The 55,904-nt window shown below is 68.2% G+C and carries 48 protein-coding genes (2 of these 48 running past the window's edge); 25 read left to right on the top strand and 23 right to left on the bottom strand.

Annotated features, from left to right (window positions below):
* Positions 1 to 125, top strand: partial view of a benzoate/H(+) symporter BenE family transporter gene (locus tag SriyCCGPB3_RS21320; protein ID WP_110714198.1) — the end only. 1,063 nt of this gene lie to the left of the window's left edge; only the last 125 of its 1,188 coding nucleotides appear in the window; the start codon falls outside the window, past its left edge; it ends in the stop codon at positions 123 to 125.
* 6 nt (positions 126 to 131) lie between these two features.
* Here SriyCCGPB3_RS21320 and SriyCCGPB3_RS21325 read toward each other — a convergent pair whose 3' ends face one another.
* From SriyCCGPB3_RS21325 to egtB, 5 genes are all read right to left on the bottom strand, one after another.
* Complete coding sequence (locus SriyCCGPB3_RS21325; protein ID WP_110714199.1) at positions 132 to 905, bottom strand: DUF2628 domain-containing protein; 774 nt, start codon at positions 903 to 905, stop codon at positions 132 to 134.
* Positions 906 to 956: 51 nt separating this feature from the next.
* On the bottom strand, positions 957 to 1,823 hold the full coding sequence (locus tag SriyCCGPB3_RS21330; protein WP_153856612.1) for a D-hexose-6-phosphate mutarotase: 867 nt from the start codon (positions 1,821 to 1,823) through the stop codon (positions 957 to 959).
* Between the two features lie 40 nt (positions 1,824 to 1,863).
* Positions 1,864 to 3,132, bottom strand: coding sequence for a lytic murein transglycosylase (locus SriyCCGPB3_RS21335; RefSeq protein WP_153856613.1), 1,269 nt, complete (start codon positions 3,130 to 3,132; stop codon positions 1,864 to 1,866).
* An 84-nt stretch (positions 3,133 to 3,216) separates the two neighbouring features.
* On the bottom strand, positions 3,217 to 4,191 hold the full coding sequence (gene egtD, locus SriyCCGPB3_RS21340) for an L-histidine N(alpha)-methyltransferase (RefSeq protein WP_350259706.1): 975 nt from the start codon (positions 4,189 to 4,191) through the stop codon (positions 3,217 to 3,219).
* Positions 4,188 to 5,459, bottom strand: a complete 1,272-nt coding sequence (gene egtB / locus SriyCCGPB3_RS21345; protein WP_350259707.1) for an ergothioneine biosynthesis protein EgtB — start codon at positions 5,457 to 5,459, stop codon at positions 4,188 to 4,190. Before egtB ends, egtD begins: the two co-directional genes overlap by 4 nt.
* Before the next feature lie 149 nt (positions 5,460 to 5,608).
* Between egtB and SriyCCGPB3_RS21350 the strand changes: the two genes are divergently transcribed.
* Entirely contained in the window at positions 5,609 to 6,889 is a 1,281-nt protein-coding gene (locus SriyCCGPB3_RS21350) for a GGDEF domain-containing protein (RefSeq protein ID WP_153856616.1), read from the top strand.
* Positions 6,890 to 6,892: 3 nt separating this feature from the next.
* Here the strand turns inward: SriyCCGPB3_RS21350 and SriyCCGPB3_RS21355 are convergent, their stop codons facing one another.
* Positions 6,893 to 7,285 carry a YchJ family protein gene (locus SriyCCGPB3_RS21355; RefSeq protein WP_180854316.1) on the bottom strand — a complete coding sequence of 131 codons (393 nt, stop codon included), beginning with the start codon at positions 7,283 to 7,285 and terminating at the stop codon, positions 6,893 to 6,895.
* A gap of 102 nt (positions 7,286 to 7,387) precedes the next feature.
* On the opposite strand from SriyCCGPB3_RS21355, the gene SriyCCGPB3_RS21360 reads away from it, so the two are divergent.
* Positions 7,388 to 8,167 carry a sulfite exporter TauE/SafE family protein gene (locus SriyCCGPB3_RS21360; protein ID WP_014039007.1) on the top strand — a complete coding sequence of 260 codons (780 nt, stop codon included), beginning with the start codon at positions 7,388 to 7,390 and terminating at the stop codon, positions 8,165 to 8,167.
* Positions 8,168 to 8,263: 96 nt separating this feature from the next.
* On the opposite strand, the gene SriyCCGPB3_RS21365 is transcribed toward SriyCCGPB3_RS21360, so the two are convergent.
* From SriyCCGPB3_RS21365 to folE, 4 genes are all read right to left on the bottom strand, one after another.
* Positions 8,264 to 11,644, bottom strand: coding sequence for an ATP-binding protein (locus SriyCCGPB3_RS21365; protein ID WP_049446864.1), 3,381 nt, complete (start codon positions 11,642 to 11,644; stop codon positions 8,264 to 8,266).
* Positions 11,645 to 11,660: 16 nt separating this feature from the next.
* The gene (locus SriyCCGPB3_RS21370) at positions 11,661 to 12,362 is read right to left on the bottom strand and encodes a DUF4194 domain-containing protein (RefSeq protein ID WP_153856618.1); all 702 of its coding nucleotides are present in this window, start codon (positions 12,360 to 12,362) and stop codon (positions 11,661 to 11,663) included.
* Positions 12,349 to 13,818: a DUF3375 domain-containing protein gene (locus SriyCCGPB3_RS21375; RefSeq protein WP_075675801.1), complete on the bottom strand. Its 1,470-nt coding sequence runs from the start codon at positions 13,816 to 13,818 to the stop codon at positions 12,349 to 12,351. Before SriyCCGPB3_RS21375 ends, SriyCCGPB3_RS21370 begins: the two co-directional genes overlap by 14 nt.
* 112 nt (positions 13,819 to 13,930) lie before the next feature.
* Positions 13,931 to 14,542 (bottom strand): GTP cyclohydrolase I FolE, encoded by a 612-nt coding sequence (gene folE / locus SriyCCGPB3_RS21380; protein ID WP_004141296.1) that lies wholly within the window; start codon positions 14,540 to 14,542, stop codon positions 13,931 to 13,933.
* Positions 14,543 to 15,310: 768 nt separating this feature from the next.
* Between folE and SriyCCGPB3_RS21385 the strand changes: the two genes are divergently transcribed.
* The 6 genes from SriyCCGPB3_RS21385 (at position 15,311) to SriyCCGPB3_RS21410 (ending at position 20,990) form a co-directional block, all read left to right on the top strand.
* Positions 15,311 to 15,766, top strand: a complete 456-nt coding sequence (locus SriyCCGPB3_RS21385; protein WP_012481667.1) for a MarR family winged helix-turn-helix transcriptional regulator — start codon at positions 15,311 to 15,313, stop codon at positions 15,764 to 15,766.
* A 108-nt stretch (positions 15,767 to 15,874) separates the two neighbouring features.
* Complete coding sequence (locus SriyCCGPB3_RS21390) at positions 15,875 to 16,084, top strand: DUF1656 domain-containing protein (RefSeq protein WP_010487502.1); 210 nt, start codon at positions 15,875 to 15,877, stop codon at positions 16,082 to 16,084.
* Positions 16,081 to 16,998 carry an efflux RND transporter periplasmic adaptor subunit gene (locus tag SriyCCGPB3_RS21395; RefSeq protein ID WP_049400358.1) on the top strand — a complete coding sequence of 306 codons (918 nt, stop codon included), beginning with the start codon at positions 16,081 to 16,083 and terminating at the stop codon, positions 16,996 to 16,998. The genes SriyCCGPB3_RS21390 and SriyCCGPB3_RS21395 overlap by 4 nt, the downstream gene beginning before the upstream one ends.
* A complete protein-coding gene (locus SriyCCGPB3_RS21400) occupies positions 16,995 to 18,455 on the top strand; it encodes an efflux transporter outer membrane subunit (RefSeq protein ID WP_350259708.1) in 1,461 nt (486 codons plus the stop codon). The genes SriyCCGPB3_RS21395 and SriyCCGPB3_RS21400 overlap by 4 nt, the downstream gene beginning before the upstream one ends.
* Before the next feature lie 3 nt (positions 18,456 to 18,458).
* A complete protein-coding gene (locus SriyCCGPB3_RS21405; RefSeq protein ID WP_350259709.1) occupies positions 18,459 to 20,498 on the top strand; it encodes an FUSC family protein in 2,040 nt (679 codons plus the stop codon).
* Between the two features lie 93 nt (positions 20,499 to 20,591).
* The gene (locus tag SriyCCGPB3_RS21410) at positions 20,592 to 20,990 is read left to right on the top strand and encodes a hypothetical protein (RefSeq protein ID WP_350259710.1); all 399 of its coding nucleotides are present in this window, start codon (positions 20,592 to 20,594) and stop codon (positions 20,988 to 20,990) included.
* Positions 20,991 to 21,096: 106 nt separating this feature from the next.
* Here the strand turns inward: SriyCCGPB3_RS21410 and recD are convergent, their stop codons facing one another.
* From recD to recC, 3 genes are read right to left on the bottom strand one after another with little or no spacing between them, the layout of a single operon-like run.
* Complete coding sequence (gene recD / locus SriyCCGPB3_RS21415) at positions 21,097 to 22,977, bottom strand: exodeoxyribonuclease V subunit alpha (protein ID WP_164161479.1); 1,881 nt, start codon at positions 22,975 to 22,977, stop codon at positions 21,097 to 21,099.
* Positions 22,974 to 26,654 (bottom strand): exodeoxyribonuclease V subunit beta, encoded by a 3,681-nt coding sequence (gene recB / locus SriyCCGPB3_RS21420; protein ID WP_350259711.1) that lies wholly within the window; start codon positions 26,652 to 26,654, stop codon positions 22,974 to 22,976. Before recB ends, recD begins: the two co-directional genes overlap by 4 nt.
* The gene (gene recC, locus SriyCCGPB3_RS21425; RefSeq protein WP_180846570.1) at positions 26,651 to 29,998 is read right to left on the bottom strand and encodes an exodeoxyribonuclease V subunit gamma; all 3,348 of its coding nucleotides are present in this window, start codon (positions 29,996 to 29,998) and stop codon (positions 26,651 to 26,653) included. The genes recB and recC overlap by 4 nt, the downstream gene beginning before the upstream one ends.
* 189 nt (positions 29,999 to 30,187) lie before the next feature.
* On the opposite strand from recC, the gene SriyCCGPB3_RS21430 reads away from it, so the two are divergent.
* Genes SriyCCGPB3_RS21430 through SriyCCGPB3_RS21455 form a run of 6 tightly spaced genes read left to right on the top strand, consistent with a single transcriptional unit; the run spans position 30,188 to position 34,287 of the window.
* Positions 30,188 to 30,976, top strand: coding sequence for an ABC transporter ATP-binding protein (locus SriyCCGPB3_RS21430; protein WP_164161477.1), 789 nt, complete (start codon positions 30,188 to 30,190; stop codon positions 30,974 to 30,976).
* Positions 30,976 to 31,725: an MlaE family lipid ABC transporter permease subunit gene (locus SriyCCGPB3_RS21435; RefSeq protein ID WP_005414955.1), complete on the top strand. Its 750-nt coding sequence runs from the start codon at positions 30,976 to 30,978 to the stop codon at positions 31,723 to 31,725. Before SriyCCGPB3_RS21430 ends, SriyCCGPB3_RS21435 begins: the two co-directional genes overlap by 1 nt.
* Before the next feature lie 59 nt (positions 31,726 to 31,784).
* Entirely contained in the window at positions 31,785 to 32,309 is a 525-nt protein-coding gene (gene mlaD, locus SriyCCGPB3_RS21440; protein WP_071228680.1) for an outer membrane lipid asymmetry maintenance protein MlaD, read from the top strand.
* The gene (locus SriyCCGPB3_RS21445; protein WP_088028135.1) at positions 32,306 to 32,968 is read left to right on the top strand and encodes an MlaC/ttg2D family ABC transporter substrate-binding protein; all 663 of its coding nucleotides are present in this window, start codon (positions 32,306 to 32,308) and stop codon (positions 32,966 to 32,968) included. The genes mlaD and SriyCCGPB3_RS21445 overlap by 4 nt, the downstream gene beginning before the upstream one ends.
* Positions 32,958 to 33,269, top strand: a complete 312-nt coding sequence (locus SriyCCGPB3_RS21450; protein WP_008266246.1) for an STAS domain-containing protein — start codon at positions 32,958 to 32,960, stop codon at positions 33,267 to 33,269. The genes SriyCCGPB3_RS21445 and SriyCCGPB3_RS21450 overlap by 11 nt, the downstream gene beginning before the upstream one ends.
* Position 33,270: 1 nt before the next feature.
* Positions 33,271 to 34,287, top strand: coding sequence for an MlaA family lipoprotein (locus SriyCCGPB3_RS21455; RefSeq protein WP_180854310.1), 1,017 nt, complete (start codon positions 33,271 to 33,273; stop codon positions 34,285 to 34,287).
* A gap of 107 nt (positions 34,288 to 34,394) precedes the next feature.
* Here the strand turns inward: SriyCCGPB3_RS21455 and SriyCCGPB3_RS21460 are convergent, their stop codons facing one another.
* The 3 genes from SriyCCGPB3_RS21460 to rmuC all read right to left on the bottom strand — a co-directional run bounded on the left by SriyCCGPB3_RS21460 (position 34,395) and on the right by rmuC (position 37,098).
* Positions 34,395 to 34,940, bottom strand: coding sequence for a glutathione peroxidase (locus SriyCCGPB3_RS21460; RefSeq protein ID WP_110714216.1), 546 nt, complete (start codon positions 34,938 to 34,940; stop codon positions 34,395 to 34,397).
* A gap of 137 nt (positions 34,941 to 35,077) precedes the next feature.
* Positions 35,078 to 35,476: a hypothetical protein gene (locus SriyCCGPB3_RS21465; protein WP_164161475.1), complete on the bottom strand. Its 399-nt coding sequence runs from the start codon at positions 35,474 to 35,476 to the stop codon at positions 35,078 to 35,080.
* A gap of 71 nt (positions 35,477 to 35,547) precedes the next feature.
* Positions 35,548 to 37,098: a DNA recombination protein RmuC gene (gene rmuC, locus SriyCCGPB3_RS21470; protein WP_110714217.1), complete on the bottom strand. Its 1,551-nt coding sequence runs from the start codon at positions 37,096 to 37,098 to the stop codon at positions 35,548 to 35,550.
* 45 nt (positions 37,099 to 37,143) lie between these two features.
* Between rmuC and SriyCCGPB3_RS21475 the strand changes: the two genes are divergently transcribed.
* Positions 37,144 to 37,749, top strand: a complete 606-nt coding sequence (locus SriyCCGPB3_RS21475) for a glutathione S-transferase family protein (protein ID WP_180854309.1) — start codon at positions 37,144 to 37,146, stop codon at positions 37,747 to 37,749.
* Between the two features lie 67 nt (positions 37,750 to 37,816).
* Here the strand turns inward: SriyCCGPB3_RS21475 and SriyCCGPB3_RS21480 are convergent, their stop codons facing one another.
* Positions 37,817 to 38,824: a zinc-binding alcohol dehydrogenase family protein gene (locus tag SriyCCGPB3_RS21480; protein ID WP_153856630.1), complete on the bottom strand. Its 1,008-nt coding sequence runs from the start codon at positions 38,822 to 38,824 to the stop codon at positions 37,817 to 37,819.
* Positions 38,825 to 38,915: 91 nt separating this feature from the next.
* Here SriyCCGPB3_RS21480 and SriyCCGPB3_RS21485 point away from each other — a divergent pair, with 91 nt between their 5' ends.
* The 5 genes from SriyCCGPB3_RS21485 to SriyCCGPB3_RS21505 all read left to right on the top strand — a co-directional run bounded on the left by SriyCCGPB3_RS21485 (position 38,916) and on the right by SriyCCGPB3_RS21505 (position 43,257).
* Positions 38,916 to 39,887 (top strand): LysR family transcriptional regulator, encoded by a 972-nt coding sequence (locus SriyCCGPB3_RS21485; RefSeq protein ID WP_180854308.1) that lies wholly within the window; start codon positions 38,916 to 38,918, stop codon positions 39,885 to 39,887.
* A 15-nt stretch (positions 39,888 to 39,902) separates the two neighbouring features.
* A complete protein-coding gene (gene leuE / locus SriyCCGPB3_RS21490; protein ID WP_049420930.1) occupies positions 39,903 to 40,532 on the top strand; it encodes a leucine efflux protein LeuE in 630 nt (209 codons plus the stop codon).
* Positions 40,529 to 40,957 carry a hypothetical protein gene (locus SriyCCGPB3_RS21495; RefSeq protein WP_049420929.1) on the top strand — a complete coding sequence of 143 codons (429 nt, stop codon included), beginning with the start codon at positions 40,529 to 40,531 and terminating at the stop codon, positions 40,955 to 40,957. The genes leuE and SriyCCGPB3_RS21495 overlap by 4 nt, the downstream gene beginning before the upstream one ends.
* A gap of 5 nt (positions 40,958 to 40,962) precedes the next feature.
* The gene (locus SriyCCGPB3_RS21500) at positions 40,963 to 41,652 is read left to right on the top strand and encodes a suppressor of fused domain protein (RefSeq protein ID WP_350259712.1); all 690 of its coding nucleotides are present in this window, start codon (positions 40,963 to 40,965) and stop codon (positions 41,650 to 41,652) included.
* A gap of 177 nt (positions 41,653 to 41,829) precedes the next feature.
* On the top strand, positions 41,830 to 43,257 hold the full coding sequence (locus tag SriyCCGPB3_RS21505) for an amino acid permease (RefSeq protein WP_153856632.1): 1,428 nt from the start codon (positions 41,830 to 41,832) through the stop codon (positions 43,255 to 43,257).
* A gap of 92 nt (positions 43,258 to 43,349) precedes the next feature.
* On the opposite strand, the gene SriyCCGPB3_RS21510 is transcribed toward SriyCCGPB3_RS21505, so the two are convergent.
* Complete coding sequence (locus tag SriyCCGPB3_RS21510) at positions 43,350 to 44,591, bottom strand: dipeptidase (protein WP_350259713.1); 1,242 nt, start codon at positions 44,589 to 44,591, stop codon at positions 43,350 to 43,352.
* 154 nt (positions 44,592 to 44,745) lie between these two features.
* Between SriyCCGPB3_RS21510 and SriyCCGPB3_RS21515 the strand changes: the two genes are divergently transcribed.
* Positions 44,746 to 45,555 (top strand): protein klaA, encoded by an 810-nt coding sequence (locus SriyCCGPB3_RS21515; RefSeq protein WP_153856634.1) that lies wholly within the window; start codon positions 44,746 to 44,748, stop codon positions 45,553 to 45,555.
* Entirely contained in the window at positions 45,552 to 46,430 is an 879-nt protein-coding gene (locus tag SriyCCGPB3_RS21520) for a hypothetical protein (protein ID WP_153856635.1), read from the top strand. Before SriyCCGPB3_RS21515 ends, SriyCCGPB3_RS21520 begins: the two co-directional genes overlap by 4 nt.
* Positions 46,431 to 46,575: 145 nt before the next feature.
* Here SriyCCGPB3_RS21520 and SriyCCGPB3_RS21525 read toward each other — a convergent pair whose 3' ends face one another.
* A complete protein-coding gene (locus SriyCCGPB3_RS21525) occupies positions 46,576 to 47,745 on the bottom strand; it encodes a class I SAM-dependent rRNA methyltransferase (RefSeq protein WP_164161470.1) in 1,170 nt (389 codons plus the stop codon).
* Positions 47,746 to 48,094: 349 nt separating this feature from the next.
* Here SriyCCGPB3_RS21525 and SriyCCGPB3_RS21530 point away from each other — a divergent pair, with 349 nt between their 5' ends.
* Positions 48,095 to 49,057 carry a TerC family protein gene (locus tag SriyCCGPB3_RS21530; RefSeq protein ID WP_010487446.1) on the top strand — a complete coding sequence of 321 codons (963 nt, stop codon included), beginning with the start codon at positions 48,095 to 48,097 and terminating at the stop codon, positions 49,055 to 49,057.
* 106 nt (positions 49,058 to 49,163) lie between these two features.
* Positions 49,164 to 49,934, top strand: coding sequence for a rhomboid family intramembrane serine protease (locus SriyCCGPB3_RS21535; protein ID WP_110714225.1), 771 nt, complete (start codon positions 49,164 to 49,166; stop codon positions 49,932 to 49,934).
* Between the two features lie 110 nt (positions 49,935 to 50,044).
* On the opposite strand, the gene SriyCCGPB3_RS21540 is transcribed toward SriyCCGPB3_RS21535, so the two are convergent.
* The 4 genes from SriyCCGPB3_RS21540 to yidC all read right to left on the bottom strand — a co-directional run.
* Entirely contained in the window at positions 50,045 to 51,160 is a 1,116-nt protein-coding gene (locus SriyCCGPB3_RS21540) for a glycerophosphodiester phosphodiesterase (RefSeq protein WP_350259714.1), read from the bottom strand.
* Positions 51,161 to 51,430: 270 nt separating this feature from the next.
* Positions 51,431 to 52,780 (bottom strand): tRNA uridine-5-carboxymethylaminomethyl(34) synthesis GTPase MnmE, encoded by a 1,350-nt coding sequence (gene mnmE, locus SriyCCGPB3_RS21545; protein WP_153856640.1) that lies wholly within the window; start codon positions 52,778 to 52,780, stop codon positions 51,431 to 51,433.
* 3 nt (positions 52,781 to 52,783) lie between these two features.
* Positions 52,784 to 55,456 (bottom strand): polysaccharide deacetylase family protein, encoded by a 2,673-nt coding sequence (locus SriyCCGPB3_RS21550; protein WP_350259715.1) that lies wholly within the window; start codon positions 55,454 to 55,456, stop codon positions 52,784 to 52,786.
* A 115-nt stretch (positions 55,457 to 55,571) separates the two neighbouring features.
* Positions 55,572 to 55,904 carry the 3' end of a membrane protein insertase YidC gene (gene yidC / locus SriyCCGPB3_RS21555; protein WP_110714229.1) on the bottom strand. It continues 1,383 nt past the right edge of the window, so 333 of the gene's 1,716 nt are visible here — the last part of the coding sequence; its start codon lies off the right edge, out of view — the gene reads right to left on this strand; it ends in the stop codon at positions 55,572 to 55,574.

Here is a 55,904-nt window from a genome sequence, read left to right on the forward strand (position 1 = left end):
CGGCACTGGTCACCTTCCTGGTGACCGCCTCGGGCGTCTCACTGGCCGGCATCGGCTCGGCGTTCTGGGGCCTGGTGGCCGGTGCGCTGTGCCTGCTGGTGCTGCGGCCGGGTCAGGGCCGCTGACCCGGCCTACCCCGCCAATGCGGCACCCACGATGCTCAGCACCACCGCAATGACGATGGCGATCAGCGTGGCGACCACGCTGGTGCCGCCGCGTGCGCTCAGCTCGCTGCGCAGCCGTGCATCATCGCCGCCGGTCACGGTACGGGCCTGGGCGATCAGGCGCTGGCAGTGTGCCAGGTACCAGCTGTTGCCAAAGATCCCGGTGGTGATGCTGAGCGCGAAGGTGATGACCAGCGACAGGCCATCCGGCACATCCAGCAGGGTCTCGACCACGCTGACCAGCAGCAGCAGGCCAACCCACATCGCCGCCAGGCGGTACATCTTGCGATACATCATCCAGATCAGGCCGAGCAGGAATGCCGGCCAGTGCCAGGTGCCACTGCCCGTGGCGATGCCCTGATCCAGCCGCCAACGCTGGCGATAGATCGGGAAGTTGCCACCGACCACACTGGCATACAGCGCCATGTCGCCCTCCAGCCCAGCCGCCGCGGCCGTCTCCGGTGCCGCAACCGGTGCACGGTAGGGATCGGACGGATCGCCGACACTCGGCGCAATGCCCTCAGCCGCAGGCGCTGCGTCGATATCCAGGACCGGAGCCACCTCGACCTGCGTTGCGGCCTGATCCAGCTCCGCCAACGGCCGCCACGACGGCATGCCTTCGCACCAGAGCAGCGTGCGCGCCGTCACCGTCCCGTCCTGCTGCAGGCGACGCAGGCCGGCCAGGTCCACCGGTCCTTCGCTCTGCCTGCTGTTGGCATACCACCACTGTGCTTCCTGCATGTTCTCCATCCTTTCGGGTCACTTCTTCAAAACGGGACTGCCAGTACCCCACTACAGCGGGGTACTGGCCAGGGTCTGTATCAATTGATGGCGCGCGCCCGGCGCAAGCGTGATCTGGTCGGGGCCGGCATTGGCCACCTCCAGGCAGACGTAATCGCGCCAGCCCTCGCCGACATCGGCCATTTTCGCTGCCGCCTCCGCACCGGGATTCCAGGCCACCAGCGTCTGGCTGCCTTCGCTGCGGATCTCGATCCGCCGCTGCAGGACCGGATCGCGCAGTACATAGTGCCCCTTGGCACCGGTATAGATGCGATCACTGCGGCCGGGATCACGCGGATCACGCAGTGACCACGGCCCCTGCTGCTGGCGCGACTGTGCATAGTCCTCGTACTTGTCCAGATACTGCAGGCCATCGAGACCATCGACCTCGACGCGCTCGGCATCGCCTACCCGGAAATAGCTGTGCAGGGCCTGGGTGAAGGTCACCGACGTTGTTCCAGCGTTCCCGGTGGTCAACTGCTGGTGCAGCTGGTGGCCGATGCGCAGCTGCATCTGCAGGCACAAGCCGAGATCGGCAGGCAGTGGCGGCGCCAGCTGCAGCACCAGCTCTCCCGCGTCGCCCTGCTGTACCTGCTGCAGCTCCCAGCGCGCGGTGCGCACCAGGCCATGCGCGGGCACATCATTGTTCTGGCCCTGGCGGCCAAACCACGGCCAGCACACCGGCACACCACCGCGGATCGGCGTCGGCAGTGCGGCGCGCGTGGGCGACAGCCACAGCAGGTCCGGCTGCCCCTGCGGAATGAACGACAGCAGCTGTCCGCCGAACACGCTGATGACCGCCGTCGCGCTGGGGGTGCGCACGTGCCAGGCCTCCAGCCCGTGATACAGGCCGCTGCTGATGTCCGGATTCGACTGCATGCGATGACGCTCCTTGAAGACCGCGGCGATGATGTCGCGGTCAGCGTGCCTGGGGCAAGGCCTTCTGCGCGCTGGGTGCTGCAGCAGCGGCCTCTTCCTGCAGTGCACGCAGAATGCGTTGCCCGGCACGCCCATCGGCATTGGCCCAGCCGAGGCGCTGCTGCTCGGACTGGATCGCGCGACGGGTGGCAGTACCGATCATGCCGTCGGCGCTGCCGATGTCGTAGCCACGCGCCAGCAGCAGGGCCTGCAGCTGGCGGCGCTCATCGCGGCCCAGGCCCGGGTCGTCGGTCGGCCAGGCGGTGGCCAACCCGCTGCCGCCACGCAGCTGGTCAGCCAGCGTGGCGATCGCCAGCGCATAGCTTTCAGCCGCGTTGTAGCTGTAGATCGCGTCGTAGTTGCGGAACACCAGCAACGCGGGGCCCTTGTTGCCGGCCGGCAGCAGCAGGGCGGCGCGCGCGTCGGCGGGCAGGTTGGCCGGAGCCAGCACGCTGCCGTCCAGCGCGGTCACGCCCTGCGCACGCCAGTCGGCCAGGGCACGACGCTGGGTACGTCCGGCCTGGCTGGCGTTGAAGCCAGCGGGAACGCGAACTTCCATGCCCCACGGCTCGCCACTGCGCCAGCCGGCGCGCTTGAGGTAGTTGGCAGTGGAGGCCAGTGCATCGGGAATGCTGCCGACCAGATCGCGGCGGCCATCGCCATCCCCGTCCACGGCAATGCGTGCATAGGTGCTGGGCATGAACTGGGTGTGCCCGAAGGCACCGGCCCAGGAACCGGTGAGCCCCTGTGCCTGCAGGTCTCCGCGGTCGATCAGCTTGAGCAGCGCCAGCAGTTCACCGCGGAAGAACGGCTGGCGACGGCCGGCGCAGGACAGCGTGGCCAGTGACTGCAGCAGGGGACGTTTGCCGAACACGCGGCCGTAGTCGCTCTCCACGCCCCAGACCGCGACGATGGTGGCGGCATCGACACCGTACTGCGCCGACACCCGATCGAGCAGGTCGCGATGCTGCTCCAGCATGGCGCGACCATCAGCCACGCGCTGGCGATCGACCAGCGCGGCCAGGTAGTCCCAGATCGGTGTGGTGAATTCCGGCTGCGCATCGAGCAGGCCAAGCACACTGGGGTCCGGGGTGAGCCCAGCGGTGATTTCATTGAAGCGATCGGCACTGATGCCCTGGCTGGCGGCCGTGGCCTGCAGGTCCGTCAGGCAGCGGCTGAAGGCCGGATCGACGCTGGCATCCGGTGCTGCAGGCAACGCGGGGGGCGAGGCGAGAGCGGCCGCCAGGCCGAGCGTGGTCAGAATGGGCATGGCGTCCTCCGTGTTGCCGTTGCACGGCCATCTTAGGGGCACCGGTGTCGCTCAACCTGAAGCGGCACCCGCTGGCCGTCCGCCCTAGGCGGTGCGCAGCAGGCGCAGGCCATAGGCGGGACTGTCGGCGTCCCAGCGCTGCGTGACCTGCAGGCCCGCCTGCTGCAGCAGCGCTTCGAAGCTGTGGTCGGTGTACTTGTGGCTGTACTCCACGCGGATCGGTTCGTCGGCGGCAACGTGGAAGCTGCGGCCATCCAGATGCACATCCTGCGCCCAGCGGCTGACCAGATCGGTTTCGATGCGCAGCCGCGCGATGCTGTAACGGGCACGGTGGCGGAAGCCGTCGAGGTCGAAGTCGCTGCCGATCTCGCGGTTGAGCCGGGCCAGCAGGTTGAGGGTGAATGCGGCAGTGACGCCCTGCGCATCGTTGTAGGCCGCTTCGATCAGCGCCGGGTCCTTGTGCAGGTCGATGCCGACCAGGGCCAGGCCGTCGCGGCCCATGGTCTGGCGCATCGCCCGCAGCAGTGCGACCGCGTCTTCGCCTTCAAAGTTGCCCAACGTGGAACCGGGGAAGAACAGCAGCCGTCGCGCGGGTTCGCGTTCAGGCATGGGCACGGCCACGGGGCGGGTGAAGTCGGCACAGACCGGCAGCATCTCCACCTCGGGCAGCGCCGGTGCCAGATGGTCGATGCTGGACAGCAGCGCGGCCCGCGAGATCTCGATCGGCGTGTAGGCCACAGGGTCGTGCAGTGCGGCCAGCAGCTGCGCGGTCTTGCGTCCGCTGCCGCTGCCCAGCTCCACCACATGCAGGCGTGGTCCAACGGTCCGGGCAATGTCCGGCAGCACACGCGCCAGCAGGGCCAACTCGGTCCGCGTGGGGTAGTACTCGGGAGTCTGGGTGATCTGCTCGAACAGGCGCGAGCCACGCGCATCGTAGAAGTACTTGGACGGCAGCTGCCGGGGCGTGCGCGACAACCCGGCCACCACGTCGGAGAGGATCTGCTGGCGCCCGGGGGTGAGATCGGTCAATGCCTGCAGCGCGTCATGCACGGTGCTCATGTGAGGTCCCTGGCCAGGCGCAGTCCGGAAAACTGCCAGCGCGCCGGCGGCATGAAGAAGTTGCGGTAGCTGGCGCGCACATGGCCGCGGGGTGTCGCGCAGCTGCCGCCACGCAGCACCCACTGCCCGCACATGAACTTGCCGTTGTACTCACCGAGGTTGCCGGCGAAGGGACGGAAGCCCGGATAGGCGCCATACGCGCTGTGGGTCCACTCCCAGACATCGCCGAACAGCTGCCGCATTCCACTGCCCTGCGCTGCCTGCGGGTGCAGCCGGTCGTCATCGGCGAAATGGCCGCGCAGCGGCTGCGACGCAGCGGCGGCTTCCCATTCGTACTCGCTGGGCAGGCGCGCGCCGGACCAGCGGGCGCAGGCATCGGCCTCGTAGTAGCTGAGGTGGCAGACCGGCGCGTGCGGATCCAGTTCGCGCCAACCGCCCAGGGTGTACTCGCGCTGCAGGGCGTCATCCCAGTACAGCGGGTGCTGCCAGCCCTCGGCTTCGCGCAGCGCCCAGCCTTCGCTGAGCCACCAGCGCGGTTCGCGATAGCCACCGGCGTCGATGAAGGCCCGATACTCGGCATTGCTGACGGGACGCCCGGCCAATGCGTGCGCGGGGAGCAGCACGCGGTGCGCTGGCGATTCGTTGTCGTAGGCGAACGCGGCCTGCTGCGGCCATGCCGCGGCGCCGACGGTGACGATGCGCTCGGGTGATTCGATCCAGCCCTGCGCACTGGCAGCGCTGGTGGCAGGCTGCAGGTCCTCGCGGTAGGCCGGCTGCAGCGGGTTGCACCAGAACGCATGCTTGATGTCGGTGAGCAGCAGTTCCTGGTGCTGCTGTTCATGCTGCAGGCCCAACTGCAGGTGCTGCAGCGCCTGCTCATCGAGATCGCCCGCCGCCAACCGCGATTGCACCTGTGCATCGACCTGCTGGCGGTAGTCGCGCACCTGCTGCAGCGACGGGCGCGACAGCAACCCGCGCTGTGGCCGCGCATGCGCCGGGCCGATGCTCTTGTAGTAGCTGTTGAACAGGTAGTCCCAGGCCGGGTCATGCGCTGGCGCGGTGGCGAAACCCGCCAGCACGAAGCGTTCGAAGAACCAGGTGGTGTGGGCCAGGTGCCATTTGCTCGGGCTGGCGTCAGCCATGCTCTGCAGCATGGCGTCCTCGGCACTGAGCGGCGCGGCCAGCTGCAGGCTACGCGTCCGTACATGGGCGAACTGGCGGGCGAGATCGTGCTGCGGGGCAGCGACGGCGGCGGGTACGCTGTCCATGTGGGCAGCATCGGCGCAGGGCGGTGAGTGCGATGTCATTGTTCGGCGTCACTTTGTTCACATGGATGAGCCCCCGCATTCAAGATGCAGGCACGCACGCCGCTAACGGCAGTGCTGCGGCCGCGTCGTCACCGCGCTGGAATTCCTGCTTGCCCCTGCATCCGCTCCGCCAGCCTGCGCATTACCTGTTCGTGCTGCCCGCCGTGCTGGTTGCCGTGGTGGTGTGGACCGCATTGGATACCGCGGACGTGGCCAGCCCGGCGCAGCGCGTCCTGCCGTGGCTGCTGGCCTGCCTCGGTGCCGGTCTGGCCCTGCTCTACCACCAGGTGCGCACGCTGTGCCTGCTGCTGGTCGTGGCGGTGATGTTCGCGCTGCTGCACCAGGACGTCGCTGGCTACCTGCGCAGTGGCCATGTCGCCGCGCTGACGCCGCTGCGCTTCCATGCCATCTCGGCCTGGTTGCCGCTGTTGTTCGCCGGGCTGGCGTTGTGGCCGGAGCGCGGGCGCCGACGCCAGGACCTGCTGCTGCGCGGCATTGCCAGCGGCACCGCGTTGATGATCTTCCTGCTGTTGGCCGCGCAGCAGCCGCGTGGCATGCACGATCTGCTGTCGAACCGCCACTGGGCGTGGATCCCGGCCGATTGGAACGCGCTCGCGCAGTTGCCGGCAGTGCTGTTGCTGCTGGCCACCGCTGCGCTGGGCTGGCAGGCGTGGCGGCACCCGCGCCCACTGCATACAGCGATGCTGCTGGCCCTGCTGTGCCTGTGGTGGATGCTGCCACGGGTGTTCCTGCACCCGGTGCTGCTGCCGGCGCTGAGCAGTGCCGCCCTGCTGCTGATGCTGGGTGCGATGCTGCAGGAGTCCTTCCACATGGCCTTCCGCGATGAGCTGACCGGCCTGCCCGGACGCCGGGCATTCAACGAGACCCTGCAGCGGGCACGCGGCACCTACAGCATCGCGATGGTGGACGTGGACCACTTCAAATCGTTCAACGATACCCACGGCCATGACACCGGCGACGATGTGCTGCGCCTGGTGGCCTCGCGCCTGGCGAAGGTTGGCGACGGTGGTCGAGCGTTCCGCTATGGCGGTGAGGAGTTCGCGGTGGTGTTCCTGGACCGCCCGGCGGCGGCCTGCATGGATGCCGTGGAGGCGCTGCGGCAGAGCATCGAGGAGACCCGCATGCAGCTGCGCGACCGCAGCACCCGCAGCCGCGATGACGAAGCCGGCCGCCAGCAGCGCGGACGCGGTGGCAGCGGCCAGGTGGTACAGGTGACGGTGAGCATCGGCCTGGCCGACAGCCATGTGGATCCGCGCCCGATGGCGGTGGTCAAGGCCGCCGACCAGGCGCTGTACGTCGCCAAGGACGGGGGTCGCAACCAGGTGCACGCGCATGCCGGCCAGCGCGTGCTGGCCATGCGTGGCGGCTGAGGCTCAGACCGCGTCGAGGTAGTACCAGCGGCCGTCGATGCGCTGGAAGCGGCTGTGTTCGGTCATCTTGACCGCACTGCCGCCGCCGACGCGATAGCGCGCGGTGAAGCGGACGTCGGCGCTGTCGGTACCGGTGACGGTGTGCTCGTGTACGGTCAGGCCCAGCCAATGGGTACGCTGGCCGGGCGCATCATCCAGCGACAACTCGGCCGGACGCGTGTCCGGATGCCAGCTCTGGCGCAGGTAGTCGGCCAGACCGCGCACGTAGGCGCTGTAACGCGAACGCATCAGGCGCTCGGCATCGGGCGCGGCCTCACCGGCATGGAAACGGCCGCAGCAGGCAGCATAGTCGGCGGGCAGGCCACAGGGACAGGGATCGGCGGGTTTTCGGCTCATGCCGGCATTGTCGCCGGGTTGCGCGGATTGATCCACGCGCGGTACGGGCCAGCTGAAGCAGGACAGGCGTATGCTGTCGCGCCCCCACCTTGATTGATCGCCGTGCTGGAACTGGTTCCCCCTGAGTTGTGGTGGCTGGTGGTGATCGCCTTCATCGCCGGTCTTGTGGATGCCGCCGTGGGTGGCGGTGGCCTGGTGCAGCTGCCCGGCCTGTTCACGGTGCTGCCGCAGCAGACGCCGGCGATGCTGTTTGGTACCAACAAGTTCAGTTCGATGTTCGGCACCGGTGCGGCTGCCTGGCGCTATGCGCGCAACGTGCGCTTCCCGTGGAAGCCGGTGCTGTTCGCGGCCGGCACCGCCTTCATCTTCTCCTTCGCCGGGGCCACTGCGGTGAGCCTGCTGCCCAAGGACGCGGTGCGCCCACTGGTGCTGGTGCTGCTGATCGCGATGCTGGCCTATACGTTGTGGAAAAAGGACTTCGGCGCGCTGCACCGGCCGCAGGAGATCGGCCGCCGCGAGCTGGTGATCGCGCTGGCGATCGGTGCAGCGATCGGCTTCTACGATGGCTTCTTCGGGCCGGGCACCGGCAGCTTCCTGATCTTCCTGTTCGTGCGCTTCTTCGGCCTGGATTTCCTGCGTGCCTCGGCGGCGTCGAAGGTGGTGAACCTGGCGACGAATGTTGCAGCGATCTCGTTCTTCGTGCCGACCGGCAACATCCTGTGGCTGTTCGCGCTGCCGATGGCGGCGGCCAACATCATCGGTTCGGTGGTGGGCACGCGGCTGGCGCTGAAGGGCGGTACGCCGTTCATCCGCAAGCTGTTCGTGGGGCTGGTGGTGGTGCTGATCGCGCGGATGGCGTGGGATACGTTCCGCGGAGCGTGAACGCGGTTGCCGGCCAGCGGCCGGCACTACCGGGTCATGAACCCCGCCCACGGGTAGTGCCGGCCGCTGGCCGGCATTCCCCTTCAACCGGCCGGATCAGGCCTCGGCTTCTTCCGGTTCGTTGGCCTGCTGGCGGCTGCGCTCGGGCAGCTTCAGGCGCTTGCCTTCTTCGTCGTACTCGATCAGCAGCACGCCGGAGTCGTGGCGACCGCTGATTTCGACGAAGCAGGCACCGCCGATGAACGGTTCCAGCGTCATCACCGACTTCAGCGGGGTGGCGACCACCATCTGGAAGCCGAAGTTGTCGAAGATATTCATCGCCAGCGCGGTGAACTCGTTGTCGGCCTTGTCGAAGGCTTCGTCGAGCACGACGGCGGCGTAGCTGGGCAGCTGGCTGTCGGCACCGCCGAGCTGGTAGCGCAGTGCCGCAGCCAGGCAGGTGGTGGCCAGTTTCTGGCGCTGGCCACCGGACTTGCCGGCGCCGCTGCGGTAGATCTCGACCTGCTGGCGCGTTTCCGCATCCAGCTCGACGCCGATGAACTCCACGTGCATGCGCACGTCCAGCACCAGTTCGCGCCAGCGCTTGTCTTCGCCTTCCTGTGAACCCAGGCGGTTGACCAGCTGGCGCAGCACGGTGAACTGCGATTCGGCCAGCTCGCGCTGCTCGGTCTGCTGCTGCGACAGCACCTCGCGCAGCTGCAGGTGGAACTCGCCGACTTCCGGCAGGCGGCGGTCGCTCAGTTCGATGGTCAGCAGCGTGCCACGGTTGAACGGCACCTGCTCCAGGCTGGCGTTCACTTCGTCCAGGCGCTGGCCGATCGACTTGCGGGCCTCGGCGCTGTGGCGCTGCAGGGCCAGCAGGTTGTTCTTGCTCTGGTTCTGCAGCAGGTCGAAGAAGCGCTCTTCGTGCTGCGGCAGGCCATCGCGCTCCAGGCGTTCGAGGCGTGCGAGGAAGTCCTCGGCCGAGGCCACCGAGACGGTGAAGTCGCCCGATTCCTCCGGCCATTGCTGGATGAAGCGACGGAAGCAGCCGATCAGCTGGTTCTCGATGCGGTTGAGGTCCTGCTGCGAGGACGACAGCTGCTCGTTCAGCGCGTTGCTGACCTGGCGCATGTGCGCTTCCAGCGTTTCCAGGCTGAGCGGCCCCTGCTCCTGCAGGCGCTCGGCCAGCCCGGCTTCCTGCTCCTGGGCCAGGCTCGGCAGCACCAGCGCACGGCTCTGCTGGCGGGCGCGGTCGAGGCGATCACGTTCCTTGACCAGCTGGCCACGCTCGACACGGACGTCTTCATAGGTGCGGCGGGATTGTTCGATGTCGGCGCGCACGGCGTCGATCTGCTTGGCCAGCTTGGCGAGGTCGGCGTTGCCTTCGCGCAGGTCGCGCAGGGTCGCTTCGATATCGCTCAGGCGCTGCTGCGGGGCGGCGATGTCGATCTCGTTCCAGCTGATGCTGACCAGCTCGTGGCAGGCCAGGCGGCGCTCGTTGTCGCGGTCGCGCTGGCCGCGCAGGCGTGCGATGTCGGTCTCGCAGCTGGCGATGCGCTTGGCCAGTTCCTGTGCTTCGCGCTCGAAGGCGCCCACCTTGTCGTGGTTGTTGAAGCCCAGGATCCAGCGACGACGGTCGCCCACCGCACTGCGGTCGTCCTTCTCGAAGCGGTCGCCCGGATGCTTGACCTGGCCTTCTCGGGTGATGCCGCGGTCGACGTTGCGCAGCTGCTTGGCATCCACGCACTCGTAGTCGAAGCGCTTGCCGAGCTCGCGGCGCAACCAGCTTTCGAACACGTGCTCGCGCAGTTCCAGCTTGTGCAGCAGCGACTTCGCCGACGGCTCGCGCGCGAACGCATCATCGTTGCGGCGCACGCGGTAGTAGGTGAAGCGCATGCCCAGATGGGTACGGTTCACCCACTCGGCGACGTCGTTGTAGTGCTTGTCATCGACCAGCAGCGACAGCGCGAATCCGCCCAGCACGCGCTCGATGGCGCCCTGCCAGCCCTGCTCTTCCGAGCGGACCTGGATCAGCTCGCCGACGAAGGGCAGCGCCGCTTCGGCGATGCCGGTTTCCTCGGCCAGGCGCGCACGCAGCTTCTGCATCGGCGCCGGGATGTTCGAGGGGGTGCGCTGCATCGCTTCGAGTTCGCTGCGCACTTCACCGAAGCGGCGCTCGTCGTCGCGCTTGCCGCCGAGGCGATCGCTGATCGCATCGTCCAGTGCCGCCGAGGCACGCTGGCGGTCCTGCAGTTCGTTCTGCGCGCGCTCGACCAGCTCGGCGAAGCCATGGGCATCGTCGGGCAGTTCGGCCTGCAGCTGCTGCGCCGCTTCCTGGGCCTGGTCACGCTTGGCCTTGCGGCGGTCGCGCTCGGCTTCGGCGCGGCCCTGCTCGCGTTCCAGTTCCTCGATGCGTTCGCCGCCCTGCTGGCGGCGCTGCAGTTCCAGTTCGGCCAGGCGCTCGGTGTGGTTGTCCAGCGCGGCGCGGCGCTGGGCCTCTTCGCCGAGCAGGCCACGGTCACGCACGTCCATCTCGCGCAGGCGCGCTTCGATCAGCGCCTGGCGGCGGCTTTCGCGGAAGCTGTCGACGCCGAGCTTCAGTGCTTCGTCGTCGCCACGCTGGCGGTGCATTTCCTTCAGATCGTTGTAGTAGGCGCGTGCCGGCAGCAGGGTTTCCACCTGGCGGCGCGCGGTGACCACGGCCTGGTGCGCGCCATCGAGCTCGGCGAAGTCGCTGACCAGGCGCTCGGCGGCGTCGAAGGTCTTCGGCGTGTCGAGCATGAAGTCGCGCAGGAAGACGTTGAGGTCGCCCAGGTTCTTCGCCGACTGCGTCTTGTGCAGCAGGCGCAGCGCCATTTCGTTGTCGATGCCGAGCAGGTCGCGGAAGCGCTCGGCATAGCCGGAGAAGGTGTCGAAGTGGTGCAGGTCGGACAGCTTCTGCTTGAGCTTGCGCAGGTCCAGGTCGAAGCCGCCGAGATCCTTGGCGATGTCGAACGGGCGCTCGGCAATCATGTAGTGCTTGCGCACGTCGCCAGCCGAGGTGCCATTGCCGGAGATCCACAGCAGGCGCACCAGGCTGACCACGCGGCCATCGCCGGCGCGGTATTCCAGCACCAGTGCGGTCCAGGTCGCGCCCTTGCGCAGGTACTGGGTGGCGATTTCGCCGGTGCCGCTGTCCTGCTGGTCGGCCCAGGCGCCACGCACGTAGGACACCAGGTTGCGGTCGCGGCCACTGCGCTCGGCTTCACGCGCGGCCGCATTGAAGTCGACGATGGCCGGCGGCGTCAGCAGCGCGGACATGGCATCGAGCAGGGTCGACTTGCCCGAGCCGGAACGGCCGACGAACAGGAAGCCGCGCTCGGCGATCGGTACTTCGGTCAGGCCGTTGAAGGTGCCCCAGTTGTGCACCTGCAGGCGGCGCATGCGGAACTGCTGCAGGCGCGGGTCCGGCAGGCCTTCGTTGAACAGGGCGGGAGTGTGCTTGGAGATAGCCATGCGATGGTCGGGTCTCTCAGGCCTCGGCGGCCGGGGTTTCGCGCAGCTGGCGGTACACCGCCGAAAGCTGGGACACGTCTTCGGCGGAGAACAGCAGCTTCAGCGCCGGCGAGACTTCGTGGCGGTCTTCCTGGCCGCTGAGGCGGGTCAGGATGTGGTTGTCCTTCATCTTCTGCACCGCCGAAGCGACGCGGCGGTTGAAGCCGGCGCGGTCGGTGGACAGGTTCTTTTCGTAGATGGCCAGCGCTTCGGCCATCTCGGCGTCGGCGACCACCGCGCGGTTGCCGCGCGCATCGGCCTCGGCCAGCTGCTGGCGCAGATATAGCAGCAGCACCGAATCGATGAAGGTCAGCGGCGAGGTGCGCAGCAGTACCGGCGCATCAACGTCTTCGGTATCGGCCTGGCGGGTGAACGCCACGCCGCTGTCGCGGTCGAGCACCAGTTCCAGGAACAGGTCCGCCAGCGACGAGCGGATGGCCGCCTCGCTGCGGATAAGTGCCGGCCACAGCTTGGCGTGGCGCAGCTGGTCGATGCTGGGGCCGATCAGCAGCTGGCACAGCGCGCGGCGCGCATCCAGCGGCAGGCGCCCGGTATCGCCGAGGTAGTACACGTCGTTGCCACGGCGGGGCTGCGCCACGGCCGCCACCGGTTCGGCTTCGTAGGCGTCGTCCGCCACGTCGGCCTGCGGTGCGTCGATGGGATCTTCATGCCAGCTCATGGCGTCTCTCCTGGGTGAACCAAACCAGCGGGATGCGGGCGCGACGGACCTGGCCGTCGCCACCACGCCATTCGGCAAGCTCCTGCTCGCCGGCGACCACGTTGCCGAAGCGCGTGCCCAGCGACAGATAGCCGATGACGCTGCCAAGACCCTGCGGCGCCTCGCGCTGCGACAGCGCCTGGGCGATGCTGAGCCGCGGCTGTGCATCGAGCAGGTCGTGCAGGTCGCGGCGCAGGGTGCGGAAGTCGATTTCGGACGAAGCGACCAGGTCGCCGACACTTTCCAGGCTGATCGCAGCCGCGTCGTTGTACTCGACGTTGCCATCGACCTGGGCACTGCGTGGATCATGCAGCTTCCACTGCGACCACGAACGCAGGCGGCTGGTGGTCAGCTGCAGGTCACGGCCGATGCCGCGCTGTGCGGGGAACTCGTCGCGCAGTGCCAGCGCTTCGGACTGCGCCTGCTTCAGCAGCTGGTTGAGGCGGCGCTGTTCCAGGTAGCCACGGCTCTGCACGAAGCCGCGCAGGCTGCGCGCGAAGTTCTGCAGCACATCGTGTACCTGGCCACCGCGCTCGAGCATGGTGCTGGTGAAGCCACGCAGGAAGTTGCGCTCGTTGCGGTCCAGGCGGCGCGCAAAGCCACGCGCGAGCACCGCTTCCAGCGCAGCATCAAGCTGGGCGCTCTGTTCGGCGTCGTTGAGCAGTCGCCAGAACGCCTGGAAGCTGCGGCCGGCATCGCTCTCGCCGATCACGTCCACGCCTTCGAACAACTGCGACAGCACGTCGCCGCGCTCACCCTCGTCGTCGATGATGCGCTCGCGGAAATCGCGGTTGAGCTGCTCGAAGTCGTCGCGCACGCGGCGGAAGTCCTCGGTCAGCTCGTCGGCCAGGCCGATGATCTGGCGCGCACGTTCCAGCGCGCGCTTGCCGTCCAGCGCGATCACGCGGCCGGCACCAACGCGGGCGATCTCGGCGTCGATGCGGTCGCGCTCGTCGCGCAACGCCGACAGGCGCGCGTCCGGATCGGATTCGGTCTGCGCGGCCAGCTGCGAGAGCTGTTCGATGACCAGCGCCAGGCGGCTTTCGGTGGCAGCCACGCGGGCCTGCTCCAGGCCATCGGCGAAGCGGATCGCCTGCAGCGCTGCGGTCGACAGCTCGTACTGCTCCTGGTCGGCACCTTCGGGCAGGCGGCGTTCGAGCCAGCCCTGGGCCAGCCAGTGCGCGATGTAGGCCTGCGCGGTACGCGGCAGGTCGCGCGACAGTTCGTCGCCGTTGAGCTGGTCCAGCGCACGTTGCAGGCGCTCGTTGAGCACCGACGAGGACAGCGTGCGCTCGCCGTCCATCAGCAGCCCCTGCAGCAGGCCGATGATTTCCGGAGCGTGGTCGGCGGCGAGCAGCTTCCACTGGGGCTGTTCGCGCAGATGGCGGTAACGGGAGATGCGTTCGCGATGCTTCATGCAGCGAAAGGAGTCATGAGGGCTGGCGGGGACGAGCAGCCGCGCACGGCGGCCGTGCGGGCAGCCGTGGGCATGCCGGCCACCAGGGGCCGGCGGGGTGCGGGCAAGCGGCTCAGCGCTTGCCGCCCACTTCGATGAAGCGCAGGAACTCGGCGCGGGTCCGCGCGTCGTCGCGGAAGCTGCCCAGCATCTTCGAGGTGACCATGCTGACGCCGCGCTTGTGGATGCCGCGGGTGGTCATGCACTCGTGGGCGCCTTCGACGACCACGCCGACACCGATCGGCTGCAGCACATCCTGGATGCACTGGGCGATCTGCGCGGTCATCTTCTCCTGCACCTGGAAACGGCGGGCATAGGCTTCGACGACGCGGGCCAGCTTGCTGATGCCCACCACCTTGCCGGCCGGCAGGTAGCCGACGTGCACGCGGCCGATGATCGGCGCCATGTGGTGCTCGCAGTGGCTTTCGTACTCGATGTCGCGCAGGACGATCAGTTCGTCGTAGCCGGCCACTTCCTCGAAGGTCCGCTCCATGTAGGCGCGCGGGTCGTCGCGGTAACCGCTGAACCAGTCGCCATAGGCTTCGGCGACACGGCGGGGGGTATCCAGCAGGCCTTCACGGGACGGGTCCTCACCGGCCCAGCGCAGCAGGGTGCGCACGGCATCCTCGGCCTGGTCCTGGGTCACGTCGCCCTGCGGGGCGGCCTTTTCGTTGTTCTTGCTCATTGCGTACAGCGTCCCGAACGGGGGGCGAGCATCGTACCCGACCGGGGGGTGGGTCGTCCTGTTGGGACGGTTCATCGGGGGGTCGTTGTTGGCACGTCGTTGCTATCGCTTTGGAGGGGGACAGGGGACTGCGCAGGACACGCCGTGAACCCATCCCTGGGGGCTCGATGGCGCCATCCATGGCGCCAACGGTCCTGCGCAGTCCCCTGTCCCCCTCCTTGACGGTTTCCTGCGGGCGCGGCCGGACCACCCGAAAGCGGGGTCAAAAGCAGGGGTTCATGGCTTCGGAAGCAGCGCGCCGCTGCTGTGGTGTCTTCTGCTTTGGTGGGTGCGGACCGTTGGTCCGCACTGCTTCTGCTTCTGCCTTTAAAGAGCCAGCCCACCGCGCCCGCGGGGTTATGGGCGGGCAGCGGGGGCCGGGCGGGGCAGGACCGTCCGCGGCATGGGCCCGAGGCATGCCTCGGGCGGGTTGGGCAGGACGCCCAACGCCGGTCTTGCCGTGTGCGCAGGACGCGCACACGAGCAAGCCGCGGCCGAGCCCCCAAGGGTGAGGGCGCTTGCTTGCGAGGCATGCCTCGCAAGCGCCCGAACGCACAGCCGCCAGCGGCTGAGCCGGACCCCGGAGGGGGGTTCACGGCGTGTCCTGCACCGTCCGGCCCCCGCTGCCCCACCCGACACCAGGCAGGCGCAACGCTTTCCTCACTACACCCGCCCATTCATAAAAACCCATTGATAGGAATGAAATTAGTAGTATCCTATCTATATCTTATGGACCGACCCCTCGACGAGCGCACCGTGCTGCAGATGCAGCTCAGCTCCGGCCTGCTGTACGCAGGGCGGCAGTGGCAGCGCCTGGCCGACAGCCGGCTCGGCAGCTACGGCATCTCCACCGCCTGCACCATGCCCCTGCTGATGATCGGCCGCTCCGGCGGTGGCATCCGCCAGGTGGCGCTGGCCCAGCAGCTGGGCATGGAAGGGCCTTCCCTGGTCCGCCTGCTGGACAAGCTGTGCGCCAGCGACCTGGTCCGCCGCGAGAGCGACGCCAGCGACCGCCGCGCCAACCTGCTGTGGCTGACCGACGCGGGACACGCGCTGGTCAGCGAGCTGGAAGACCAGTTGATCGGCCTGCGCCAGGACGTGTTCGGCGAGCTTTCCATGGATGAACTGCACGCCGTGCTGAAGGCATGGCGCCTGCTGGCCGAGGCCGCCGACCGCATCACGTAAGACCGCTGCCCCCGAATACCGCCGCTGCCGTGCACACGCCAGCGGCTTTTGCCCGTTGCTGTTGTTTCGTTGTTCCTCCCCTCCCCCACCTCGCCCCCGCCCCTACCGATGCCCGGTGAATTCAGTCTCCACGGAGTGTTCGTCCCGACCCTGCTCGGGTTGATGTTGTTGGCCTATCTGGTCAACAGCGGCCTGCACGCGCTGCTGCAGCGTGCCGGCGCCTATCGCCATGTATGGCACCCGGCGCTGTTCAACCTGGCCCTGTACGGGATCGTGCTTGGCCTGCTGTTCCACCTCCTGCGTTGGATGCAATCGTGAACAAGATCGTGAAGAAGACCCTGCCGGTGCTGCTCACCAGCGCAGCCGTGATCGTCGCCCTGCTGGTGCTGCGCCAGCTGTGGGTCTATTACATGGATGAGCCGTGGACCCGCGATGCCCATGTCGGCGCCGACGTGGTGCAGGTGGCGCCGGACGTATCCGGGCTGGTGGAAACGGTGCAGGTGGCCGACAACCAGGCGGTGAAGAAGGGTGACCTGCTGTTCGTGGTCGACCGTGCCCGTTACCGCATCGCGCTGGAGCAGGCCAAGGCCAGCCTGGGCGAGCGCCAGGCCTCGGTGGCACAGCTGCGCCGCGAGATCGGCCGTGACCGCAGCCTGCAGGACCTGGTCGCCGCCGAGGACGCCGAAGTGCGCCGCGCCAAGCTGCAGGCCGCACAGGCCGCGCTGGCCACCGCGCAGGCCGCGGTCGACCTGGCCGAGCTCAACCTGGGCCGCACCGAGGTGCGCGCACCGGCCGATGGCCGCGTCAACGACCGCACCATGCGCGTGGGCGACTACGTGGTGGCCGGCAAGCCGGTGCTGGCGCTGCTGGATACCGGCTCGTTCCGCATCGATGGCTACTTCGAGGAAACCCGACTGCGCGGCGTGGCGCCGGGGCAGCGCGTGGACATCCGCCTGATGGGTGAATCGACCCCGCTGCGCGGCCATGTCGAGAGCATCGCCGCCGGCATCGAGGACCGCTACCGCAGCAATGGCAGCACCCTGCTGCCGAACGTGACTCCGGCCTTCGACTGGGTGCGGCTGGCGCAGCGCATCCCGGTGCGCATCGCCATCGACGAGGTGCCCAAGGGTGTGGAACTGATCGCCGGCCGCACCGCCACGGTGACCGTGGACACCGGCCGCCATCCGCACAACGACAAGGCCGGCACCGCGCCGACACAGGCGGGCCTGTGAACGCCGCCCTGCCCCGTCTCGGCCTGATCGTCGCGCTGGCCAGCCTGGCCGCGTGCAGGACCGTCGGCCCGGACTATGCATTGCCGGAAGGCTCGGCGTTCAAGCGCCCGCAGGCCAATGCGGCCTTCATCGATACGCAGAACCCGCAGGTGGCCGCCAACCAGGCGCTGCCCGACCGCTGGTGGTCGCTGTACAACGACCCGGTGCTGGATGGCCTGATCACCCAGGCGCTGCGGGACAACGTGGAACTGAAGGCCGCCGATGCGCACCTGCGTCGTGCGGCGGCGGTGTACGAGCAGGCACTGGACGCTGGCGGCTTCGAGTATGAGGCCGAGGCCGGGGTCAGCCGCGCGCAGCTGTCGGCCGAATCGTTCCTGCAGGAACACGAGCTGCCGGTGATCAACCTGGCCGATGGCAAGTTCGCGGTCAGCTACCAGTTCGACCTGTTCGGCAAGCTCAAGCGCGGCGCCGAAGCGGCGCGTGCCGACGAGCAGTCGGTCGCCGCAGCGCGCGATCTGGCCCAGGTCAGCGTGGTCGCCCAGGTGGCCGACAGCTACCTGGAAATCTGCCATGCCAACCACGAACTGCACGTGGCCGAGCATTCGCTGCAGCTGCAGCAGCGCAGCCGCACGGTCACCGAGCGCCTGATCGCGGCCGGCCGCGGCACACCACCGGAGCTGGCCCGCGCCAATGCCCAGGTGGCGCTGCTGGAAGCTGCATTGCCGCCGCTGCAGGCGCAGCGTTCGGCGGCCGCCTATTCGCTGGCCGCCCTGCTCGGGCAGACCCCGGGCCAGCTGCCGGCCGGTGTGATCGACTGCGCGCACGCCCCCGCCCTGGCGCAGCCGCTGCCGGTCGGTGATGGCCGTGCGCTGCTGCAGCGCCGCCCGGACGTGCGCCAGGCCGAACGCAAGCTGGCCTCGGCCACCGCGCGGATTGGTGTCGCCACCGCCGAGCTGTACCCGGACATCCGCCTGGGCGCCTCGCTCGGCGCCGCCGGCCTGCTGGAGGACTTCGGTACGCCGATGACCCAGCAGTGGTCGATCGGCCCGCTGATCTCGTGGACGTTGCCGTCGTCCGGCACCCACGCACGCATCCACGCCGCCGAAGCCGGTGCCGATGCGGCGCTGGCCGAGTTCGACCACACCGTGCTGCAGGCGCTGCGCGAGACCCAGACCGCGTTGGACCGCTATGCGCAGGACCTGCGCCGGCTACAGTCGCTGCGCATCGCGCAGGAGCAGGCCGCACTGGCCGCCGAGCAGAACCGCCGGCTGTACCAGGGCGGCCGCACGCCGTACCTGTCCAGCCTGGATGCCGACCGCAGCCTGGCGACCAGCGACGCCACCCTGGCGGCCGCCGAAGCGCAGGTCTCGCGCGACCAGATCCATTTGTTCCTGGTGCTGGGTGGTGGCTGGCAGGCCAGCGCCGCCGCGCCCAACGCCTCGACCGCAGCGAAGTAAGCCATGAACGCGCTGACCGACCGCCAGGCCTGGCTGTTCTCGATCAAGACCTACCTGGCCGCGGTGGCCGCGCTGTACATCGCCATGGCCGGCAACCTGTCGCGCCCGTACTGGGCGATGGGCACGGTGTACATCGTCAGCCAGCCGCTGCTGGGCCCAACCCGGGCCAAGGGCGTGTACCGCATCGTCGGCACCCTGGTGGCCGGCCTGGCCACCCTGCTGGTGCTGCCGGCGCTGGTGGAAACGCCGCTGGTGCTGAGCGCGGCGATGTCGATCTGGCTGGCCGGCTGCCTGTTCATGGCCCTGCTCAACCGCGGCCCGCGCGGCTACGCGTTCCTGCTGGCCGGCTACACCACCGCCTTCATCGGCTTCCCGGCGGTGACCTCGCCGGAAACCATCTTCGACACGGTGGTGGCACGCAGCGAGGAGATCATCCTCGGCACGGTGGTGGCGGTGCTGTTCGCGTCGCTGCTGTTCCCGGCCTCGGTACGCCCGATGCTGCGCGCGCGCATCGGCAACTGGATGGAGGACGCCGCGCAGTGGTGCCGGCAGATCCTTGAACGTGGCCGCGCGCATGCGCCGCGCAACCGGCTGGCCGCCGACCTGGTGCAGTTCGAGGCGCTGATCGAGTTCCTGCGCCGCGATGATCCACGCCATGCCGGTTCGGCGGTGTCGATGGAGCGCCTGCGCGAGCGCATGCTGCTGCTGTTGCCGGTGCTGTCGTCGATTGCCGACCGCCTGAGCGCGTTGCGCAGCGATGGCCAGGCCCTGCCGGAAGGGCTGCCGGCGCTGGTCGATGACATCCACGACTGGCTGGACGGGCCGACCAACGCCAACGAGTACGCCCGCCTGCGCGCGCGCATCAGCGCACTGAAGCCGCAGGTGGACCGCGACCTGCAGCACCTGCAGCTGGCCAGCCTGCTGCTGCGCCTGGAGGAACTGGTGGACCTGTGGCAGGACTGCCGCACGCTGCAGCACGCGATCGACCACGGCACCGCGCCGCTGGACCGCGCGCACTACCGCATCCGCACCGAACGCGTGGCCGCCGACAAGCACGTCGACTACGGCATGGCGCTGTTCTCCGCGCTCAGTGCCGGCGTGGCGCTGATGAGCTACTGCGTGCTGTGGATCGCGCTGGGTTGGGAAGGTGGTGGCAACGGCGCGATGATGGCCGCGGTGACCGCTGCATTCTTCGCCGCGCAGGACGACCCGGCACCGAGCATGGTGTCGTTCCTGGTGTGGGCGATGGTCGCCTCGGTGGTGGCCGGTGTGTATCTGTTCGGTGTGTTCCCGGCGGTGCACGACTTCGGCCTGCTGGCGCTGGTGCTGGCAGTGGTGTTCCTGCCGCTGGGCTTGATGCTGCACCATCCGAAGAGCGCGCTGTTCGCGCTGCCGCTGACGGTGAACCTGGCAGCGCTGCTGAGCTTGCAGAACACCTACAGCGCCAACATCCAGACCTTCCTCAACTCGTCGATCGCGATGTTCATCGGCATTGGCTTTGCGGTGGTGATGACCCGCCTGTTCCGTTCGGTGGGTGCCGAGTGGACCGCACGCCGCCTGGTGCGGCAGGGCTGGACCACGCTGGCCGAGGCCGCCGAAGGCCGTGGCCAGCAGGACCGCCAGCGCTTCGCCGCACGCATGCTCGACCTGCTGGGCCTGCTCGCACCGCGCCTGGCAGCGACGCCCGAGGGCAGCGACATCGCCTCGGTGGATATGCTCAACGAGGCGCGCATCGGCCTGAACATCCTGCAGCTGCGTCGCGCACGGCTGGAACTGCCCGAACGCAGCCGCGAAGCAGTCGAGCACATCCTGGAAGAGATCGCCGTGCACTACCGCCGGCAGATCGCTGCGCGCAAACCGATTGTGGCGGCCGAAGCGCTGCGCGAGCGGCTGGATACCTCGCTGGGCCGGGTCGGCAGCGTGGCCGCCTGCAAGGCCCGCGATGAAGCCCTGATGGGCCTGATCGGCCTGCGCTTCGCGCTGTTCCCGGAGGCCAAGGCATTGGCGCCGGGGCTGGCGATGCGCACAGCGACGCAGCCGTAGCGCGCTACCCTGTGCGTCCACAGACTCCGCGCAGGGGTCGGATCCTTCGCCCCCGGCGAAGGCTCTGACCCCCGCTCAGCACAGGAAGCTCCAATGAGTTACGACATGATGGTGTTCGAGGCCAGCGCCGCCCCACGCGAGGCGGCGGCCTTCATCGCCTGGTTCGAGAAGCAGACGCAGTGGAACGAGCGCCACGAGTACGACGACCCGGCAGTCAGCAGTCCCGCGTTGCAGGCGTGGTTCGCGGAGATGGCGCAGGAGTTCCCGCCGATGAACGGGCCGTTGAGCAATGACGACGATGATCGTGCCGAGGTGACCGAGTACAGCATCGGTAGTCAGGTGATCTACGGTGCATTCGCCTATTCGGTGGCCGAGCGCGCGCATTGCCGCGTGCAGGATCTGGCCGAGAAGCACGGCGTGGGCTTCTTCGACGTGAGTGCTGATGAAGCGGCCATCGTGTTCCCGAATGGCCTGGTACTGATCGCTGAATGACGCTGGGTCGGATCCCTCCCGGAGGGAGGGCTCTGACCCGGAGCATGCGTGCCTCGGCGACGAGGGTCAGAGCCCGCTCCCGTTGGGAACGGGATCCGACCCCGTTTCAGAACAACGTGCCCTGCACCGTGGGCTGTTCAATGCGCGCCGGTGCTTCGGCCACTGCTTCCGCACCCAGCCGCCAGGCCAGACCACCCAAGCGGCTGGCGTGGCGCTTCAATGCGGCCTGCAGCACATCGGCGCTGCCGGCCACATGCAGCACCTGGCGGGCGCGGGTCAGGCCGGTGTAGACCAGTTCGCGCGACAGCACGCGGCTGTCCTGGCGCGGCAGCTGCAGCCACACTTCGTCGAACTCCGAACCCTGCGCCTTGTGCACGGTCATCGCGAAGGCGCTTTCGTGCGCGGGCAGTGCCGCCGGGTGGAAGGCGCGCGGCTGGTCAACGGTATCTCCTGGGAACCAGGCCACCATCGCGCCGCTGCCATCGCGCAGGCAGATGCCGATATCGCCGTTGAACAGGCGATGACGGTAGCTGTTCTCGGTGACCAGCAGCAGCCGGCCCTGGAAATAGCCCGGCGCATTGCCGGCCAGCAGCTGTTCAATGCGGCTGTTGAGCCCGCGTGCGCCCTGCGGGCCTTCGCGCAGTGCGGTCAGCACGCGCAGGCGTCCGGCCTGCTGCAGGGCGAGTACCGGATCGGCGGCGTCGGCCAGCGCGCGCCAGTGGCCCAGCAGGTGCTCGCGCTGGCCACGCAACGGGTCGGCTTCGCCTTCGTGGAAGTGCACGCCGGCCAGTTCACCACTGCGCAGCAGCTGCAGCGCGGTGCTGCTGTCGCCCTCGCGCACGGCATGGGCCAGCGGTGCCAGGTCCAGCGCATTGCTCTGCCGGTAGCCGCGCTGCAGCTGTACGCGACGGCCGGCGAAGGCGCGTGGTGCGGCCTGTGGCTGCAAGGTGGCCGGCGCCAGCAGGCCGTGCAGCGCCTGCGCGTCGTCGGCACGGGTGCCGATGCCGTCGCCGCTGGCACGCAGGATCGCGCTGAGCACATCACCGGCCTCGACCGACGGCAGCTGGTCGGGATCGCCGAGCAGGATCAACCGGGTGCCGCTGGCGATCGCATCGACCAGCTTGGCCATCATCGGCAGATCGATCATCGAGGCTTCGTCGACTACGACCACGTCCACCGGCAGCGGATTGTCGGCGTGGTGACGGAAGCGCGGTGAATCGGGAATCACCCCGAGCAGGCGATGCAGGGTGGTGCCGGTACTGGGCAGCGCCGCGCACAGCGCCGGGTCCAGTCCTTGTTCCTGCAGGCGCTGCACAGCCACACGCAGGCTCTCGGCCATGCGCTCGGCGGCGCGCCCGGTGGGCGCGGCCAATGCCACCTCAGGCAGCGGCTGGCCGGCGTGCCCGGCCTGCGCGGCCAGCAGCAGCAACAGGCGCGCGATGGTGGTGGTCTTGCCGGTGCCGGGGCCGCCGGTGACCAGTGCCAGCGGATGGCGCAGGGTCACGCCGGCAGCGCGTGCCTGGTGATCCTCGCTGCCCGATGCCTGCGGGAACAGCCGCGCGAACAACGGTGCCAGTGCCGCCATATCCGGCGCCGGCAGCGGATGCCGGCCGATACGCTGCAGGCCGGCCGCCAGCTGACGCTCGTACTCGCGGTAGCGGCGCAGGTAGAGCAGGCCGTTTTCCAGCACCAGCGGCGCATCCTCGGCGATGGCATCGGCCTGCTCGGGTGTCGCGACCCACGGCGATGCGCGCAACTGTGCCAGCCAGTCCTGTGCGGCAGGCCACTCGGATACGCCTTCCAGCAACCGCTGCGGTTGCGCCGGATCGAACGCAGCATGGCCTTGCGATACCGCCAGCGACGCAAGCGCGGCCGCCAGCGCCACGCTCTCGGGCGTGTCGTCGCGCAGCCGCTGCAGGCTGGTCGCCAGTGCATGGTCGAGGGTGCGCAGCAGGCCCTTCTGGTGCAGTTCCTTCAGCAGGCTCATGCACTGGCTCCACGGGCACGCGCGGCCAGTTCGGCCTGGGCCTGTTCGCCACCGGCGAACAACGCATCCAGGGCATCCACCAGCGCCAACGGGAAGCGGTCCACATGCACACCGTTGCCGGCGGCATCCAGGCCGCGGCAGAACAGGTAGCGGATGCCGCCCATGTCGCGCTCGTAGTCGTAGGCCGCACCCAGGCGGAAACGCAGCCAGCGATGCAGGGCCACGGTGTAGATCAGTGCCTGCAGGTCGTACTCGCTGTGGCGCATGGCAATGGCCAGCAGGTCCGGGCTGTAACCGGGCAGACGGTTGGACTTGTAGTCGAGCACGTACCAGCGCCCGTCGCGCACGTAGGTCAAGTCGATCATGCCGGTCATCAGCCCTTCCAACCGGCGGCGCTGGCCGAAGCCGCGTCGCGTGCTGGAAACACCGTGCGCATGCAGCACCTGCAGCAGCGCCGGCACCGTGGTCGGCTCGATGGCGAAATGGAAGTCGATTTCCGCGCGACGCTCGCCTTCACCCAGGCTGTGCAGCGCGCCGCCTTCGGGTAGCGGCACGGTAAGCGTGTGGCCGACCAGCGGCACCAGTACGGCCACGCCATCGTCCAGATCGACGTCGGCATAGCCTTCGTCGTGCAGTGCCTTGCGCAGCACCTCGGCCTGGCCCTCAGGGGCTTGCAGACCTGGCTGCCAGTCACCCCATGCGGCGAAGTCGACGTTCTCCATCGCTTCGTGCAGCACGTTGCCGAAGCGACTGCCCATGAAGCGCGGGTCGACCGGTGTGCTGTCTTCGGCCGCCGCGGCGGGTTCCGGCAGTGCCGGTTCCAGCGGCAGTTCCGGGCCGACCGGTTCATCGGCGGCGGGCGCCGGCAGCTCGGTAGCGGCGGCTTCGATATCACTGTCAGCGCCCGCATCGGCATGCGCCAGCTGGGTGAAGCTGTACACCCACCAGTCGTGCGGGACGCGCCGGGTCAGGGCACGCACCGCCGGAAGGTCACCTTCCACTTCGGCCGCCAGCTGCGGCAGCGCGGCCGCTGTCTCGCTGTCATCGATGTGCACGTCGGCATGCGCGCGCAGCGCCTGCAGGTCGCCCAGCAACGGCGCCAGCCGTGTCCTGCCGAGCCCGGCCAGATCACCCACGGCGATCCACAACGCGTGTTCGGCACGGGTCAGGCCGACATACAGCAGGCGCGCATCCTCGGCGCGCTGCTCGCGCTCACGTTGGCTGCTGGCCGCTTCCCAGGCCTCATCCTTGTCCAGCTTCCAGTGCAGCTGGCGCTGGCCGCCGACGTGCACGGTGCAGTGCGAGGCGGTGTTCGGTGCGCCGCCGTCGATGCCGACGAAGGGCAGGAACACCAGCGGGTACTCCAGGCCCTTGCTCTTGTGCAGGGTGATGATCTGCACGCGGCGCGCATCCGATTCCAGGCGCAGCAGCTGCTGCTCGTCATCCTGGTCGGCGCTGGCCATCTGCCCCTGCAGCCAGTCCAGCAGGCCATGCATGCCCAGCGCCTGCGCCGAGGCTTCCTGCAGGAGTTCACCCAGCTGCAGGTAATTGGTCAGGCGGCGCTCGCCATCGATCAGCGCCAGCAGGCGTTCGCCCTGCGCGGCACAGACATCGGCGATCACCGCGAACGGTCCACCGCGCTGCCAGCGCTCGCGCCAGTGCAGCAGCTGCGCCTGGAACTCGCGTTGCAGGTCGCCCTCGCGCTCCATCGCGGCGATCGCACTTGCCCGCTGGCCAAGCAGCACGGTGGCCAGCACCGCACGCAGGCGGCCTTCGTCGGCCGGTTGCAGCAGCGCCAGCAGCAGCGCGCGCAGATCACGCGCTTCGCTGGTGGCGAACAGGCTCTGCTTGCCGGCCGCCACGGCGGGAATGCCGACCGCGGCCAGCGCGCGCTGCACCAGCGTCGCCTCGCGATGCGAGCGCACCAGCACCGCGATGTCACCGGGCTGCACCGGGCGCCCACGCAACACGGCATTGCCCGCACGCGCCTCGACCAGGATCTGGTGAATCGCAGCCACGCAGGCCTGGGTCGCGGCCTCACGCGAGGCGTCGGCGCTCATCGCCTTGTCACCGCCACTGCGCAGCACGCGCAGGGTAAGTGCCGTGGCGGCATGGCCGTCGCGCTGGTAGTCCTCGTCGATGCGCACGCCACCGGGCCGCACCGGCTCGAACTGGATGTCGCGCTCGAGGAAGGCGTCTTCGCCACCGTTGTCGTACAGCGCCTGCAACGCGCGCAATACAGCCGGTCGCGAGCGGAAGTTCTGGTCCAGCACCGGCGCCTGCTGCGCCACCTGCTTGGCCTTCAGGTAGGTGTGGATATCACCGCCGCGGAAACCGTAGATCGCCTGCTTGGGGTCGCCGATCAGGAACAGCGCCGGCGCCAGGCCGAGTTCGCGCACCTCCGGCGAATCGCCGAACACGGTGTGGAAGATGCCCCACTGGCGATCGTCGGTGTCCTGGAACTCATCGACCAGCGCGATGCGGTACTGCGCACGCAGTTGCTTGACCAGCATCAGCCGCTGCGGGCCTTCCAGGGCGAGCGCTACGCCATCGATCAGATCATCGTAGGTCTGTACCCGGCGCGCGCGCTTCAGCGCCTGCAGGCGCTGCGTGGCTTCGGCGCGAAGCGTGTGCAGGAAATTCAGCGCGGTACCACGCAACCAGGCATCGCGTTCGGCCAGCAGCGCGACATAGCGCGCCAACGGCGCCTGCAATGGCGACGACGGCGTGCGGTCGGGGAACTTCTTGTTGGTCTTGTCGGCCAGCACCTCCGGCAGCAGCGCCGGCAGGCGCTCGCCGGCCAGCAGCTCGCGCGGGTCGGCGCGCTCGGCCCAGGCCAGCAGCTGGCGGCCCAGAGGGTGCAGCCAGCCCAGCTTGTAGGACACGCCATTGATCCACTTGTTGTCGACGGCATCGCAGAGGTCGATGAAGAACTGCTCGCCATGTTCGCGCACGCTTGCGGACAGTGCCTCGGCCGCGCTCTGCAGCGCCGCGTGTGGATCAGCCAACGTCACCGGCTGTGGCAACGGGTGCAGTGGCGGCGTGCCCAGCAGCGCGCGCAGATCGGCGGCCAGCGCGTCCGGGTTGGACCACAACCAGGTCAGCGGCTCCAATGTGGCCGGGTCATTGGCATGCACCCGCCACAGATCAGCGGCCAGCTCCTCCAGCAGTTCACGATCGCTGGCCAGCAGTTCCGGCGGATCAAAGGTGTGGCCGCTTTCCAGCGCATGCTCGCGCAGCACGCGGGTGCAGAAGCCGTGGATGGTGAAGATGGACGCCAGGTCGATTTCGTCGGCAGCCACCTGCAGGCGGCGCTTCAGTGCAGCGGCGCTCTCGGAGCCGCCCTGCAGATGACGCTGCAGCACGTCGCGGGTCAATCTCGCGTCGGGTGCTTCACCCTCGGCCGGTTCCAGATCGACCAGGCGCGCGGCCAACGCCAGGCGCTCACGGATGCGCTTGCGCAGTTCCTGGGTGGCAGCGTCGGTGAAGGTCACCGCCAGGATCTGGCCGATGCGCAGGCCCTGCTCCACCACCAGGCGGGTGAACAGCGTCGCCAGGGTGAAGGTCTTGCCGGTACCGGCGCTGGCCTCGATCAGGCGGATGCCATCCAGCGGCAGGGCCAGGTAGGGATCGCCCGCCATGCGCTGGGTTTCCTCATCTGCGATGGCGGGGGTCATGCGCTGCCCTCCTGGCTGGTGTCGGCGCCAAGGGCGCGGCCTTCACGCACCGCACTGAAGACCAGCTGGCTGTTGCGCAGCAGGTCGGCATAGCTGGCGTCGGTGGCAAACGGGTCGGCACCGCGCAACAGCAGCTGCCAGGCGTCGCTGCTGGATTCGCCCCAGCTGCGGTCGCTGCCATGCCACTGCTTCCAGCCTTCGCTGCGTTGTTTTTCTGCCGGCGCGTTGTACAGCACCCAGCCGGTGTACGGGGCAAAGCGCAGCGGCTCGCGCAGGCCACGCTGGCGCAGCTGCAGCAGTGCACGCAGTGCGGCGCGTGCAGCGGGAGCGCTCAGTGCCGGCAGCACATGCGGGCCGGGACCGGCGTCACCGCCATCGTGGAACTGCACCAGCGGCAGCGCATCGCCGGCGGCGTTGGCCAGCAGCCAGTCCAGGCCCTGGCGGATCACCGCATTGCCATTGAGGGTACCGGCGCGCAGGCGCACCAGGCCCTCGGGATGCCGATCGGCCACGCGGCCATGCAGGCGCACGCCGTCGATGTCCACTTCGTAGCGACGGCTTTCCAGCGGTTCGCCCTGCATCCAGCCCAGCAACGCACTGGCATACGGACGGGTCTTCAACTGCTCCACCTCGAACTGGCGCTCGCCCAATGGGCCCGACGGCAGCAGGCCACGCGCGCGCAGCCGCGGGTACAACGGCTCGGTATCGCCGCTGAGCGTGGCGCGCACCACCGCCGCCTGTACGCTGCGCTTCTCCGGCCCGCGCGAGGACAGCACCAGCGGTTCCAGGTCATCGACGTCCTCGACATCGTCGGCCAGGCGCAGGCCCAGCGACTGTGCGAGGAACTGCCCGGCCGGGTCGCACAGGAAGCGGCGCAGGGTATCGAGTGCGACGTCGTCTTCCACCGCATCGTCGAGCGGCGGCGGCAAGGGGGCATCGAACCACGGCTGCAGGCCCCCACGCTGGCCGGTGAGGCGACCGGCGGCCGGATGCCATTGGCGGCGATAGCTGAAGCGGCGTGGATCGCCGTCACCGAACGCGGCTGGCGAGAACGGCTGCAGTGCGTGGCGCACGGTGAAGTCGCGGACCGCCGCAGGCGGATCGAGGTGATACGCGGCGGCGGCATCGATCAGTTCACTGACCAGCACCGACGGCTCGCGCACGCTGCCATCGCGCGGATCGGCACCGAGGTAGCTGAGGTAGAACACCTCCTGCGCGGCGGCGAACAGCTGCAGGAACAGGAAACGATCGTCTTCGCGGGTGGAGCGGTCGCCCGGACGGCGGCGCGGCGTGTCCAGCTCGGCGGTGAGCTGGTTGAGACCGGCCGCCGGGTCACGGCGCGGGAAATCGCCATCATTGAGACCGAGCACGCAGATCACCCGGAACGGCAGCAGGCGCATCGGCACCATGCGGCCGAAGCTGATGCCACCGGTCAGCAGCGGTGCGCGCGTATCCGCCTCGCCCAGTGCTCCGGCGAAGTGCGCGCGCACCACCTCCGGCGGCACCCCGTCCGCGAAACCGGCCTTGGCGGCATCATCGGCGAACTGGTTGAGCAGCTTGCGCAGGCGCTCCAGCGCGCGCTGGCTGTTGGGCGAGCTGGGCGCAGTCGGCAGCAGCGCGTCCAGCAGCGACAGCAGGCGTTGCCGCCACTGCGCCGGGGTCAGCAGCTCACCGAGGCGGCGCTGGTAGACCGCCAGTACGCGCAACAGGCGCAGCAGCCGGTCCAGCGCTTCCAATGCGCCGCCCTCCAGCTCGATCCACGGTGCGACACCGGCCAGATCGGCCTCGCTGCCGGTCGCGTGACCGAGCACCAGGCGATCCAGCGCGAACTGCCAGGTGTAGGCGTCGTCGGCCGGTGCCTGGTGCTGGTTGCGGTGCTTCGCATCCAGGCCCCAGCGTGCGCCCGCCTGCTGCAACCAGCCATGCAGGCGATCGAAGTCCACCGCTTCCAGACCGGCCGCTTCGGCCAGCGGTGCACTGGCCAGCAGGTCCAGCACTTCGTTCAAGCCGAAGCGCGAGACCGGCAGGCCCAGCAGGTGCACGAACACATCGGCCAGCGGTTCACCGGCCAGCGGGCTGCTGTCGGCCAGCGCATAGGGGATGTGCTCCTCCTCGCCACCACGGCCGCCGAACACCGCCTCCAGGTATGGCACGTAGGGATCGATGTCCGGCGCCAGCACCGCGATCTCGCGCGCCTGCAGCGGCGGGTCGAAGCGCGGGTCCTGCAGCAGGCTGCGCAGCTGGTCGTGCAGCACCTGCAGTTCGCGCAGGCGGGTATGGCAGGCGTGTACCTGCAGGCTGGGGTCGTCGCTGCGCAGCCCGTCACGCAGCTCGCCGAAGGGCAGTGCGCGGCGATGGAACAGGTCACGCTGCAGGCGATGCAGCAGGCTGTCGGACAGGCCGCCTTCATCCAGGCTCGGGCGGGTGTCCTCCTCCGGATCGGAATAGGCGGCGATCTCGCCAGCAGGGTGCACCACCTCGTAGCTGCCCAGCACCGCCATGAAGTCGCGGCCGGCTGCGCCCCAGGCTTCCAGCAGGCGGTTTTCGCCGGCTGCTTCGCCGAAGGGATCGGGCGCGCCGCTGCGCAGGCGCTCGGCCAGTGTCTGCAGGTCACCCCAGTACGACTGCACCGGGGTGGGCATATAGAAATGCAGCTCGCCCACCCGCGCCTGGGTGGCCATCACCCGCAGCACGTCGGGCGAGATGTTGAGCGTCGCGAACGCAGACATGCGCGGCGGCAAGCCCTGTGGCAACGGCTGGCCGGCCCCTTCGAAACGGTCCAGGTATTCCTGGATGCGGCGCGCGCGATAGTCGTGGCCGTGGGTGATGGTGCGCCACAGGATCGCCTGCGGATCGGCCGGATCGGCACCGGCCGCCCAGCGCAGCAGCCAATCGCGGCGCCAGGCCTGGTACTTCTCGAACACCGAGGCCAGCTCGCCGGCCAGCGCCCACGGCTTCAATGCGTCATCGCCGGCAAGATAGGACTGCAGCGCGCGCATCGGTGGCTGCGCCAGCAACGCCGGGTCGCGCAGGGCCTGGTACAGCTTCCAGTGCAGGCCGGCCGCGTCCAGGTCGTCCTGCTCGCCGCTGACGTTGGCCTTCAATGCGCGGGCCACGAACTCGCCCGGGGTCAGGAATTCGAGGTTGGCGGCGACGCCGAATTCCGCGGCCAGTGTCGCTTGCAGCCAGCGGCGCATCGCCACCTGCGGGATCAGCACCACTTCCGGCGCCAGCAGTGGCTGCCCAGGTACGGGCGCGCGCACGTTGCGTGCCAGCAGCGCGGCCAGCACGTCCAGGGAATTGGAATGGTAGAGGCGGAAATCGCTGCCTGGGTCACTCATCATGCACAGTGTGCAGGACGGCAGGCAGTATTCAATGGTTGGCCCGCCAGCGGTACGGATTGTTCCGGGATGCCGGCCGATTGTCCCGGCCTGCGCCAGGACGTGTCGTGCAACAATACTGCACCGTCCAGTCTGCTTATGTTCAGCCGGCTGGCCCGATCCTTCGATGTCTAAAAAACGTTAATGGTGCCCATGTCGGCTTCCACCTCCAGTCTGGTGCAGTTATCCAACGTCCGCATCGACCGGAGCGGGCGCACGATCCTGCGCGACGTGTCGCTGCAGGTGCCCAAGGGCAGCATCACCGCCGTGCTCGGTCCATCCGGCAGCGGCAAGTCGACCCTGCTGGCGGCGCTGACCGGCGAACTGCGCCCGGTCGCTGGCGAGGTCACCCTGTTCGGCAAACCGATCCCGCATGACAGCGCCGCGCTGCTTGAAATGCGCAAGAGCGTGGGCGTGCTGCTGCAGGGCAATGGGCTGCTGACCGACCTGACCGTGGCGGAGAACGTCGCGCTGCCGCTGCGCACGCACACCCGCCTGCCGGCCGCCGTGCTGCGCCGGCTGGTGCAGATGAAGCTGCATGCGGTGGGCCTGCTGGCCGCCGCCGACGCCTGGCCGCGCGAGCTGTCCGGTGGCATGGCGCGCCGCGTGGCGCTGGCCCGCGCACTGGCACTGGACCCGCCGCTGATGATCTACGACGAGCCGCTGACCGGGCTGGACCCGATCGCCTCCGGCGTGATCATGAGCCTGATCCAGCGCCTCAACCACAGCCTGGGCCTGACCAGCATCATCGTCAGCCACCACGTGCACGAGACCCTGCCGATCTGCGACCAGGTGATCGCGATCGCCAATGGCGGCATCGTGTTCCAGGGCACGCCCGAGGCGCTGCAGTCCAGCCAGGACCCGCTGCTGCGGCAGTTCCTGCACGGCCAGCCCGATGGCCCCATCCCGTTCGATGCCGCGCCGCGCGCGAGGGTCGCCTGATGCCGTTCGTCCAAGCCACCCGCTCGCTGGGTCGCGCCGGCCTGTTCTCGCTGACCGTGCTGCGCGGTTCGCTGCCAACCCGTGATTTCCTGGCCGAGCTGACCCGCGAGATCTACAAGATCGGTGCGCGCTCGTTGCCGATCATCGCCGTCGGCGGTGCCTTCGTCGGCCTGGTGCTGACCCTGCAGGGCTACCGCACGCTGACCACCTTCGGTGCGGCCGACGCGCTGTCGACCCTGCTCGGGCTGTCGCTGTACCGCGAGCTGGCGCCGGTGCTGACCGCGCTGCTGTTCATCGGCCGCGCCGGCAGTTCGATCGCCGCCGAACTCGGCCTGATGCGTGCCACCGACCAGATCAAGGCGCTTGAGCTGATGGCGATCGACCCGGTGGCCAAGGCGGTGGCGCCGCGCTTCTGGGCGGCGGTGCTGACCGTGCCGCTGCTGACCGGCATCTTCTGTTCGCTGGCGATCAGTGCCAGCTACTTCGAAGCGGTGCACGTGCTGGGCCTGGACAACGGCGTGTTCTGGTCGGCGCTGCGCAACAGCGTGGACTTCTGGGACGACTTCGGCGTGGCAATGCTGAAGTCGGCGATCTTCGGCGGCACTGCCGCGCTGGTTGCCGCCTATGTGGGTTTCCACGCCGAGCCCACCATTGAAGGCACTTCGGTGGCGACCACCCGTGCGGTGGTCAATGCTTCGCTGCTGGTGCTGATGTTCAACTTCGTGCTGTCGGCAATGTTGTTCACCTAACCCCTCCACCGGCGGTGCGCAGGCGCGCGCGGCCACAACGACTCGATCAGGTAATCCACATGGCCATCCGCGGTCCCAGACTCGAATTTTCCGTCGGCGCGTTCCTGTTGCTGGCCCTGGCCTCGCTGATGGTGCTGGCCGTGGCCTCGACCAACCAGCGCTGGAGCTGGGGCAGCGAAGGCTACGAGCTGAAGGCACGCTTCTCCCAGGTCGGCCAGCTGCGCAAGCAGGCGCCGGTGAAGATCGGCGGCGTCACTGTCGGCCAGGTCGCCGCGATCGATCTGGACCCGGTGAAGTTCGAGTCCATCGTCACCCTGCGCATGGACAACAAGGTCAAGGACCTGCCGGCGGATACCTCGGCCGGCATCTTCACCAGTGGTTTGCTCGGCGAGAGCTATATCGGTCTGCAGCCGGGCGGTGATCCGGACGTGCTGAAGGCCGGCGACGAGATCGTCTTCACCCAGCCGGCGGTGGACCTGATCCAGCTGGTCGGCAAGTACATGTTCAGTGGCGGCGCCGGTGGCGGCGCTGCTCAGAAGCCCAACGATGGCGCGCAGGCGCCTGCAACGGAACCGCAACCATGAAGATGAAACTGATCCCGGCCCTGCTCGCCTCGGCGCTGCTGGCAGCCACTCCGTTCCTGGCCCAGGCACAGGCCGCCGCTCCCGCCGCTGCCGCGACGCAGGGCCAGGCCGGCAAGGTGGTGATCGATGCCAGCAGCCGCATCCTGTCCACGCTGCAGCAGCGCAAGAGCGAGTTCACCAGCAACCCGGCCAGCCTGCGCAGCTACATCGACAGCGAGCTGACCCGCACCTTCGATCGCGACTACGCCGCGCGCCTGGTGCTGGGCCCGCACGCCCGTGGCGCCTCCGACGCCGACATCAAGCTGTTCGCCGATGCCATGGCCGACAGCCTGATGCAGCGCTACGGCTCGACCCTGCTCAACATCCAGGGCAAGCCGAGCTTCCGCCTGAAGGGTGAAAGCCCGCTGCCGGGCAACCGCGGCGTGCGCGTAAGCACCGAGCTGGTCCGCGCCGGCAACGAGCCGACCCCGGTCGAGTACTGGATGCGCAACGTGAACGGCCAGTGGAAGATCTTCGACGTCAACATCGAAGGCATCTCCTACGTACAGACCTTCCGCAACCAGTTCGACACCCCGCTGCGCCAGAAGGGCATCAAGCAGGTGGCCACCGAGCTGCACAGCGGCAGCATGCAGGCCGGGCCCGCGGGCAATGGCAAGTAACGCACTGGCATTGCTGGAAGGCGACACCCTGCGCCTGCGCGGGGTGCTCGACCGTGCCGCGGTGATCGCACTGTGGCCACAGCTGCAGGCGCTGCCGGCACAGCTGGCACGACTGGAACTGGGCGAGGTCGAGCGCGTGGACAGCGCCGGCCTGGCCCTGCTGGCCGAACTGGCGGCACGTGCACGCAAGGCCGGCCATCCGCTGGCGATCTCCGGCGCACCGGCCGGTTACAACGAGCTGAGCGCGGCCTACCGGCTGTCGCCCGACCTGGATTTCAACGCTACTTCTGCTGCGAGCTGACATGAACGTCGTACGCACTCTCCCCCTGATCGTCCTGGCCACCGCCCTGACCGCCTGTGCCGGCAAGCCCGCGCGCAGCGATGCGCCGGCGGCCAGCACCGTGGTCCCGGCCAGTGCCGCAACCGAGGCCCCGGCCGTGGTCGCCGACACCGGCACGGTTGACGCTGCACCGGTCGCCCCGGTGGCCAATCCGCCGGCCGCCACTGCATCTGCACCCGCCCCTGCGGCGGTCAGTGCCGAGGCTGACGCGGCGAAGACCGCAGCCGCCACCGCACCCGGCGGTGACGACGACTTCGATGCCCTCTACGGCGGTGCCGGCAACACCGGTAGTGCAGCGGCCTACGACCCGTGGGAACCGTTCAACCGCAAGGTGCACACGTTCAACAACGCGGTCGACCGTGGTATCGCCCGTCCGCTGGCCACCGCCTATACCCACGTGGTGCCACGCTTCGCGCGTACCGGCGTCAGCAACTTCTTCAGCAACCTGCGCGCACCGGTGACGATCACCAACCAGCTGCTGCAGGGCCGCGGTGCCGATGCCTGGGACAGCCTTGGCCGCTTCCTGATGAACAGCACCCTGGGTATCGGTGGCCTGTTCGATCCGGCCAGCAAGGCGATGGTGCCGCGTCGCAATGAAGACTTCGGCCAGACCCTGGGTGTCTGGGGCTGGCGTCGCTCGCGTTACGTGGAACTGCCGTTCTTCGGCCCGCGTACGGTGCGCGATGTGTTTGGCCTGGCCGGCGACATCCCGCTGTCGCCGATGCGCCGCATCGAGGAAGACAAGATCCGCATCGGCCTGCAGGGCCTGCAGTTGGTCGACACCCGCGCACAGCTGCTGGCGATCGACGACCTGCGTGACACCGCCGTGGACGAATACTCGCTGGTACGCGATGCGTGGATGCAGCGCCGCAACTACCAGATCGAGAACGATCTGCGCAGCAAGCGCGACCGTGGCCACGACGATGCCAATTCGCCGATCCCGGTCGATGCGATGCCGATGCCGCAGTGGACGCACTGAGTCCGGTCTGCAGCGCATGAAAAACCCCGCCAAGGCGGGGTTTTTCTTTTGTGGCCCTTAAGGGGGTCGGAGCCCTTTCCAAAGGAAAGGGCTCCGACCCCGACCGATCAGGCAGCCAGCGCTGCCTCGATGGCTTCGCGCAGGCGCGCGTCATCGGCAGCCACGTCGGGGGCAAAACGCGCGATGACCTTGCCGTCGCGGCCGACCAGGAACTTCTCGAAGTTCCACAGCACCGCCGGCGCCGGATGGATCGGAATTTCCTTGCTGGCCAGGCGCTCGCGCAGCGGGCCTTCGCCAATCGACTGCGGCTGCGCGGCGGTCAGCTGCTGGTACAGCGGGTGGGTGTCGTCACCGGCCACGCTGATCTTGGAGAACAGCGGGAAGCTGACGTCGTAGGTGAGCTGGCAGAACTGCTGGATCTCCGCCTCGCTGCCCGGTTCCTGGCCGAGGAAGTTGTTGGCGGGGAAGCCCAGCACTTCCAGGCCCTGTGCGTGCTTTTCCGCATACAGCGCCTGCAGGCCTTCGTACTGCGGGGTCAGGCCACACTTGGAGGCGACGTTGACCAGCAGCAACACCTTGCCCTGGTAGTCGGCAAGCGAGGACGGCTGGCCGTCGATGGTGGTGAGGGAAATGTCCTGGATCGAAGTGCTCACGCGGGGGCTCCGGCAACAGCGGGGAATGGCCCACCAGCATAGCGCCGCGCGATGCCGGTAGTGCCGGCCGCTGGCCGGCAATCATGCGATCGTTCGCAAGGGTTCATGAGGTTGCCGGCCAGCGGCCGGCACTACGATCAATCCACGCAGATCGTGCCCTGCGCCTTGCCGTCATCAATGCGCTGGCGGCAGCCGAAGCTCTGGCGCACATCGCGCTGGCAGGTGCCTGTGGCGACACTGCCAGCGGCCACCTCGGCACCGGCCAGGCACTGGCCGGTGCAGTCGCTTTTGCGGCTGCAGGCCTTGCCGGCGTCGGCATAGGGAATCACGCACTGCTCGCGTTGCAGGCGGCCCAGCCGCTGCAGGGTGCCGCCGGCGGCCTGGCAGTCGACGTCACGTGCTTCGCGGTAGGCCTCGGTGGCTTCTGGGCTGGTGCCTGCGGCAGGTGCCGCGGTCGTATCGGCAGCCGGTGGTGCGCTGCTGCAGGCGGCAAGCAGCGCGGTCAGGACAAGGCTGGTGAAGCGGCGCAGGCGCATGACGATACCTGATCGGGGCGGACAGGCCGCCAGCATACGCATCGTCGATGCAGGCGGCGTGTCAGCGTGGCTCAGGCCTCGTCGCCGTCACTGCCTTCGTCCTCGCCCGCCGCATCCCCCTCGGCAAGATCGCCGAGCAGCGACTGCGCCTGTTCCGACGCCAGCGACTCCACGCCGCGCAGGCGGCGTTCGATGGTGCGCGTCTTGCGGCTGGCCTCGCCGATGCTGCGGCCAACCGTGGTGATCTGCTTCTCGGCCTTCTCGAGAATGCCGGCAAACTTGCCGAACTCACTCTTCACCGCGCCCAGCAGGCTCCACACCTCGCTGGAACGCTGCTCGATGGCCAGCGTGCGGAAGCCCATCTGCAGGCTGTTGAGCAGCGCGGTGACCGTAGTCGGGCCAGCCACCACCACGCGGTGCTCCCGCTGCAGCAGATCGACCAGGCCCGGGCGCCGGATCACTTCGGCATACAGGCCTTCGGTGGGCAGGAACATCACCGCGAAGTCGGTGGTGTGCGGCGGCGCAATGTACTTGTCGCAGATCGATTTGGCCTGCACGCGCACCGCGCGTTCAAGCTGGATGCCCTGCAGGCGTACGCCCTCGGCGTCGCCCTGTTCCTGCGCGTCCAGCAGGCGCTCGTAGTCTTCACGCGGGAACTTGGAGTCGATCGGCAGCCATACCGGCGTATCGTCGCTGCTGCGGCCCGGCAGGCGCACCGCGATATCGACCATCTCGCCACTATCCGGGCGCACCTTCACCGCACGCGCATACTGCTCCTGGGTGAGCGTCTGCTCGAGGATGTTCTCCAGTTGCACTTCGCCCCAGCTGCCGCGGTTCTTGACGTTGGTCAGCACGCGCTTGAGGTCGCCGACGCCGGTGGCCAGCTGCTGCATCTCGCCGAGGCCGCGCTGGACCTGCTCCAGGCGCTCGGAAACCAGCTTGAAGGAGTTGCCCAGCCGCGTTTCCAGCGTCGACTGCAGCTTCTCGTCCACGGTGTGGCGCATCTGCTCCAGCTTCTGCGCATTGTCGTTCTGCAGCGCGCGCAGCTGTTCTTCCAGCGTGGCACGCATCTCGGCGATGCGTTGCTCGTTGCGCTGGGTCAGCTCCTGCAGGCGCAGGCCCAGGTTCTCGGTCAGGCGCTGCTGCGATTGCGCGCCTTCCTCGCGGCCCTTGCGTGCATCGTCCACCAGGGTCTGGCGCAGCGCGCCGAGCTGGGTATCGGTACGCCCGGTGAGCTCCTGCAGCTGCTGGCCAAACGCATGGATGCGCGCTTCCTGCTGCTGGCCGAAGGTCTCCAGCTGGCCGCGCAGTTCCTGCAGCCGCTGCCCCATCAACGCGGCGCCCCGCTGCTGGCTCTCGGCCGCTTCGGCGCGCGCCTTGCGGGCATCTTCACCCAGCGCTTCACGTAGCAGGTCCAGGCGCTGGTCGGTGCGGGTGGACAGATCGGTCAGCGCGCGGGCGAAGCCATCGAGCTGTTCGCGCAGCTCGCTACGCCCGGCCCGCGCCTCCTCGCGCACGGCCTGTTCCAGGCGGTCATGCGGCGGGCGGCGCAGCAGGGCGACCAGCTGCAGGATGAGCACGGCCAATAGCAGGCCGCCAATGAGCAGATATTCGGTTTGCATGGGGCAAGTGTAGGCTGGCCGAGTCTCAGCTGCTGCGTCAGGACCATGCTCGCTCTGTACGGAAAGCCCACCTCAATCAATGTGCGCAAGGTGCTGTGGCTGTGTGCCGGGCTGGACCTGCATGTACAGCACGAGCCAGCGCCACTGCCGGACATGCTGGCCACGCTGAACCCGAACCGGCAGGTGCCGGTGCTGCGCGATGGCGACTTCGTGCTGTGGGAATCCAACAGCATCTGCCGCTACCTGGCCACACGCGGCGGACGCGAGGACCTGCTGCCCGCCACGGCGCAGGCCCGTGCACGGGTGGAGCAATGGATGGACTGGCAGGCCAGCGACCTCAACAGCGCCTGGCGCCATGTATTCATGGCGCGCGTGCGCCAGCATCCGGACTATCCGGATGACGCCCGCGCCGAGGCCAGCCTGGCGCAGTGGAACCGGCTGATGGGTGTGCTTGATGCACAGCTGGCCACTACCGACGGCCATGTGGCGGGCAACACCTTCACTCTGGCCGACATCGTGCTCGGGCTGTCGACCCAACGCTGGCGCAGCACACCCGGCCACAAGCCCGTGCTGCCACACCTCGCGGCGTGGTTCGAGCGCCTGCGCCAGCAGCCCGGTTTCGCCGAACACGTCGACAACGGCGTGGCCTGAGGCAGAGGTCAGATCCCTTTCCCAACGGGAAAGGGATCTGACCCCGAGTGCGCGGGAACAACCTGCGTTACCAGCCTTCCAGCACGATCTTGCCCTTGGCGCGGTGGCTCTCCAGCAGCGCGTGGGCACGCCGCAGGTTGGCCGCGTCGATGCGCCCGAAGTGCTCGCCCAGGGTGGTCTGCAGCACGCCCATGTCGATCAGCTCGGCCACCCGGTTCAACAGGTCGTGCTGGCGCTGCATGTCGGCGGTCCTGTACAGCGGCCGGGTGAACATCGATTCCCAGTGCAGGGACAGGGCCTTGCGCTTGAGCGCCATCACATCGACCTGGCCGGGATCATCGATCAGGCCCAGCTGGCCCTGCGGCGCCAGCAGTTCCACGATCTGCGCGTAGTGCTGGTCGGAGTGGGTCAGGCTGGCCACGTGCTGTACCTCGCTGATGCCGAGCCGCGCCAGGCCCTCAGCCAGCGGCAGGCTGTGGTCGATCACATGGTGTGCACCCATTGCGTAGGCCCAGTCCTGGGTATCCGGACGCGAGGCGGTGCCGATCACCGTCAGTTTCGTCAGCTTCCGCGCCAGCTGCACCAGGATCGAACCGACACCGCCGGCAGCGCCGATCACCAGCAGGGTCTGGCCTTCGCCCCCGCCCTCGGGAATTCTCAGGCGGTCGAACAACAGCTCCCAGGCGGTGATCGCGGTCAGTGGCAGCGCGGCGGCGGCGGCGTCATCCAGACTGGCCGGCTTGCGGCCGACGCTGCGTTCGTCCACCAGCTGGTACTCGGCGTTGCTGCCCGGGCGATCGATGACGCCGGCGTAGTAGACCGCATCGCCGGGCTGGAACAGGGTCACCTCGCTGCCCACCGCGTCGACGATGCCGACCGCATCCCAGCCCAGCACGCGCGGGCCATCGGTGGCCACGCCGCGACGGACCTTGGTGTCGACCGGGTTCACCGCCACCGCACGTACCGCCACGCGCAGGTCACGCGGGCCGGGCAGCGGCAGCTCCAGTTCGATGTCGATCAGGGCCTGGGCATCATCGATCGGCAGGCCGGCTTGGGTGTAGGCAATGGCGCGCATGGCAGCGGTCCAGTGGGGAAGGAGGCGACAGGTTGCGCCGCACGCGCTCCCACAGAAAGGCGCAGAATCGGGCAGCACTTTCACTCTGGCAATGAAGATGATCCGCTTCGACGATCTGCAGCTGTTCGTCCGCACTGCCGCACTGGGCAGCTTCTCGCAGGCGGCGCGCGAGGCCGACCTGCTGCCCGGGCAGGTCGCCGCGGCGGTGGCGCGGCTGGAACGCGAGCTGGATCTGCGCCTGTTCGTGCGCACCACCCGCAGCCTGCGCCTCACCGGCGAGGGCGCGCTGTACCTGCCGTACGCGCAGGACGTGCTGTCCACCCTGCGTGAGGGCCAGGCGCGCGTGCAGGGAGAGGACACCGAGCTGCACGGCACCCTGCAGCTGTCGGCCCCCTCGGACCTCGGCCGCAACCTGCTGCTGCCCTGGCTGAGCGCCTTCCGCGCTGCGCACCCGCGGCTGCGCCTGCACCTGCGCCTGTCCGACGAGGTGGCCGATGTGTTCCGCGATCCGGTCGATGTGGCCATCCGCATCGGCCACTTCGACGACGCCAGCTACGTCGCCCTGCCGCTGCTGGAAGGCAACCGGCGCGTACTCGCAGCCTCGCCCGATTACCTGCAGCGGCGTGGCACGCCCACCCGCCTGGAGGATCTGCGCGAGCACGACTGCCTGGTCTATCAACTCAACGGCCGCGCCTACGATCGCTGGTCATTCGAGGTCGAAGGGCGTCGCAGCGTGATCCCGGTGCGCGGCCCCCTGGTCTGCGACGATGCCGATGTAGTGCGACGCTGGGCCGTGGCCGGCGAAGGCATCACCTACAAGTCCTGGCTGGACCTGCGCGAGGACGTGCTGGCCGGGCGCCTGCAGCTGCTGCTCGACGGTGTTGGCAGCAGCATTCCGCTGCAGCTGGTGTGCCCGCACCGCAAGCAGTTCTCACCGGCCGTGCGGCAGCTGCACGCGCAACTGCGCCAGCACCTGCAACCGCTGCTGTCTGGCATGCCCACTGGCCTCACCCGCCCCCTGTCGCCAACGGCGGCACTGGCCGACAATGGCGGCCCCCCGTAACAAGAGAACGCCGCCATGCCGTGGATGGGCATCCAGGACCTGTGGACGTTTCTGGTCGCTGTGCTGGTGTTTCTTGCCCTGCCCGGCCCCGGTACCTTCACGCTGCTGACCGCCACCGGCCGTGGCGGCGTGCGCGGCGGCTACACCGCGCTGGCCGGCCTGCTGGTCGGCGACCAGATCCTGATGTGGCTGGCGTTGGCGGGCGTGGCGGCGCTGCTCAAGGCCAACCCGCTGGTGTTCCACGCGGTGCAGTACCTCGGTGCGGCCTACCTGGTGTGGGTCGGCATCAGCCTGCTGCGCACACCGAAGCACGAGAGCGGCGACGCCGGCCCGATCCGCATGCAGCCGGGCCGCTACTTCCAGCAGGCGATCCTGGTCAGCCTGCTCAACCCGAAGGCGATCCTGTTCTACATGGCCTTCCTGCCGTTGTTCATCGATCCGAAGGCACACCAGGGCATCGCCACCTTCGCTGCGCTGGCCGGCATCATTCTGGTGGTCAGCATCGCCTACTGCTCGATGCTGATCGGCGTGGGCAACCTGGCCCGTCGCCGCCTGATCCAGCATCCACGGATCAGCGATGCGCTGCGCCGTGTGGCAGGCCTGTTCCTGGTGGGGTTCGGCATCCGGTTGGGGCTGAACGGATGAAACCCTGGCCGACGGCGATGGGCGCCCTGCTGCTTCTGGCCAACACGACCGCCCCGGCGGCCACCGCACAGGATCATCGCTGCCTGAGCGGCGGCCGCAATGACGGCATCCATCTGGAATGGCGTTGGCTGGATGACGGCCAGGCCGACGTTCGCTATGCCGGGCAGCGCGAACGCCTGCTGCTGCGCCGGGTTTCAATGGAGACCACGGTGCTGGCCGAAGACCGCCCCTACCAGTTCGACAGCGTCTGGGAAGAGCGCATCAACGGGCGCCTCAACGGCCGCTACCTGCTGAGCACGCAGGGCGCGCTGGTGCTGGACCTGAGCTACGAGCGTAGCCGCGACGGACGTCGCACCACCTTCCACGATGACGTCGAGGCCTGGCAGGAAGACGGCTGCCGCTGGCCCGGCAAGGTGGCCGAGTGAGCACCATGGACGACGACACCCTGCTGGAGCGCAGCTGGGAATATCGGGAGGAGACGCTGTACCGGCGGTTGTTCGGCGATACCGGGCCGGGGATCTATCCGATCGACATGGATCTGCTGCGCAACGTCTTCAAGCAGGACCAGATCGACCCGCGCTGGCTGCATGTCGGCGTCAATGCCTGCCCTCCGCACGGTGATCGAAGGCACTGGATCTATGTCAGTTCCGGCCTGTCCAACCCCTGGGAAGGGCGGCACGAAGATGGCGATTCGGGGTTGGGCATCGAACTGATGCTTGAGACGCAGGAAGAAGCGACCTGGGCACTGACCACCTTGCGCTGGTTCACCGCGTACCACCTGCTGCTGTGCCACTCACGCATGCCCGGCAATCCGTTGGCGCCATGGGACCGGCTGAAGCTGGGGGGGCCGGTGGATCACGCAGGGAGCATGCTGCAGGCGGCCGTCTTCGTTCCGTCGTTGCATTTCCCGGGACCCCAGCAACTGCCATCGGGACGATTCGACTTCCTGCAGCTGCTGCCGTTGACCCTGGACGAGCACGCGTTCGGCCGCGCGCAGGGCTTCGAAGTACTGGTGGGCCAGTTGAGAACCCAAGGTGCGGCGCCAGTGGTTGATTCGCAGCGGGTCAGCATCGATCTGGCCCCTGCTCTCACGCTTCAAGCGCCTCCCGGCTCGCCTTGAGGGATCGAATCATTTCGAATCCTGCCAGAATTTGTGCCGATTCCGGCAGAATGCTCGGAGTACAGCCGCGCCGGTGACGCATCTGACCCTCGCATGACCCCCGTCAGTGGTAATGCTGCGCTGCGTTCGGTCACACTCGGGAACTTGTCGTTCTTAGTCACCCCTTCCGAGGCCTGCATGTCCCTGTTCCGGCGCAAGTCCCTAGATTCCGTCACCGTCCACGAAGCCGGCAGGCGTCTGATCCCGACACTCAGCTGGCCGCACCTGATCGCGCTGGGCATCGGTGCCATCGTTGGCACCGGCATCTACACGCTGATCGGTGTCGGTGCCAACCTGGCCGGCCCGGCCGTGCTGATCTCCTTCGCCATCGCCGGTGCGGTCTGCGCCTGTGCGGCACTGTCCTACGCCGAGCTGTCGACGATGATGCCGGCCGCCGGCAGTGCCTACACCTACAGCTACAGCGCGCTGGGCGAGGTGTTCGCCTGGGTGGTGGGCTGGAGCCTGATCCTGGAGTACTCGCTGGTGGTGAGTACCGTGGCGGTGGGCTGGTCCGGCTACTTCGTCGGCTTCCTCGAATGGGTCCACACCCAGTTCGGCTGGAACGTGCACCTGCCCGCGTGGCTGGCGGCCGGTCCGCACGTGGAAGGCGGCATGATCAACCTGCCCGCGATCATCATCACCTGGCTGGTGGCCGGGATGCTGATGGCCGGCACCAAGGAAAGCGCCACCCTCAACGCCATCCTGGTGGTGTTCAAGCTGATCGCGCTGGCCATCTTCGTGGCGGTGGCCCTGCCCGCGTTCGACAGCAACAACCTGCAGCCGTTCATGCCGTACGGTTTCGCCAAGTCGATCGGCCCCGATGGCGTCGAACACGGCGTGATGGCGGCAGCGGCGATCATCTTCTTCGCGTTCTATGGCTTCGATGCGATCTCCACTGCTGCCGAGGAAACCAAGAACCCGGGCCGCGACCTGTCGATCGGCATCATCGGTTCGATGATCGGCTGCACCATCGTCTACGTGCTGGTCGCGCTCGCGGCCGTCGGTGCGATGAGCTACGCGGTGTTCGGCCATAGTGCCGAGCCGCTGGCCCTGATCATGCGCCAGCTGGGCCATCCGACCGCCGCGATGGTGATCGGCGTGATCGCGATCATCGCGCTGCCGACGGTGCTGCTGGCCTTCCTGTACGGCCAGAGCCGCATCTTCTTCGTGATGAGCCGCGATGGCCTGCTGCCGCGCAGCCTGTCCAAGGTCAACGCACGTACCGGCACGCCGGTGGCGACCACGCTGTTCACCGCGGTGGTGGTGTCGGCGCTGGCCGGCGTGGCCCGCCTGGACGAGATCGCCGCCCTGGCCAATGCCGGCACCCTGGCCGCGTTCACCGCCGTGGGCATCTGCCTGGTGGTGCTGCGCCTGCGCGAGCCGAACCGCGAACGTACCTTCCGTACGCCGCTGGCCTTCGTGGTCGGCCCGTTGGCCGCGCTGGGCTGCATCTATCTGTTCATCAGCCTGCCGCACACCACCCAGCTGTATTTCCTGTTGTGGAACCTGGCCGGCCTGGTGCTGTACTTCCTGTACAGCCGTCGCCACGCGCTGATCGCGAAATAACCGGTTCACCGGTAGTGCCGGCCGCTGGCCGGCACCTCGCATCCTGTTGATACGGCCAGTGCCGGCCAGCGGCCGGCACTACCCCAGGGCGGTCAACCGCCCTGCTTTGCGGCGTAGTCCTGCGCCTGGCGCATCACCCGCAGCAGGTTGTCGCCCCAGATGCCGGCAATCTGCTTCTCGGTATAGCCCTTGCGCAGCAGCCACGCAGTGATCTTCGGCAGCTGGCTGACATCGGGCAGGTCACTCAGGCCACCGCCGCCATCCCAGTCCAGGCCGATGCCCACGTGCTCGGGGCCTACCACCTTGAGGATGTGCTCGAAGTGGGCGAAGAAATCGTCCAGGCTGGCATGGCGCACCGGATGCTCGTGGTCCAGCGCCTGCTCGGCCTTCAGCAGGGCCACGCCCTGCTCGATGCCCATTCCTTCCCAGCCGCCCAGCTGCTTGCTCAGCGCTTCTTCGGCCTGCTTGCGCTCGGGCGTCTTCGCGGTGTCGATCAGGTAGCCGCCATAGGCGTTCACCTGGATCACGCCACCGGCCTTGGCCAGCTTGCGCAGCCGCGCGTCATCAAGATTTCGCGGGTGGTCGTAGACCGCCTTGGCCGAGCTGTGCGACAGCACGAACGGCACCGGCATCATCGCCAGCAGGTCGTCGAACACCGAGTCGGACGCATGCGACTGGTCGATCACGATGCCCAGCTTCACCGCCTGCCGCACCAGGTCCTTGCCCGCCGGGCTCAGGCCTTTCCACTCGGCGCCCTTCGGATCGGTGGCCGAATCGGCGAGCTCGTTGTTGGCGAAGTGCACGGTGCTGAGTAGGCGCAGGCCAGCGCGGTGGTAGAACGAAAGCAGGCTCGGGTCTTCCACCAGCGGGCTGGCGTTTTCCATGCTGATGTAGACCACGCGCTTGCCGGCGGCCTTGATCCGCGCCGCGTCATCGGCCGTCAATGCCAACGCGAAGCGCTCGGGGTTGGCGGCCAGCATTTCGCGGATCTCCAGCAGCCGCTGCAGGCCATGGTCACGCTCCGCGAGGTGCGCGGCGGGGCTGCGATCGCCCTGATCGGTGTAGATCGCCCAGAAGCCGCCGTCCAGCGCGCCCTCGACCATGCGCGGGTAGTCCACCTGCGAAAGCGCGTTTCGGTCATGCCGCTGTTCGATGTCGAAGCCGCTGCGACCGAAGTTGGCCGGCGTATCCAGATGGCTGTCCAGGGTCACCAGGCGCTGCTGCAGGGTCTTGGCACGGGCCAGCTCCTGCGCGCTGAACTCGATGGCGTGGGCGGACAGTGGCGCGCACAGCGCCAGGGCAAGCACGACGGACAAGCGACGCAACGAAGGCATGGGCATCCACCGATATTGGGAGACGCCGACCATAGCGCCGTGAGGGTGGCCCGGGGTAGTGCCGGACGACAGCACGCGTGCTCCATTACACTCGGCGGCAGCCGCTAACGGCACTGACGGCCCCGCACTGCATTGCCCCTGGAACGGAACCTTGATGCCGCATCCTGTCCCTCCACCACTCCCCAGCGAACACCCGGTTGCCGCCGGGCCCTGCGTCGAACAGCTCAAGCGCGATGTGCTGCCGGTCCTGTTCGCCGGTCGCATCGACATCGGTCGCTATGGCCCGGCCGAACTGGCCAGCGCCAGTGCGGAGCCCGCTTGGCAGGACGGTAGTGCCAACGCGTTGGCCAAGGCGCTGGCTGAACTGGTCAGCCGCCTCTCCGAGCATGACCCCAATGCACTGCTGGAACGCGCTGGCTGGTGGGACCGGTTCACTGGCGCCGACATCGAGCAACGCCTGCGTCGACGCATCGCGCTGGGGGGAAACGGTGACGTCCTGGCCGAGATCGAACGCCAGGCGATCGCGGTGCGCGGCAGCGTCGATCGGTTGAACGCACAGCTGGAGCTGCATGACGTGCAGGGCGCCCACTTGCAGATCTACATCGATGCGGGCGTGCAGTTCCTGCAGGAACTGCCTCCGGGCAGTGGTGCCAGTGACGATCCGATGGTGCTGGATCGACCGGTGGAGCGCCTGCAGCGCCGCATCGCCAACCTCACCGCACTGCTGGCCAGCCATTCGATGAGCCGGATCCAGGTGCAGCTGGCGCGCAACCACGCCATCGAACTGCTGGACCGCTACAGCGAGACGGTGCAGATCCTGCTGCCGATCTGGCGCCAGACCATCCTCGCCCTGCACAACAACGACAACGCCAGCCCGCAGATGGTCGCCCGCGCCTCGCAGGCACAGGACCAGTTGAAACAGGCCCTGCAGCAGCTGCTGCGCACTTCCGGAGAACCGGCATGATCACGTCCCGGCCCGACCCACTGAGGGTACCGGCGGAACTGCAGCCGCGGGTCGAAGCCGTTCCCGGGCTGCGCGCGCTGTATCGCCGGGGTTCGTTCGCACGCACCCTGGGTCTGGCGTGTCTGGCGGTGCTGCCGGCCACGGCGCTGCTGTCCATGATATTCCTGCAGGGGCTGACCGGCAGTCCGCCCTCGGCACACGTGCCGGCCGGCTACGGTACTGATCCCGGCACGTCTGCCATGCTGCTGCTGGCCAGCCTGATCCTCTTTGGCGGGTTGCTGTTCTGGATGGGATTCGGCCTGCGCAGGGTGCTGCTCAACCGCGGCGTACGCCACTTCACCTTCTCGTTCGTGATTGGTGGCTCGTTGCTGGTCGGCTTGCTGTTCGGCAACGGAATCGTCAGTCCCGACTTCAGCCGGGCTGACGCTGGCGATGGCACGAAGCTCGACAGCAGCCAGCTCGGCAAGCTCATCGACAGCCCGGGTTTCACGACACTCAGCCCGCAATGGCAGGGCTACCTGCAGGCGCAGCGCTCGCTGGCAAGACCCAGCATCCCCTTGAACGATATCGGCCAGGCCATCGCCCGCGGCGAGGACATCGGTATCGCGGTGCCCGATGTCATCCGTGCGCGCTTTGAAGCCAAAGCCAAGGTCCCCTATTCGGTGCGCAGCCAAGCGTGGCTGCGTGACCATTGGCTGCGCATGGGCGCGCTGCACTTCATCGGCACAGCGATCGCCTGGTCACTGCTGCTGCTGGTCATCGCTGGCATCGGCCTGACCACCCTGGGCTATCACGTGCGCGGCCGGGCCCGGGTGATCAACGGCCTGCTGCAGCAGTTGCAGGCGCCACCGGCACAGGCGGGCGCGCAGCCCTGAGGCGCGCGCCGCCGGTGATCAACCGGGCAATTCCCTGGCGCTGCAGGCGGGGGGCCATGGATTTGTAGAGCCGAGCCATGCTCGGCTGATCTGATCTGGCCAAGCACCGCGCGCGTCGAGCAGGGCTCGACTCTACAGGTTGGAATCAGTCCACCACGCGGCAGAACACGGCCTTCAGGTAACGCGATTCCTGCACGTGGGCCATGAACGGATGATCCGGACCGGCACCGGCCACCTTCAGGATCTGGATCGTGCGGCCGGAGAAATAGGCCGCGCGGCGCAGCATGTCGAGGAACTGGTCCTCGGCCACCAGGCCGGTGCAGGAGAACGTGGCGAACAGGCCACCGGGCTTGACCACGCCCAGCGCCAGCTTGTTCATGTCCAGGTACTTCTTCAGCGCGGTGATCACCTGGTCACGGTCGCGGGTCATCTTCGCCGGGTCAAGGATCACCACGTCGTACTGCTCGCCGCGGTTGGCGGCGTCGCGCAGCCACGGGAAGATGTCGGACTGGATGAACTTCGGGCGCACGTTATTCAGGCGCGAATTGCCCTTGGCAATCTGGATGACGTCTTCATCGATGTCGATGCCGACCACGTCCGAGGCGCCGCGCGCCGCCGCATACACCGCAAAACCGCCGGTGTTGCAGCACAGGTCCAGCACGCTCTTGCCTTCCACCTGCTGGCTCAGCCACTCGCGGTTCTCGCGCTGGTCGGCGAAGAAGCCGGTCTTGTGTGCACCGGCCGGGTCGGCGCGGAACTTGATGCCGTACTCGGTGATCACCGACGCTTCGGTGGTGGTGTTGCCGTGGAAGTCGAAGCTTTCCTGCTTCTGCACGTGCTCGTCGGCGAAACTGTGGAAGCGGCAGCCCGGGAACTGTTCGCGCAGGGCGTCGTAGATCCATTCGCGGTGGCGGAACATGCCGGCGGCGAAGAATTCGACCACCACCAGGTCGCCGTAACGATCGACCACCAGGCCGGACAGGCCGTCGCCTTCGCTGTGCACCACGCGCCAGGCGTCGGACACCGCATCGAGCTTCAGCACCTCACGGCGCAGCGACACCGCCTGGGCGATCTTGCGCGAGAACCAGCCGGCATCCACCGGCACGTTCTGGTCGGTTTCGAGGATGCGCACGGCAATGCGCGAGTGCCCGTTGTAGAACCCGCGGCCAATGAACTCGCCATCGATGCCGACCACGTCGACGATGGAACCGGGCTTGGGCCGGACGGTCGGCTTCTCGACCAATTTCTGGAAGATCCACGGGTGGCTGGAACGCCACGCATTCTTGAGGCGGACAATCGGAAGGGGGGTATTCATCCACCTATTGTAAACCGGGCACCGGGGTCAGATCCCCGCAGGGGCTCTGACCCCGGCCGGCATGCCAACCAAGGTTGGCACCTACCAGAGCGGGGACCCCGGCCACCCGGCATTTGACGGCAGCCCGGCCAGGCCGCAGAATCGGCGCCAGAAGGGGAGTAGCTCCCAGACGTTGTCGCCGTCATTTCGAGCCCGCAGGCTCCGGTGCAACGGCAGTTCCAGCCGACTGGAACTGCGAGCGAGACCTTCGCCGTACTGGCGAAGCTCTGTCCCTGGATCCCCCTCCCGATCCTCCGTTGCAGATCCTCGCCGTCCGGCCTGGCATTCATCTTTCCAACGGACATTCCCAATGCAGACGATCGGTAACGTGTGGTTGTGGGGCGGCTTCGCAGCGGTGGTGGTCATCGCCCTGCTGGTCGACCTCGTGTTGATGCGCCATGGTGGGCCGCACAAGGTCACCTTCAAGGAGGCCCTGTGGTGGTCCATCGGCTGGGTCGCGCTGGCCCTGCTGTTCAATGCGGGCCTCTGGTACTACCTGAATGAGACCGCCGGCCAGGTGGTGGCCAACAAGGTCGGCCTCGAATTCCTGACCGGTTATCTGGTCGAGAAGGCGCTGGCGGTCGACAATATTTTTGTCTTCCTGATGATCATGAGCTACTTCGCAGTGCCGGAGGAGCAGCGCCAGAAGGTGCTGATCATCGGCATCCTGGGCGCGATCGTGCTGCGTACGATCATGATCTTCGCCGGCAGCGTGCTGATCAGCCAGTTCCATTGGCTGCTCTACGTGTTCGGTGCCTTCCTGCTGTTCACCGGCTGGAAGATGTGGTTTGCCGCCGGCCAGGAGCCGGACCTGGAGACCAACCCGGCCCTGCGCTGGATGCGCAAGCACCTGCGCCTGCTGCCGGATTACGCGGGCAATGCGCTGAGCGTGAAGCGTGATGGCGTGCGCTGGTTCACTCCGCTGTTCGCGGTGCTGATCCTGATCGCGGTCACCGACGTGATCTTCGCGGTGGACAGCATCCCGGCGATCTTCGCGATCACCACCGACCCGTTCATCGTGCTCACCTCCAACGTGTTCGCGGTGCTGGGCCTGCGCGCGATGTTCTTCCTGCTGGCCGGCATGGCCGACCGCTTCCACCTGCTGCCGTATGGCCTGGCGCTGGTGCTGGGCTTCATCGGCATCAAGATGATGATCATCGACCTGTTCAAGATCCCGACCCCGGTGTCGCTGGGCGTGGTGGCGGTGATCATCGCCGCGACCGTGGTGCTGAGCCTGAAGTACCCGCCGAAGGAAGGCGAAGGCCAGGCCTGAGCCCGACCCGCTGGATGGCACGGCCGGTGGGATTGTCCCGCCGGCCGTTTCCACTCTCCCGCCGCGGTGGCCTTGGTTTCGCGCCAACCACCGCCATTGCTGAGGTATGAACAACAACGCGCCCCTGCCCGCCGGCGACGCGCCGGCGCCCCGCAATGACCGCTCACGCATCCTGCGGGCGTTCAATGTCAGCCTGGCCGCCGTGCTGGTACTGGTGGCCGTGTTCGCCCTGCAGGGCACCTTCGACTGGCGACCGTGGGCGGTCGCGCCGCTGGAAGCCAAGGGCCTGCTCGGCCTGATCGGCGGCCCGATGCTGCATGCCTCGGTCGAGCACATCGCCGCCAACAGCATCGCGATCCTGATCCTCGGCACACTGGCCGGCAGCGTCTACCCGAAAGCCACCGTGCGCGCCCTGCCCCTGCTGTGGCTGGGCTCGGGCATCGGTGCGTGGATGCTGGGCAATCCGGGCAGCGTGCACCTGGGCGCCAGCGGCGTCACCCATGGCCTGATGTTCCTGCTGGCCAGCCTCGGCCTGCTGCGCCGCGATCGCGCGGCGATCGCCACCGGCCTGATCGGCATGCTGTTCTACGGCGGCATGTTGATGACCATCCTGCCGCACGCCGACGGCGTGTCCTGGCAGTCGCACATGGGCGGCGCCTTCGCCGGCATCATCGCCGCACTGCTGTTCCGCAACGCCGACCCGCTGCCGCCGCGCCCGCGCTACAGCTGGGAAGATGAAGAAGACGAGGTCGAGCCGCTGGCCGACGACGAGCTGGAACCGCCGTCACCGCAGCGCGTGCCGGTGCTGTGGCAGCCGCGCGAGGGCCAGGACTACGTGGTGATCCCGTTCCGTCGGCCGGAAGACCCCCGCGGTTGAGGTGACCGGTAGTGCCGGCCGCTGGCCGGCAACCTCATGAACCGGTAGTGGCCGACCTTGGTCGGCACTCCTGGCGTGTGCCAACCAAGGTTGGCATCTACCAGAGCCCGTCAGTTCGCCGCATTCCCCGCCGCGCCCATCCCATCCACCGCCTGCCGGCCCAGTGCCGGGTCGTCGGTGAAGAAGGCATCGATGCCGGTGGCCAGGTAGGCGCGCATCTCGGCAATTGACCCCTCGGCATTGCGCGCGTTGTCGGCGCCCTTGCGCAGGTTGCTGGCCTGGAAATGGTTCTCCGGGCGGAAGGTATACGGAATCACCATCAGGCCCACTGCATGTGCGTCCTGTACCAGCGTGGTCGGTGTCCCCAGTGCACCCTTGGCGTCCAGCGGAATGATCGAGCGCAGCTCCGGGCCGATGCTGTCGGCGTAGCTGGCAATGTCCTTCAGTCCGGCCGGCGTCATCATCTGCGCGTAGGTCAGCGTGCCACCGGCCTTGGCGATGTCGGCCGGCTGCGTATCGCCCTTCCACAGCAGCTGCAGCAGGCGGATGTTGCTGCCCCGCCCGATCTTGCCGCGCAGGTAGCGCAGGTTGGCGGTCTCGAACGACTGGATGGTGACCGGGCCCACGTTGGTATAGGCGTTGCCGCGCAGCGCGGTCAGGAGCTTGTCTTCCATCGGCAGGCCGATCGACTGGAAGTAGGTCGGATGCTTGATCTCCGGCACCAGGCCGATGCCGCGGTTGGCGCGGCCGGCCTGTTGCACCAGGAAGGCCAGGATCTCGTCGAGGCTGGCGATGCGGAACTGGCCATCGTAGGCGGTGCTGCGCAGTTCCGGCAGGCGCTCACGCGCGTACAGCGTCTTCAGCTCGGCCAGGGTGAAGTCTTCGGTGAACCAGCCATCGACCTTCTGCCCGTCGATGACCTTGCTGGTCCGGCGGCTGGCGAATTCCGGATGCGAGGCGACATCGGTGGTGCCACTGATCTCGTTCTCGTGGCGGGCCACCATCACCCCGTCCTTGGTCATCACCAGGTCCGGTTCGATGTAGTCGGCGCCATCGGCGATGGCCTGCGCATAGGCCGCCAGGGTGTGCTCGGGCAGCAGTGCGCTTGCCCCGCGGTGGCCATAGACCGACACCTTGTGCGCGGCCGGGGTGGAGGATTCAGCACTCATGGCCACCGATGGTGCCACGGCCAGCGACAACAGCAACGCACAACCCCACGACTTCACTGCGACTTCCCCAAGCGGTATGTGATGGGCGTCAGTATGCGGCGGCAATGTGACAGGCGGGGGACCCCATGGATCCGGTAGTCGCCGACCTTGGTCGGCGCTCTGCCAGCCGGCGTCCATGACCCCGGACGCCCTGTGCCAACCAAGGTTGGCACCTACCAGAGCGAAGGTTGGCACCTGCCAGGGCGAAGGTTGGCGCCAGCCAGAGCATGAGCCGCGCGATTGATCGATGACGGGGTCAGAGATCCCTCCGGGGATCTGACCCCGACCTTACTTGCCGATGCAGAAGCTGGAGAAGATCCTTCCCAGCAGGTCATCGGCACTCATCTGCCCGGTGATCTCGCCCAGCGCGTCATGCGCCAGCCGTAGTTCCTCGGCGGCCAGTTCCAGGTGCTCATGCGCCAGCTCACCATCGGCGCGCTGCGCATGCTCCTGCGCGCGCTCGATCGCATCGACGTGGCGGGTGCGTGCGGAGAACTCGCCGTCCACCTGCTCGCCTGCCCCGGCCGACGCAATCGAGCGCAGGCGCGCGTGCAGATCTTCGAGTCCGGCGCCGGTGGCGGCGGAAACGAACACGCGGTCCGGATCGTCCAGCGTCGGCAGCGCCGTCAGCAGATCCGACTTGTTGTGGATGTAGACCTTGTGCGGCACCGCCGCCACGGCATCGCCCAGCGCTGCTTCGCCGGCCGCCGGATCGCGCGCATCCAGCACGATCAGCGCCAGGTCGGTGCGCTCGATTTCCACGTGCGCGCGGCGCATGCCTTCGCGTTCGATGGCGTCGCCGCCGTCGCGCAGGCCCGCAGTGTCGACCAGGGTCAGCTCCAGGCCGTCCAGGCGGATGGTCTCGCGCAGCGTGTCGCGGGTGGTGCCGGCGATGTCGGTAACGATGGCGCGCTCGCTGCCGGCCAGCGCATTGAGCAATGAACTCTTGCCCGCGTTCGGCGGACCGATCAGCACCGCATGCAGGCCGTCGCGCAGGCGACGGCCACGTTCGGCATCCCGCCGCAGCAGAGCAAGATCGCCGCGCGCCTGTTCCAGGCCACGGCGCACCTGTGCGCCACCGAGGGTATCCAGCGGTTCGTCGGCGAAGTCGATGGCCGCTTCCACATGGATGCGCAGCAGCACCAACTGTTCGACCACGGCCTCGATGCGGCGCGAGAACACGCCGTCCAGCGAACGGCGTGCAGCGCGCGCGGCACGGTTGTCGCCCGCCGCGATCAGGTCGGCGATGGCCTCGGCCTGGGCCAGGTCGAGCTTGCCGTTGAGGAACGCACGTTCGCTGAACTCGCCCGGGCGCGCTTGGCGTGCACCGAGCGCGATGCAGCGCGCGACCAGTTGCTGCAGCAGCACGGGGCTGCCATGGCCCTGCAGTTCCACCACCTCTTCGCCGGTGAAGCTGTTCGGTGCCGGGAACCACAGCACGATGCCATCGTCGATGACCTCGCCGTCGGCATCACGCAGGCGCGCGTAGTGCGCGTGGCGCGGACGCAGTGCAGGTGCACCCAGCGCATTGGCAATCGCTGCGGCACGCGGGCCGGACAGGCGCAGCAGGCCAACACCACCCGCGCCGGGCGCACTGGCGATGGCCACGATGGTGTCGGTGCGGATCGCGTCGTTCATGGCTCAGAGTTTCTCCAGCTGCGCACGCGCCTGGGCCGCGCCGCTGCCCTGCGGCTGCAGCGCCAGGTAGGTGGTGTAGGCCTGTTTGGCCTTGGCCTTGTCGCCGGCGTTGAAGTAGGCGTCGCCCAGGTTGAGATAGGCCACGGCGCGCGAGGGGTCGATCTTCAGTGTGTTCTCCAGCCAGCGCGCCGCTTCGGCATAGCGCTGCTGGCGGTAGTAGACGAAACCGAGGTTGTTGGCGGCCTGGGCGAAGTCCGGGCGCAGCTTCAGCGCCTCGGTGAACTGCGCGGCCGCCTCGTCGTACTGCTTCTCGCGGTACAGCTGCAGGCCGCGGTCGTTGGCCTGCTGCGCGCGCTGGCGGTCGGATGCCGGGCCGGCGGTGGGCACCACCAGCTTGGCCTTGCCACCCTGCAGGTCGGCCACGGTCACCGGTGCCTGGCTGCCCTTGGCCTCACTGGCCGCATCCACCTTGTTGTTCAGCGCGATCGCATCGGCGGTCAGCTGGCGCGTATCGGCGTTGAGGAATTCCTGGCTGTCCGGCACCTGGAACACGAACTCGCCGCCCTGCGAACCGGGCAGGCTGCCGAAGGCCGGGGTCTGGTGCGAGACCGCCGAGACCGCCGGCGCCACGTAGGCGGCCAGTTCGGTACCGGTGATCAGGCCATCGCCGTTGAGGTCGCCCTTGCCAGCCAACGCCTGCAGCAACACCCAGGTAAACACCGAGTGACCATTCGGGCCGGCATCGGCCACCTGCTGGTCGGCACCGCCGGCGGTCAGCATCTGCCGCGCGCTGCGACGCGCGTTCTCGCGCAGGAACGACGACGACGACGGGCCGCCACGGGTCAGGCCGAGGCCGCTGTAGCAGGCATCCATCACGAACATCACATGCTTGGCCTGCATGCTTTCGGCGATGTTCTGGATGTCGGTCATCGCGATCGCGTCGGTGGCGAATTCCTTCGGATCCGAATCGACCGGGATGATGTAGCCAAGGTCGCGCCCGGAGGCGAGCTGGCGGGTCGCGCCATGGCCGGCGAAGAACACGAAGACGCGATCGTTCTTGCCGGTGCGGTCGTCGGCCAGGCGGTCGTGGAAGGCGGCCAGGATGTTGTTGCGGGTGGCCTGCTCGTTCTTCAGCACGATCACCTGCGAGGACGGGAAGCCGAACTGCCCGGTCAGGGTATCGGCCACCGCCTGCGCATCGTGGCTGGCGTACTCCAGCTTCGGCCATTTGGCGTAGGTGTCGATGCCGACCACGATCGCCCAGGACTTCTCGTAGCCGGTGGTGACGGTGGCGGCACTGGCCTCGCCCTTGCGCGCGCGGGCAACGGTGAACTCGCGGCCATTCCAGCCGGCGAACTGGTAGCCATCGGCGATCAGCCGGTCGAGGATCTGCGGCAGCGCCTTCACCGCACGGTCGTGGATGTCGTGGAACAGGATGATGCCGCGCTGTTCCTTGTTCACCTGGTCGAGCACGCGCTGCACGATCGACTCCGGCACCGGGTCGGCCCAGTCCATCGAGTCGATGTTCCACATGATCGACTTCAGCCCGGCTTCGTTGAGCAGCTGCAGGCCTTCGGCGTTGCGCGCGCCGTACGGGAAGCGGAACAGCGGCGCGCGCTTGCTGTCGACGTCCTTCAGCAGCGTGTCGGTGTCGAGTACCTGTTGGCGCAGCGCATCCCCGGTGGTGCGCGACAGCTGGGCGTGGGTCAGGCTGTGGTTGCCGACCGCATAGCCGTCTTCCATCAGGTTGCGGCTGATCTTCGCCATCGGGCCGAGGCTGACCTTGCCGTCGGCCTCGACCTTGCCCAGGTTGCGACCTACCTCGAAGAACACGCCCGGCACGTCATAGCGCTTGAGGATGGCCACCACTTCATCGGTGTAGGCCTTGTGCGGGCCATCGTCGAAGGTCAGCACCACGGTCTTGGCCGGCAGGTCGCGGCCGAAGATCTCGCGGTCGCTGTCCTTCATCGACATCGGGTACGGCTCGATCACGCCATAGTCGCGCAGGATCGCTTCGCGGCTGTAGTCCTGGTGCAGGTGGGCGATGTAGTCGTCCCACTTCTCACGCTTCAGCTCGATGGCACGGGTGCGCTCGAAGCGGCTGAAGATGCGGGTCAGTTCCTGGTTGTAGTTGCGCTCGATCTCGTCGAGCGCCTCCAGGTCCTCGCCGACGCGCTGATGCAGCTTCACCGCCGGCAGCGACGAATCCGTGCCAATGCGCTCATGCAGATCACGCAGCACTTCGCGGAAGGCCAGGCGGTCAGCGTCGAACAGTTCCGGCGCCGACTCGATGTAGTCCAGCACGGTGCCGAGGGTGGCGAAGCGCTGCGGGCTGGTACCGCGCAGCAGGGTGTCGAACTGCGCGGCGATCGCCGAGCGTTGTTCCAGGCCATCGTGGAACAGCTGCTGTCCCACGCGCGTGGAGGTGCCGCGGTCGGCGGCCGACTGCTGGTCCTCATCGGCCAGCAGCACGATGATCCGGCGGTAGCCGTCGAGCTGCTTCTGCAGCGCAGCCAGCAGCGGTGCCGCGGCCGGATCGGCGGCGGCCGCAGCCTGCGCGCTGGGCTGGGTGACCGTGGTCGTCGGCGCCTTCGCGTCCTTGTCGCCGCAGCCGGCAACAACCAGCGTCAACAACAGCGAGGGCAGGAACAGGCGGAACGACGACGCACGCGGCATGGTGGACTCGAAGGTGGGAGGAACGGTGTGCCGGCGATTCTAACGCCGCATGCGAAAAGCCCGCCTTGCGGCGGGCTTCTGCTGGGGTCAGCCGGCCAGCGGCCGGCTCTACCGATTACTTCTTTTTGACCGGGGCCGGCGCGGTGGTGGCCGGGACCGGCTCGCCGCCATGGCGCTTGGTCATCCACCACTGCTGCAGCAGGCCCAGGCCGCCGTTGACCACCCAGTACAGGACCAGGCCGGACGGCATGAAGGCCATCATGACGCCGAACACCAGCGGCATGAACTGCATCATCTTCTGCTGCATCGGGTCCATGCCCGGTGCCGGGGTCAGCTTCTGGGTGAACCACATCACTGCCACGTTGATCACCGGCAGGATGAAGTACGGGTCGCGTGCGGTCAGGTCCTGGATCCAGCCGAACCAGGGCGCCTGGCGCAGTTCGACCGA

This window comes from Stenotrophomonas riyadhensis (assembly GCF_040256885.1).
Taxonomy (GTDB): Bacteria; Pseudomonadota; Gammaproteobacteria; order Xanthomonadales; family Xanthomonadaceae; genus Stenotrophomonas; species Stenotrophomonas riyadhensis.

What these genes read in the sequence shown, in the direction of transcription:
- SriyCCGPB3_RS21325 (WP_110714199.1), bottom strand. Translation starts at nt 905, where the DNA reads ATGCAGGAAGCACAGTGGTGGTATGCCAACAGCAGGCAGAGCGAAGGA.
- SriyCCGPB3_RS21330 (WP_153856612.1), bottom strand. Translation starts at nt 1,823, where the DNA reads ATGCAGTCGAATCCGGACATCAGCAGCGGCCTGTATCACGGGCTGGAG.
- SriyCCGPB3_RS21335 (WP_153856613.1), bottom strand. Translation starts at nt 3,132, where the DNA reads ATGCCCATTCTGACCACGCTCGGCCTGGCGGCCGCTCTCGCCTCGCCC.
- egtD (WP_350259706.1), bottom strand. Translation starts at nt 4,191, where the DNA reads ATGAGCACCGTGCATGACGCGCTGCAGGCATTGACCGATCTCACCCCC.
- egtB (WP_350259707.1), bottom strand. Translation starts at nt 5,459, where the DNA reads ATGGACAGCGTACCCGCCGCCGTCGCTGCCCCGCAGCACGATCTCGCC.
- SriyCCGPB3_RS21355 (WP_180854316.1), bottom strand. Translation starts at nt 7,285, where the DNA reads ATGAGCCGAAAACCCGCCGATCCCTGTCCCTGTGGCCTGCCCGCCGAC.
- SriyCCGPB3_RS21365 (WP_049446864.1), bottom strand. Translation starts at nt 11,644, where the DNA reads ATGGCTATCTCCAAGCACACTCCCGCCCTGTTCAACGAAGGCCTGCCG.
- SriyCCGPB3_RS21370 (WP_153856618.1), bottom strand. Translation starts at nt 12,362, where the DNA reads ATGAGCTGGCATGAAGATCCCATCGACGCACCGCAGGCCGACGTGGCG.
- SriyCCGPB3_RS21375 (WP_075675801.1), bottom strand. Translation starts at nt 13,818, where the DNA reads ATGAAGCATCGCGAACGCATCTCCCGTTACCGCCATCTGCGCGAACAG.
- folE (WP_004141296.1), bottom strand. Translation starts at nt 14,542, where the DNA reads ATGAGCAAGAACAACGAAAAGGCCGCCCCGCAGGGCGACGTGACCCAG.
- SriyCCGPB3_RS21385 (WP_012481667.1), top strand. Translation starts at nt 15,311, where the DNA reads ATGGACCGACCCCTCGACGAGCGCACCGTGCTGCAGATGCAGCTCAGC.
- SriyCCGPB3_RS21390 (WP_010487502.1), top strand. Translation starts at nt 15,875, where the DNA reads ATGCCCGGTGAATTCAGTCTCCACGGAGTGTTCGTCCCGACCCTGCTC.
- SriyCCGPB3_RS21405 (WP_350259709.1), top strand. Translation starts at nt 18,459, where the DNA reads ATGAACGCGCTGACCGACCGCCAGGCCTGGCTGTTCTCGATCAAGACC.
- SriyCCGPB3_RS21410 (WP_350259710.1), top strand. Translation starts at nt 20,592, where the DNA reads ATGAGTTACGACATGATGGTGTTCGAGGCCAGCGCCGCCCCACGCGAG.
- recD (WP_164161479.1), bottom strand. Translation starts at nt 22,977, where the DNA reads ATGAGCCTGCTGAAGGAACTGCACCAGAAGGGCCTGCTGCGCACCCTC.
- recB (WP_350259711.1), bottom strand. Translation starts at nt 26,654, where the DNA reads ATGACCCCCGCCATCGCAGATGAGGAAACCCAGCGCATGGCGGGCGAT.
- recC (WP_180846570.1), bottom strand. Translation starts at nt 29,998, where the DNA reads ATGATGAGTGACCCAGGCAGCGATTTCCGCCTCTACCATTCCAATTCC.
- SriyCCGPB3_RS21430 (WP_164161477.1), top strand. Translation starts at nt 30,188, where the DNA reads ATGTCGGCTTCCACCTCCAGTCTGGTGCAGTTATCCAACGTCCGCATC.
- SriyCCGPB3_RS21435 (WP_005414955.1), top strand. Translation starts at nt 30,976, where the DNA reads ATGCCGTTCGTCCAAGCCACCCGCTCGCTGGGTCGCGCCGGCCTGTTC.
- mlaD (WP_071228680.1), top strand. Translation starts at nt 31,785, where the DNA reads ATGGCCATCCGCGGTCCCAGACTCGAATTTTCCGTCGGCGCGTTCCTG.
- SriyCCGPB3_RS21445 (WP_088028135.1), top strand. Translation starts at nt 32,306, where the DNA reads ATGAAGATGAAACTGATCCCGGCCCTGCTCGCCTCGGCGCTGCTGGCA.
- SriyCCGPB3_RS21450 (WP_008266246.1), top strand. Translation starts at nt 32,958, where the DNA reads ATGGCAAGTAACGCACTGGCATTGCTGGAAGGCGACACCCTGCGCCTG.
- SriyCCGPB3_RS21455 (WP_180854310.1), top strand. Translation starts at nt 33,271, where the DNA reads ATGAACGTCGTACGCACTCTCCCCCTGATCGTCCTGGCCACCGCCCTG.
- SriyCCGPB3_RS21465 (WP_164161475.1), bottom strand. Translation starts at nt 35,476, where the DNA reads ATGCGCCTGCGCCGCTTCACCAGCCTTGTCCTGACCGCGCTGCTTGCC.
- rmuC (WP_110714217.1), bottom strand. Translation starts at nt 37,098, where the DNA reads ATGCAAACCGAATATCTGCTCATTGGCGGCCTGCTATTGGCCGTGCTC.
- SriyCCGPB3_RS21475 (WP_180854309.1), top strand. Translation starts at nt 37,144, where the DNA reads ATGCTCGCTCTGTACGGAAAGCCCACCTCAATCAATGTGCGCAAGGTG.
- SriyCCGPB3_RS21480 (WP_153856630.1), bottom strand. Translation starts at nt 38,824, where the DNA reads ATGCGCGCCATTGCCTACACCCAAGCCGGCCTGCCGATCGATGATGCC.
- SriyCCGPB3_RS21485 (WP_180854308.1), top strand. Translation starts at nt 38,916, where the DNA reads ATGAAGATGATCCGCTTCGACGATCTGCAGCTGTTCGTCCGCACTGCC.
- leuE (WP_049420930.1), top strand. Translation starts at nt 39,903, where the DNA reads ATGCCGTGGATGGGCATCCAGGACCTGTGGACGTTTCTGGTCGCTGTG.
- SriyCCGPB3_RS21495 (WP_049420929.1), top strand. Translation starts at nt 40,529, where the DNA reads ATGAAACCCTGGCCGACGGCGATGGGCGCCCTGCTGCTTCTGGCCAAC.
- SriyCCGPB3_RS21500 (WP_350259712.1), top strand. Translation starts at nt 40,963, where the DNA reads ATGGACGACGACACCCTGCTGGAGCGCAGCTGGGAATATCGGGAGGAG.
- SriyCCGPB3_RS21505 (WP_153856632.1), top strand. Translation starts at nt 41,830, where the DNA reads ATGTCCCTGTTCCGGCGCAAGTCCCTAGATTCCGTCACCGTCCACGAA.
- SriyCCGPB3_RS21510 (WP_350259713.1), bottom strand. Translation starts at nt 44,591, where the DNA reads ATGCCTTCGTTGCGTCGCTTGTCCGTCGTGCTTGCCCTGGCGCTGTGC.
- SriyCCGPB3_RS21515 (WP_153856634.1), top strand. Translation starts at nt 44,746, where the DNA reads ATGCCGCATCCTGTCCCTCCACCACTCCCCAGCGAACACCCGGTTGCC.
- SriyCCGPB3_RS21520 (WP_153856635.1), top strand. Translation starts at nt 45,552, where the DNA reads ATGATCACGTCCCGGCCCGACCCACTGAGGGTACCGGCGGAACTGCAG.
- SriyCCGPB3_RS21525 (WP_164161470.1), bottom strand. Translation starts at nt 47,745, where the DNA reads ATGAATACCCCCCTTCCGATTGTCCGCCTCAAGAATGCGTGGCGTTCC.
- SriyCCGPB3_RS21530 (WP_010487446.1), top strand. Translation starts at nt 48,095, where the DNA reads ATGCAGACGATCGGTAACGTGTGGTTGTGGGGCGGCTTCGCAGCGGTG.
- SriyCCGPB3_RS21535 (WP_110714225.1), top strand. Translation starts at nt 49,164, where the DNA reads ATGAACAACAACGCGCCCCTGCCCGCCGGCGACGCGCCGGCGCCCCGC.
- mnmE (WP_153856640.1), bottom strand. Translation starts at nt 52,780, where the DNA reads ATGAACGACGCGATCCGCACCGACACCATCGTGGCCATCGCCAGTGCG.
- SriyCCGPB3_RS21550 (WP_350259715.1), bottom strand. Translation starts at nt 55,456, where the DNA reads ATGCCGCGTGCGTCGTCGTTCCGCCTGTTCCTGCCCTCGCTGTTGTTG.